The organism is Micromonospora sp. DT4 (genome assembly GCF_049841675.1).
Lineage (GTDB): Bacteria > Actinomycetota > Actinomycetes > Mycobacteriales > Micromonosporaceae > Micromonospora.
On sequence record NZ_JBNCKT010000028.1, the window covers coordinates 1 to 53,568 of the forward strand.

The following is a 53,568-nucleotide window of genomic DNA, read 5'->3' on the forward strand; positions in this document are numbered from 1 at the left end:
GTACGACAGGGGCGGTAAGTCATACCGGGCCGAGCGACCGAGCAGTCCCCGGCTGGGGACGATCAAAAAGGTAACGGGGGGGGGGGCAGCCACTGCCGCGGGTCAGGCCGCCGGCAGATGTTCGGCGCGGGCGAGCACCTGGTCGATGAGGCCGTACTCCCGGGCCTGTTTGGCGGTGAACCAGCGGTCCCGGTCCCAGTCGCGCTGGATCTCGTCGAGCGTCCGTCCACTGTGCTGAGCGATCAGCTCCTGCATGGTGCGCTTGACGTGCAGCATGTTTTCGGCCTGGATGGTGATGGCCGAGGCGGTGCCGCCCATCCCGCCCGACGGCTGGTGCATCATGATCCGGGAGTGCGGCAGCGCGTACCGCTTGCCGGCCGTGCCGGCGCAGAGCAGGAACTGCCCCATCGACCCGGCGAACCCGAGCGCCAGCGTGGCGACGTCGTTGCGCACGTAGCGCATCGTGTCGTAGACCGCCATTCCGGCGCTCACCGAGCCGCCCGGCGAGTTGATGTAGAGGTAGATGTCCCGGTCGGGGTCCTCGGCCGCGAGCAGCAGGATCTGCGCGCAGATCTGGTTGGCCGACTCCTCGGTCACCTCGGTGCCGAGGAAGACGATCCGCTCCCGCAGCAACCGCTCGAACACCTGGTCACCGAAGGTCGGCTGCCCGCCGTCCAGCATCCGCACGCCGTACCCGATCATGTGTCGCCACCTTCCGCCGTGCCGGCGGGCGGCGGAGGCGCCCGGGGAGCCGGCCCCTCCAGCGTGCGCGCGCCGGCGGTTGCGGCCCAGGGATTCTGCCGGCGGCAGATCCGCCCAGGGCAGAACCCCGGCCGGCCTACACCAGGGTCAGCCGCCGCCGGCCCGTCCGGACCCGGCGGCAGGCCAGCATCTTGGAGGTACGCGGACCGGGGCGCCCGGTCGGCGCGGAGGCGATCAGCCGAATCCGGAGCCCCGCTCCTCCGACGGTCGACCCGACGGGCGAGGCTGGACCGCAGACGTGCAGGACCGGCCCGCCGAGCCGCAGCACCGGCCCGACCGGATGCCGTACGGGGGCCGGGGCGGCGGCCACGGGTGGCGTCACCCCACCGGGCTGAAAACCGATCCGGAACGCGGGGGTGGTCTCGTCGCGTGCCGAGGGCACCCGCTCCAGCCGAGCCAGAGCGGCCCGGGGTGCGGCGGGCAGGCGACGCTCAACCCGACGCAGGTCGTCGCGGGCCGCTTCGAGCAGGTCGGAGAGTTGGATGCCGAGCGCCCGGCAGATCGCCGCGAGCACCTCCGAGGAGGCCTCCTTGCGGCCGCGCTCGACCTCGGACAGGTAGGGCACGGACACCCCGGCGGACGCAGCCACCTCACGCAGTGTGCGGCCCTGGCTCTGGCGCAGCCGGCGCAGCACTCCGCCGATCACTCGTCGCAGCAACGACATGCGGACCTCACTCTCGCGGTCGTCGTCGGGGACATCCCCATCATGCCGGTTGTCGGCCGTCCGGGCCGACCCGTGCGTGCCGAGTCGGCCGTCGTCGTGGCCCGGGCGTGCGGTGTGCGGCGTACCCGCTATGTTGTGGGCGTGCAGGCGACGGCGGCGGAGCAGGTTCGACGGTGATCCATTTTCCCGCGCAGCGCCGGGGCCCACTGAGCGCGCTGAGCCTCCGGCTCGCGGCCGCCCTGGCTCTGGTCTTCGCCGTGGTGGCGGCGGTCTACCTGGACCGGGACGGCTACCGCGACGTCAACGAGGACGGCCTCACCCTGCTCGACTGCTTCTACTATGCGGTCGTCTCGCTCTCCACGACCGGCTACGGGGACATCACCCCGGCCGCGCCGTCGGCCCGGCTGGTCAACGTCCTGTTCGTCACCCCGGCCCGGGTGCTATTCCTGATCATCCTGGTCGGCACCACCCTGGAAGTCCTGACCGAGCAGTACCGGACCGGCCGTCGCCTGTCGCGGTGGAGGAGAGTCGTGAAGGACCACGTCATCATCTGCGGCTACGGCACCAAGGGCCGCAGCGCGGTCAACGCTCTGCTGGAGAACGGCCTGGACCGGTCGCGGATCGTGGTGGTGGAGCGCAGCGGCGTCGCCCTGCGGCAGGCCACGTCGGCCGGGCTGGTGGCGATCGAGGGGTCGGCGACCCGGTCGTCGGTGCTGAACGAGGCGCACGTCAAGAACGCCAAGGCAGTGATCATCGCGACCGACAGCGACGACGCCTCGGTGCTGGTGGCGCTGACCGTCCGGCAGCTCACCGCCGGGCAGGTGCGGATCATCGCGGCAGCGCGGGAGGCGGAGAACGCCCCGCTGCTCAAGCAGAGCGGCGCGCACCATGTGATCGTCTCCTCGGCGACCGCCGGCCGCCTGCTCGGCCTCTCGACCTCGGCACCGCCGCTGATCGACGTGGTGGAGGATCTGCTCACGCCGGGGCAGGGCATGGCGTTGGCGATGCGTTCGGCAGAGCGGGACGAGGTGGGTCGCTCGCCGCGTGAGCTGGAATCACTGGTGATCGCCCTGGTCCGGCGGGGCAAGGTGGTCACCCTGGCCGACAAGGCCGGCGCGGTGATCGAGACCGGCGACATGCTGGTGCACGTCCGCGACGACCGTCCGTCCACGGACACGGTCTGACGTACGCGCGTCAGCAGGCGTCGGGCTCCTGGATGAGCGCTTCGCCGCAGCTGATCGGTGTCGTGGTGGCGGCCCGCCTGAGCAGCTCGTAGAGCGTCTCCCGCTCGGCTGGCTCCAGCCCCCCGACACTTCGCCTCGTCGACGAGGTGAAGCGGGCCGACGTGGTCCTGCTCGGGCTGCCGCTCTACAACTACGGCGCGCCGAGCAGCGTCAAGTCCTGGGTCGACCACCTGATCGTCGCCGGCCTCACCTACGACCCGACGACCCAGGAGGGCCTGCTCAGCGGTCGCGAGTTCGTCGTGGTGGCCACCCGGGGCGGCGGCTACGGCGAGGGCACCCCGCGGCACGGCTGGGACCATGCCGAGCAGTGGCTCCCGCACGGCCTGTCGATGACCGGGCTGGAGCCGCGCTTCATCAGCGCGGAGCTGACCCTGGCACCCACGGTGCCGGCGATGGCCGAGCTGATCCCGCTGCACGAGGCCAGCCTGGCGGCGGCGCAGAAGGAGATCGACAACCTGTGGACGCCGGCCTCGGCCCAGCGCTGAGACGGCACCGGTACGACGAAAGCGGCCGCCCCGGTGGGACGGCCGCTTTCGTTCAGGTCGGACAGGTCAGAGGATCGTCCAGGTGTCGCCGCTGCCCAGCAGGCCGGCGAGCTGCTGCTCGGGGGTCTCGGTGACCTTCGCCTTGGCGGCCGCCAGTTGGCTCTGCACGACGCTGTCGTAGGACGGCCGGTCCACCGAACGGAACACCCCGATCGGGGTGTTGCGCAGGTCCAGGCCGGGCAGCCGGGACAGCGCGAACGCGTACGCCGGGTCGGCCACCGTCGCGTCGTGCACGACGATCTCCTCCGGGCGGACCGAGCTGGTCTCCCGGACCTCCAGACCGAACGCGCCCGGCGGGTGCACCACGCAGAACCGCCCGTCCGCGCCAAAGGTGATGGGCTGGCCGTGCTCCAGGCGGATCAGGTAGTCGTCCCGCGTGGACGGGTCCTTGAGCTGCTCGAACGCCCCATCGTTGAAGATGTTGCAGTTCTGGTAGATCTCCACGAACGCCGAACCCTCGTGCTCGGCGGCGGCCCGCAGCACCGACTGGAGGTGCTTGCGGTCCGAGTCGATGGTCCGGCCGACGAAGCTGGCCTCCGCGCCGAGGGCGAGCGAGAGCGGGTTGAACGGGGCGTCCGCCGAGCCGGCCGGCGTCGACTTGGTGACCTTGCCGACCTCGGAGGTGGGCGAGTACTGCCCCTTGGTCAGACCGTAGATCCGGTTGTTGAACAGCAGGATCTTGAGGTTGACGTTGCGCCGCAGCGCGTGGATCAGGTGGTTGCCACCGATGGAAAGCGCGTCACCGTCGCCGGTGACCACCCAGACCGACAGGTCCGGCCGGGACACCGACAGGCCGGTCGCGATCGCCGGGGCCCGACCGTGGATCGAGTGCATGCCGTACGTGTTCATGTAGTACGGGAAGCGCGACGAGCAGCCGATCCCGGAGACGAACACGGTTCGCTCGCGGGGGATGTTCAGCTCCGGCATGAACTGCTGGATGGCCGCCAGGATGGCGTAGTCACCGCAGCCGGGGCACCAGCGCACCTCCTGGTCGGACTTGAAGTCCTTGGCGGTGAGCTTGAGGGCGACGGGCTCAGACATTCTTCAGGACCTCTTCCAGCGTCGTCTCCAGCTCGGCGGCCGTGAACGGCAGGCCGCGGACCTGGTTGTAGCTGATCGCGTCGACCAAATAGCGGGCCCGGATGACGTGGGCGAGCTGACCCAGGTTCATCTCCGGGATGACCACCTTGTCGTACGAGCGCAGCACCTCACCGAGGTTGGCCGGCATCGGGGCGAGGTGCCGCAGGTGTGCCTGGGCGATGGACAGCCCACGCTGGCGCACCCCGCGGCAGGCCGCGCCGATCGGCCCGTACGTCGAGCCCCAGCCGAGGACCAGCACCCGGGCGTCGCCGTCCGGGTCCTCCACCTCGATGTCCGGCACCGGAATCGTCTCGATCCGGGCCGCCCTGGTCCGCACCATGAAGTCGTGGTTCGCCGGGTCGTACGAGATGTCACCGGTCTTGTCGGCCTTCTCCAGGCCGCCGATCCGGTGCTCCAGCCCGGCGGTGCCGGGGATCGCCCACGGGCGGGCCAGCGTCTCCGGGTCGCGCAGGTAGGGCAGGAAGGTGGTGCCGTCGTCGCCGTTGGGCTTGGTGGCGAACTCGACCCGCAGGTCGGGCAGCGACTCCACGTCGGGCAGCAGCCACGGCTCCGAACCGTTGGCGACGTAGTTGTCCGACAGCAGGATCACCGGCGTGCGGTACGTCAGCGCGATCCGGGCCGCCTCCAGCGCGGCGAAGAAGCAGTCCGACGGTGACCGGGGCGCGATCACCGCGACGGGCGCCTCGCCGTGCCGGCCGTACAGCGCCATGTTCAGGTCGGCCTGCTCAGTCTTGGTCGGCATGCCGGTCGACGGGCCGGCCCGCTGCACGTCCACGATCACCAGTGGCAGCTCCAGCGCCACCGCGAGGGAGATGGTCTCGCTCTTGAGCGCCACACCCGGGCCGCTGGTGGTGGTCACGCCGAGCGACCCGCCGTAGGAGGCGCCCAGCGCCGCGCCGACGGCGGCGATCTCGTCCTCGGCCTGCATGGTCAGCACGCCGAACCGCTTGTGCTTGCTCAGCTCGTGCAGGATGTCCGACGCCGGCGTGATCGGGTACGCGCCGAGGAAGACCGGCAGCCCCGAGCGGACCCCGGCGGCGACCAGCCCCAGCGAGAGCGCCGCGTTGCCGGTGATGTTGCGGTACGTGCCCGGCTGCATCTTCGCCGGCTTGACCTCGTAGCGGACCGCGAAGTCCTCGGTGGTCTCGCCGAAGTTCCAGCCGGCCTTGAAGGCGGCGACGTTCGCGGCGACCAGCTCCGGGCGGGCGGCGAACTTGCGCTCCAGGAAGCGCAGCGTCGAGGAGTAGGGCCGGGAGTACATCCAGGAGAGCAGGCCGAGGGCGAACATGTTCTTGGACCGCTCGGCGTCCTTCTTGGACACCTGGTATTCGGCGAGCGCGCCGACCGTCATCGAGGTCAGCGCCACCGGGTGCACGATGTAGCCGGCCAGCGAGTCGTCGTCGAGCGGGCTGCTCTGGTAGCCGACCTTGGCGAGGTTGCGCTTGGTGAACTCGTCGGTGTTGACGATGATGTCCGCGCCGCGGGGCAGATCGGCCAGGTTGGCCTTGAGGGCCGCCGGGTTCATCGCCACGAGCACGTTGGGCGCGTCGCCCGGGGTGAGGATGTCGTAGTCGGCGAAGTGCACCTGGAAGCTCGACACGCCCGGCAGCGTGCCGGCGGGGGCCCGGATCTCGGCGGGGAAGTTCGGCAGCGTGGAGATGTCGTTGCCGAGCTGCGCCGTCTCCGAGGTGAACCGGTCGCCGGTCAACTGCATGCCGTCGCCGGAGTCGCCGGCGAACCGGATGACCACCCGGTCGAGTTGACGGATCTGCTTGGTCACTGTGCCACCTTCGTTCGCGACTGCGGGCTCCCCAGCGCTGTCGTTCCTCACCGAGAGCCTACGTCGAACGGACCCCCGACCCTCCCCGGAGGTCCGCCGACTGAGACCGGATCAACGCAAGAATTGCGGCGGAATGCGGGGCTTCGTCCCGGCCGCCGTAATTCAGATCACCGTCGGCCGGCCGGCGACGACCCCGGCCGGCAGCGGTCAGGGTCATCGATCGGTCAGTCGGTGGACCGGGTCGTGGGCCCGGGCGTCGACCCGCCGAACCGGCGACGCAGCGAGGTGGTCGCCAGTGTGAGAGCCAGCACCACCAGCAGCGCGGAGACCACGACCAGGATGACCGCGGTGCGCTGGACCGAGGTCATGCCGTCGTCGGTGGTGGCGCCCGCCGGGAGTACGCCCTGGGAGCCGGTCGGCGCGGGCGGCGAGACGACCGGCGTGGCCAGCGCGGCCGCCGCGGTGATCCGGAAACTCATCTGCAACCGCCGCGTCGCGCCGTTGCGCGGTTTTAGTTGACCGACCACCGCCCCGGACAGGGGCGCCTCCCGCTGGGCCTGTGGGGTCGCCTCCACCGGCAGCCGCAGCTCCCGGGTCTCACCCGCCGACAGCGGACCCGTGTCGCACCGGGTGCGGGACGCGTCGAGGGCCACGCAACCCGCCGGAGGGGTCGGCATGCTCACCCCCGCCGGCAGGACCACCTCCACCAGACCGGTGGCGTCCACCGTTCCGGTGTTGCCCAGCCGCACCGCCAGGGCGCTCTGCGCGCCACTGATGTCGAACGCGACCTCGTCGGCGGCCAGCGAGATGCCGGGCACCGGCGGGCCGGGCGGGAACAGCACCGCGAAGCCCTGGTCGTCGGCCAATTCGCCGGGCATCCCCGGCACGTCCGCGACGACCCGCACCGAGCCGCTGAGCGGCATCCGCTTCCAGGCGTCGCCGGCGACGCGGAGCCGGATCAGGCTGCTGAACCGGGTGCCCGCCTCGGTCGTCCAGGCCCCGCAGCCGTACGCGCCGCCGCCCTCCGCGACGCACCCGTTCGTGCCGGCGTCGCTCAGCCCGGCCGGCAGGGTGTACGACAGTCGGACCCGCTGCGCGGAGGTGCCGGTGTTCGCCACGGTGACCCGCAGCGTGGTGGTCGTGCTGGGCGCGTTCCAGTACGCCTCCGAGAGGGTGACGTCCTCGGTGGTCACCTGCACGCCGAGCGGGCTCGGCGGTGGTGCCGGCGCGCCGCGCTGCGCGGGCGGTTGGACCGGTGGCGGTGGTCCGGCCGTCGGCGGCCGGGTGGAGCCGCCCGGGGCGGGCGCGCTGGTGACCGGTGGCGGCGGCGCGGTCGTCGGCGGGGGCGCCGGCGGTGTCGTCTCCGGCGGCGGGGCGGTGGTCGGCGGGGCCGGGTCCGTCGGCGCGGGGTCGCCGCTGGGATCCACGGTCGGGGTGGGCTCCTCCGGTGCGGTGGTCTCCGGGTCCGGATCGGGTTCGGGCGCCGACTCCGTCACGGCGGTGACCGGATGGGTACGCGGTGCCGCCGCGCTGGCGAGCGCCGGCGTGACGGCGAGCGCCGTGAGCAACCCGAGCGCGAGCGACGTCGCCAGCAAATGCGTGGGACGCCACCCCGTGGCCCAGCGATCGGGCGAAACCTTCACGCGGGCCATCTGTCCTCCGGTGACATGGGTAGGTGTCCAATATTGTTAATAGTTGCCCCAGGTGCACTAGTCCCGCCTGGAAACAAATTCGTAACGTGTTGGGGACGGCCCCTTCCGGGCGGGCGGTAGGCTCCGGACGTGACCGGTTACCTGGGCTCGTACGCGACGCTCGGGCTCTTGCTGCTCGTCAGTGTCCTGTTCTTTGTGACGGCGTTCTCGGCCAACCGGGTGTTACGTCCGGCCCGTCCGGCCGACCCGTTCGGGAAGCGGACCAGCTATGAGTGCGGGCTCGATCCAGTCGGCGCGGACTGGGCGCAGATGCAGATCCGCTACTACGTCTACGCCTACCTGTACGTGCTGTTCGCGGTCGAGGCGGTGTTCCTCTTCCCGTGGGCGGTGGTCTTCGACCGGCCGGGCTTCGGCCTGGTCACGGTGGTGGAGATGGCAGTGTTCGTGGCGGTGCTCGCCCTCGGCATCCTCTACGCCTGGCGCAGAAACATCCTCCGCTGGACCTGACCCCCCACCGCCGCTGGACCTGACCCCTCCCACCGCCGCCCGGGCGCCCTCCCGTGGGCGCCCCACCCCCCGATGATCATGAAATTATTGTTCCGACACGCCGCGCGGCAGGGCAATAACCTCATGATCACCGCGCCTGGGGTTGGGTTGGGTTGGGGTTGGGCGGGGGTGGTTAGGCCAGGCCTCGCCTGGTGGCTGTGGGTGGGCGGTCGCCGCGGATCGAGGCCACCATGTCCAGCACCCGACGGGTTGGCCCGACCTGATGGGCCCGGAACACCCGGGCGCCCAGCCAGGCGGAGACCGCCGTCGCGGCGAGCGTGCCCTCCAACCGCTCGGCCACCGGCAGGTCGAGCGTCTCGCCGACGAAGTCCTTGTTGGAGAGCGCCACCAGCACCGGCCAACCGGTCGCGGTCAGCTCGTCCAGCCGACGGGTGATCTCCAACGAGTGCCGGGTGTTCTTGCCGAAGTCGTGCGCCGGGTCGATGAGGATTCCGTCGGGGCGTACCCCTGCCGCCACCGCGCGCTCGGCGAGCCCGGTCACCGTCCCGACCACGTCGTCGACCACGTCGTCGAACGCGGCGCGGTGCGGCCGGGTCCGGGGGGCGAGCCCGCCGGCGTGTGAGCAGACCAGCCCGGCGCCCGTGCTCGCCGCGACCCGGGCGAGCGTCGGGTCGGCACCCGACCAGGTGTCGTTGAGCAGGTCCGCGCCGGCCGCCACGGCCTCCGTCGCCACCTCGGCGCGCCAGGTGTCGATGGAGATCACCACCTCCGGGAAGGCTGCCCGTACGGCGGCGATGGTGTCCACCGTGCGGCGGATCTCCTCGGCCACGCCCACCTCGGTGCCCGGCCCGGCCTTGACCCCGCCGATGTCGATGATCTCGGCGCCCTCGGCGACCGCCCGCTCGACGGCCCGCAGCGCGCTGTCCGCGGCGAAGGTGGCGCCCCGGTCGAAGAACGAGTCCGGTGTGCGGTTGACGATGGCCATCACCACCAGCTCACCCGGCGCGAACGTCCGCGAACCAAGCCGAAGTGCCCCGGCCATGACGCCTCCCGCCTCTTGCGCGCCGTCGCCGCTGCTCCGGCCGCCACCGACGCTAGCCGGTCCGTGGGAGCGCGCGCGGGGCGGGCGTGGGCGTCGATGGGTGATCGGGGCGGTGGGGTCGCTACCGGCGGGCTGTCGTGCCACGATCAGTGCATGGGTCAGCTTCTGCTCCTCCTGGTCGTGGCGTTGACCGTCGCGGCGGTCGTCTTCGGCGTGACGGTGCTGGTCGGCGGCCGCGATACCGGCCTCGCTCCGACGGAACCGGATTCGCAGGCAGTCCCGCTGCCGGGCACCCGGCCGCTGCGGGAATCCGACGTGGGCGCGGTCCGCTTCGACACCGGGTTGCGCGGCTACCGGATGTCCCAGGTCGACCAGGCGATGCGCCGGGCGGCCTACGACATCGGCTACAAGTCCGAACTGATCGGCGTGTTGGAGGCGGAGGTCATCGCGTTGCGCGAGGGCCGGACCGACGACGCCGAGGTGCTGCGCCGTGCGCGCGAACAGTCCGCCGTTCCGACGCCCGACGCCACCGCCACCGCCACCGAGCCGGACGCGGACGCGGACGCGTCGCTCGCCGACGCCGACGACGAGGCGACGCCGGTTGGGGTGAGCGCCTCCCCGGCGGCCACCTCCCCGGCGGCCACCTCCCCGGCGGCCACCTCCCCGGCGGCGGCCACCTCCCCGGCGGTGGACGCCGACGGCGTGGCGCCGGCCGCCGACGACGCGGGCGTCCGCACGCCCGGCGACGACGAGTCGACCGATGCCGCCGAGGCCGAGGTCGAGCCGGCCGGGGGTGCCGGGCCGCACGGCGCGGTGGTCCGGTCGGAGTCGGCGTGACCGGCCCGGAGGGCGCTGATGATCTTCGGGAGGCGGCCCAACCCGGCGCCGGTGAGGTGACCGCCACGGTCATCGTGGACGCCCCGGCGCCCCGTGTCTTCGCCGCGCTGCTCGCCTGGGAACGGCAGTCGGACTGGATCCCGTTCACCCGGGTTCGGGTCGTCGAGGGCGACGGGCGCGAGGGCAGCCGGATCGAGGCGGTGACCGCGCTCGGCGGGGCGACGCTGCGCGACGAGATGCGGGTGGTCCGGGTGGACGAGCCGTACGAGATCGGGGTGGTGCACCACGGCCAGGTGCTGCGCGGCCCGGGCGTCCTGCGCTGCACCGAGCTCGGCCAGTCCCGGACCCAGGTCGTCTGGCACGAGTGGTTCCACCTGCCGGGCGGCCGGGCCGGCCAGCTGGCGTGGCCGGTGCTCTGGCCCGGTTCCAAGCTCGGCCTCACCCAGGCGCTGAAGAGGTTCGCGCGGCTGGTCGAGCAGGGCCGCCTGCCCTGACCGTGCCGCGGCTCGGGTGAGTCCGGCTGTCGGTCCGATGGCCTAGCGTGTGCGACGTGAGTGACCTGGTGATCGGCGCCGACGGGCTGGCCCGCTGCGCCTGGGGGGCGAGCACCCCCGACTACGCCGTCTACCACGACACCGAGTGGGGGCGGCCGCTGCACGGCGACGACGCGCTCTACGAGCGGATGACGCTGGAGGCGTTCCAGTCCGGGCTGTCGTGGCTGACCATCCTGCGCAAGCGGCCGGCGTTCCGGCTGGCCTTCGACGAGTTCCACATTCCCGCCGTGGCCGGCTACGACGACACCGACGTGGCCCGGCTGCTCGCCGACGCCGGCATCGTCCGCAACCGGGCCAAGATCGAGGCGGCGATCGCCAACGCCCGGGCCGCCCAGGACCTGCCCGACGGGCTGTCCGCGCTGCTCTGGTCGTACGCGCCGGAGCGGCGGCCGGCCCGTCCCGCCTCGTTCGCCGAGCTGGCGCCGATCACCGCCGAGTCGACGGCGATGGCCAAGGCGCTCAAGAAACGCGGCTTCCGCTTCGTCGGCCCCACCACGGCGTACGCCCTCATGCAGGCCACCGGGATGGTCGACGATCACATCGTCGGCTGCCACGTCACCCGCTGACTTCCGGCGTGATGGGATGACAGGCATGACGACCGAGACCGCGTACCGGGCCGGTGGGGCCGGCCACGCAGACGGGCCAGGCACCTGGGCGGTGCTGCTGCCCGCCGAGCGTTACGAGGCCGAGCGGCTCGTGCACCACGACTCGCTGAAGCTGACCGGCCTGACCGAGATCGGGCGGCCGGGCCCCGGTGACCGGGTGGCGGTGCTGGCCGACGCGCCGCCGCGCCTGGTGGCCCTCGGCCGGGTCACCGCGCCGACGCAACGGCACCGTGAGGACCCGGACGACCCGCAGTCCCCGGTCGAGCCGGAGACGCTCGTCGTGACGTACACCCGACGGGCCTTCGACGAGCCGGTACCGGCCGACCTGCTGACCCTCGACGGGCCGGTCACCGCCCTGGACCCGGCGGCCTTCCGGGCGCTGGCCGACCAGCTCGGCCCGCCCCCGGCGCGGCGCACCTGGCTGGTCAGCCTGGACCTGCCGATCGAGGCCGGCACGCCGGCCGAGGCGGTACGCCTGTTCTGGTCGTACGTGCAGGAGCTGGGGCCGCGTGAACTGCCCGCCTTCGTCGCACCGTCCGGCGACGAGCTGGCGATGCAGGCGTTCGTGCTCGGCGCGGAGGCCAACCAGGACCCGGAAGAGGGCGACTAGAAGAGTTTGTCCAGGCGTCCCCGCCAGTCGGCGAGCACCGGCCCCGGATCGGCGCCCAACACACGTTCCAGCAGCGTGGCGTAGACGTCCCGGAAGTCGGTCGTGTACTTCAGGTCCCCGTCGTCGAGGTCGGTGAGGCTGGGCGCGTCCCCGTGCCAACCACCGCGCACTCCCGCGCCGAGGAGCAGCATGTCCGAGGCGGTGCCGTGGTCGGTGCCGTCGGAGGCGTTGGCCCGTACCCGGCGGCCGAACTCGGAGTAGACGGCCACCACCACCTTGCGGCCCGCCTCGGTGCGGCTCATCCGGTCGGCGAAACCGGTCAACGCCCGGTCGAGCTGGCCCAGCAGCACGGCCTGCAACTGCTTCTCGTCGGCGTGGGTGTCGAAGCCGCCCAGGGACACCGAGAAGACCCGGGTGGACACCCCGGCCTCCACACACTGCGCGACGAGGTCCAGCTGCGCGTCCAGCGGCGTACGCGCCCCGCCGGTGGCGGTCGCCGGCGCCTGCTCGCCGTCCGGGTCCGCCGCGTCCGGGTCGCCGGAGTCGCGGACCTCGCGGATCATCTGGTCCACCGAGCGCATGTCGCCGAAGCAGGCGGCGGCCCGGGCGCGGGCCGGCGACTCGCCCGCCTCGGCGGCGGAGAACGCCTTCAGCGTCTCCGCCGGCAGTCCCTTAGCGGCCTTGCGGTCGGTCACCGGAACGGCGGCGCCCGCGCTGCGCTCACCGGCCAGCAGCGGCGGCAGCGCCGGCTCGAAGGAGACCGCGAGCCGAGGGTCGCCGCCCGCCCGGTCCAGCCAGCGACCGAGCCAGCCGGTGGTGCCCGGCCGGTCCGGCTGCGCCGTGTGCCAGATGTCCATCGACCGGAAGTGGCTGCGGTCCGGCTTCGGGTAGCCGACCCCGCGCACGATCGCCAGACCGCCGGCGGACCAGCGCTGGTGCAGGCCTTGCAGTGCCGGGTTGAGGGCGAAGTCGTCGTCGAGGCGGCGCACCTCCCCGTCGGGGTACGCCAGCTCGGGGCGGGCCGCCCGGTAGGCCGGATCGTCGTACGGGATGACGGTGTTCAGGCCGTCGTTTCCGCCATAGAGGGTGACCAGCACCAGCGTCTGCGACTGCGGGTCACGGTCTCCGGCGGTGTCCAGCAGGTCCCGCAGGTTGTACGCGCCAGCGCCGGCGGCCAGCGCGCCCGCGCCGACCACCCCGCTGGTGAGCAGGAACTTACGTCGGGTCAGGGTGTCCATCTTCGCGACTCCTCCGCTCAGCTGACGGTGTACTCGGGGCTGACGAGGCCGGCTGCCAGCAGCTTGCGGGGTTCGCCGGCCAGCGGTGTGAGGGCGGCCCGGGTGCGGGTGCCCCAGCCGTCGACGACCAGCAGCCGGGCCAGGGCGTCCGCCCGGCCGGCGGCGGGCGCGGCGGTCAGCCGGTCCAGCACCGCCGGGGTGGCTGCGGTGGCGAGCATCCCGGCCAGCCGGAGTCGAGCCTGTAGCGACGAGGCGGTCAGCCAGGCCGCGCCGGCCGGCCAGCCGCCGACGCTGGGCGGTCGCAGCGGCACCTGGTCCAGCGCGTTCAGGCCGCCCAGCAGTTGCTTGCGCTGCTGCTCGGGCAGCGCCTTGGGGCGGATGCCGAGTTGTCGCAGCGCGCCGACCATCCACTCCACGGGCTGCTTCACCAGAGTGCCGCGGGTCTGGGCGAAGGCCGGCGACGAGAACAGCGTGCGCAGGGTCGCGATGGTGTCCGCTCCCGCCAGGCCGTCCGGCGTCGGGACGTCGGTGCCGGCGTAGCGGAACCAGAGCCGTCGGGCCACGAACGTCGCCGCCGCCGGCTGGGCGGTCAGCAGTCCGGCGTACGCCTCGGCGTCGAAGCGGCCGGTCTGCCCGAGGATCGTCTTCTCAGCGGGGTCGTGTCGTTTGGCCTCGAAGCGGGCCACTCCGGTACGCCGGTCGACCGTCCAGCCGGTCAGCGCCCGCGCTCCGGCCTTCACATCGGCCTCGGTGTAGCCGCCGATGCCGAGGGTGAACAGCTCCATCAGCTCACGCGCCAGGTTCTCGTTCGGTGCCTTACGGGTGTTCTTCTGCCCGTCCAGCCAGATGATCAGTGCCGGATCGCGCACCATCGCGGCGACCAGCGGAGCCGACGGCCCGCGCCCGTGCCGGCGCAGCGTCTCCAACTGGCCCAGCATCATCCGCGCCGACTTGACCTTCTGGGCGCTCGTCGCCCAGTGCCCGTGCCAGAAGAAGAGCAGCTTCTCGGTCAGCCCGTCCTCGGCGGCGACCATCCGGTCCAGCCACCAGAGGGTCACCTGCTGAAGTTGCTCCCGGCGCTGGGCGTTGGCCTTCTGCCGCTGTTCGCGGGTGGACTCCTTGGTCAGCGCGGCGTACGGGTCGGCGGGCAGCGCCGGCAGTGGGGTGGCCGCCGCGCCCCGGTCGGCTCGCCCGGGGGCGAGCAGGTTGTCCAGGGTCGCCGCCGCCCCGGCCCGCTCGGCCGCGTCCACCTCGTCGGCGGTCGGCCCGAAGGTGGCCCGGCGCAGCAGGTGCGCCACCGCTTCACGATCGCTCATGGACGCCGACGCTAGGGGGCCCGCGTACGAGGACGGTAAGGACGCGGTGCGAATCGCGTTCAGTGTCCCTCGAAGACCGGTTTCTGCTTGGCGACGAAGGCGAGGGTGGCCGCCTTGTGGTCGGCGGTGGCGCCGCAGATCGCCTGGGCCTGGGCCTCGGCCGAGAGGGCGTCGGCGAGCGTGCCGGCGTCGGCGATCGAGAGCTGCCGCTTGATCGCCCCGTACGCGACGGTGGGGCCGGCCGCGAGTCGGGCGGCCAGTTCCTGCGCGGCGGGCAGCACCTGCTCGTCGTCGTCCGTCAGACGGGTGAGCAGCCCCAGCCGACAGGCCTCCTCGGCGCGGACCGGTTCGGCCAGCATCAGCAGCTCCACCGCCTTGGCGTGGCCGACGAGCCGGGGCAGGGTCCAGGAGGCGCCGGTGTCGGCGGCCAGACCGACCTTGGCGAAAGCCATCAGGAAGCTGGTGCTCGGGCCGCCGATGCGGATGTCGGCCAGGAAGGCCAGCGACGCGCCCGCCCCGGCGGCCATCCCGCGTACGGCGGCCACCACCGGCTTGGGCAGGTTGGCGAGCCGGGCGGCGATCGGGTTGTAGTGCACCTGGAGGGTGCCCAGCGGATCGGTCGGGCCATTCTCGAGTGTCGACACGTGCTCCCGCAGGTCCTGCCCGGCGCTGAACGATCCGCCCGCCCCGGCCAGCACGACCGCCCGGCAGGACCGGTCGGTCGCCAGCTCCGCCAGGGTGTCCCGCAGCGCCTCCTTCAACGCGACGTCGAGCGCGTTCATCGCCTGCGGCCGGTTCAGCGTGAGGGTGACGACGGCGTCGGTCCGGTCGACGAGCAACGGCTCGGTCACGTGTCTAACGACCCTTCTGTCGAACGATGCGGTTGCCGGCGTCGAGGCACTGCTCGACGTACCTGTCGGCGGCCGGACGCAGGCGGGCCGCGTGCCGGTCGAAGAAGCTGGCCGCGGCGGTGCCGGGCCAGCGCTCGGGCAGCAGCGCCGGGGGAAGCTGCGGGTCCCGGAACAGGAAGGTACGCCACGCGTGCACGAGCCGGAACCGGGCCGCGTACGCCTCCTCGTCGCTGCTGCGCACGGTGACCGCGCTCAGGAGGGGGCGCTGGTCGGCGACGAACCGCTCGTACGCGCGGCCGATCTCGGCCAGGTCCCACGCGCGGCGGACGACGCCCATCGCGCCGGGGGTGCCGGAGAAGTGCGAGGCCGTGAACCGCTCGAATCGGATGCCGGCCTCGGCCAGCAGCAGGTCGACGTCCTCGGCGGGCCGGGTCGCCACCCACGTCTGCTCGTCGAGGGTGCCGTAGCCGAGGAAGCTGAGGGTGGCGGCGAGTCGCTGCCGGTCCCGCCGGGAGCCCGGTGCGTCGAGGACGAGCAGATCGAACCGGCCGTCCCAGGTGACCCGGCCGGTCCGGTAGATCCGGGCCGACGCCTCGTCGAGTCGTCGAGCGGCTTTTGGTGTGATCGAATATCCCGGTCCGGAGGCCAGCCGGAGCGGGTGGAGCCAGCCTTGACGCACCATCCGGGACACGGCGGTGCGAACGGCGGGCGGCGCGATTCCCAACGGCGCCAGTAGCTTGACCAGGGCGGCGACCGGTGCGCGGCCACCCCTCGGTCGGAGGTGGTCGCCGTACAGGTCGAAGAGTGCCGACCGTGCCTGCATGACCGCACATTGTGACAGGCCTTCTCAAGATAAGCTAGATGCTGTTACATCAATGCTGCTCCGGTTTGGGTCCGGCGGTGTTCATCAGGGAAAATCGTCTGTCGACACCCCCGCGAACGTTGCGGGTGGTCGTGACGAAGTGGCTGTGGGGCAACCCACCGACCCTGGTGTAGGTCTGAGGGGAGACAACATGGCGGCGATGAAGCCGCGGACGGGCGACGGTCCGCTGGAAGTCACCAAGGAGGGTCGGGGCATCGTCATGCGGGTCCCGCTGGAGGGCGGTGGCCGGCTCGTCGTCGAGATGACTCCCGACGAGGCCAACGCGCTCGGTGACGCGTTGAAGGCAGCCGCCGGCTGAGTGAGGGACGACCTGGACGGCGTACGCCGATCGGGGCGTTTCTTGGACCCTGAGCCACCGGGATCGCCGGTGGCTCAGGGTCTTCATCGCTGTGGGCGGGCAGCGGCCCGACCCGCTTTGTGAAACTTCCTGGAGGTGCGGTTCCGCGTGCTCGCCATCCGTCCGCTCGCCCAGCCCGAACGGCTCGACGTCCTCGTCCTGCCCGTGCGCCCCGTCGATCCGGCGGCGGGAGGTGACGCCTCGGCGGAGCTGGCGCCTACCGCCGTGACGCCGCCGGACGGCACCACCGAAGAGGCTGCCGCGCTGGTGCCGGCCGCCCGACTGAGCGGACGGGCCGGCGAGATCAGCACCCAGCTACGTCCCGATCGCAGGCCCGGTCGGCTGGTGCTGCTCGGTATCGGCGACGGCGGGGAGTCTGCCTGGCGCGCGGCCGGCGCGGCCCTGGCCCGCTCGGCGGCAGATGAGACGCACATCACTATCGTGCTGCCGACCGAGGTGACCTCGTCCGCGATTCGCGGGCTGACCGAGGGGTTGTTGCTCGCCTCGTACCGGTTCCGCCTGACCGACGCCGACGAGCCGCCCGCGCTCGGCAGCGTCGATCTGCTGGTCGCCGACCCGACGGCCCACGAGGACACCGTCGCCACCGCGCGGACCACCGCGGCGATGACCCGCCTCGCGCGCGACCTGACCAACACTCCCTCCTCGGTGAAGACCCCGCAGTGGTTCGCCGACCAGGTGGCCTCGGCCGCCGCCGACCTGCCGCACCTGCGCCTGAAGGTGCGTGGCCCGGCCGAGCTGGCCGCCGAGGGCTTCGGCGGGATCCTCGCCGTGGGCGGTGGCTCGGCCAGCGGCCCGCGTCTGCTCGAGATGGACTGGCATCCCGCGGACGCGCGTACCCACGTGGTGCTGATCGGCAAGGGCATCACCTTCGACACCGGCGGCATCTCGATCAAGCCGGTGCCCGCGATGAAGCTGATGCGCAAGGACATGGCCGGCGCCGCGGCGGTAGTCGCCGCCACCCTCGGCGCGGCGGCGCTGCGCCTGCCGGTCCGCGTCACCACCCTGGCCCCGCTCGCCGAGAACATGGTCAGCGGCTCGGCGTTCCGTCCGGGCGACGTCATCCGGCACTACGGCGGGACGACAAGCGAGACGACCAACTCCGACGCCGAGGGCCGCCTCGTCCTCGCCGACGCGCTGGCCTACGCGGTACGGCAGCTCAAGCCCGACCTGCTCGTCGACCTCGCCACCCTCACCGGCGCCAACGCCGTTGCGCTGGGCAAGCGGACCGCCGCCCTCTACAGCGAGAACGACGACCTGGCCGCCGATGTGCTGGCGGCGGTCGAGGCGGCCGGCGAGGCGGCCTGGCGGATGCCGTTGTACAGCGACTACGTCGAGTACCTGGGCAGCGAGATCGCCGACCTCTACAGCGCGCCGGCCCAGGGTGCCGGCTCGGTGACGGCCGCGCTCTACCTGCGGGAGTTCACCGGCGACCTCCGGGACCGTTGGCTGCACCTGGACATGTCCGCCCCGTCCTGGGCGGACGGCGACCAGGCGGAGCTGAGCCGTGGTGCGACGGGTTGGGGTGTCCGCTCGCTGCTGCGCTGGTTGGCCGCCGTCGACTGACCGTCAGCACTTCACGGCGGCGAGCACCCCGTGCCCGACCGGGAGCAGCGCTGGAATCCAGTGCTCCGACTCCCGCAGTGCCTTGATCGTTTCGCGGACCGTCACCGTCTCCGCGTCCCGGGCGGCCGGGTCGGCGATCCGGCCGCCGGCCAGCATGCCGTTGAGCGCGAGCACGCCACCCGGGCGCAGCAACCGCAGCGCCGCTTCCACGAAGGCGTGGAACCCGGTCACCTCGGCATCGACGAAGACGAGGTCGTACGCCCCGTCGGCGAGCCGGGGCAGCACGTCCAGCGCTCGGCCGGTGATGATGCGGGTACGGCCGGCGGGGAAGCCCGCCTCGGTGAAGATCCGCCGGGCGATCCGCTGGTGCTCCACCTCCAAGTCGATGGTGGTGAGCACGCCGTCGACACGCATGCCACGCAGCAGCCAGACACCGCTCACGCCAGTGCCGGTGCCGATCTCCACGACCGCGCGGGCGTTGCCGGCCGCGGCCAGCAGCCGCAGCGCCGCCCCCGCTCCGGGGGTGACCGCGTCGAGGCCCACCTCGTGGGCCAGGCTGCGGGCGGTGCGTAACACGAGATCCTCGGTCACGTACGACTCGGCGAACTGCTGAGCCTGGCTCGTCGAACTGCCGGAACCGGCGGCCGTGGCGATGGGGCACCTCCGGGCGGCGCGTGGTGCGGGGGCGGGTTGGCACTGTGAGCGTAGAGGCGACCGGCGCGAGGCGCAGCCGGGCCTCCGTCCCTCCACGATCACCGGAGGCAACCGCTGACTCCACCGCGCGCATCCGTGCGATCCTGGAAGCGGTATTCCGTCAGCCTCGACCGCGCCGAACCGTGGCTGGGTGACGCCGTACGGAATCCGGGGGACGGACTGGGAGGCACCGACGTGACCGACGGCTGGGAATGGCGCCGGGACGGTGAGACTCCGGCTCCGGCGCACCCGCCCGGGGTCGGAGTCCCGTCGGCGGGTCCGTCGGCCGCGCCGGGAAGCGGCACCGCGCCGGCGTCCCCGGCGGGCGACACCGCAGCCGTGGCCGGGCTGTCGCACGCGCCCACCGTGCCGCAGGCGGGCCCGCCCTCTTCGACCGCGAGTGGGTTCGCCGCAGCCGGCGCGTCGCCGTGGTGGTCCGACGCGCTCGGCGATCCGTGGCGTGACCCGGCGGCCCCTGCCGCGGTGGTGGTGCCTCAAGTGGTGGCCGCCGGCACCGAGCCCGAGCCGGTAACCGACCCGGACGCGCCGGGCCGACCCACGTTGCGGCACCTCCTGCTCGTTCCGGTGATCACGGCTCTGCTGGCGGGCACCCTCGGCGGCGCGCTGGGCTACGCGTTCGCGGTGCGTGGCGGCGCGGCCGGGACGGTGCTCGGGGCGGAGGCCGCGGAGCCACCGGCGCTGGCCCAGCGCAAGCCGGAGTCGCTGGCCGGGGTCGCCGAACGCGTCCTGCCCAGCGTGGTCACCATCCGCGTCAGCAGCCTCGGCGGGACCAGCGAGGGCTCGGGGTTCATCGCCAGCGCCGACGGGCACGTCATCACCAACGACCACGTGGTGGCCAACAGCAGCGGCAAGGCCTCGGTGGTCTTCAACGACGGCAGCTCCGCTCCGGCGACCGTCGTCGGTCAGGACCCGGAGTCCGACATCGCGGTGATCAAGGTGAACCGGACGGGGCTGCGGCCGGTGGAGTTCGGCGACTCCGACGCGCTGGCCGTCGGTGACCCGGTCCTCGCGATGGGCTCACCCCTGTCGCTGGCCAACACGGTCACCGCCGGCATCGTGAGCGCGCTGGACCGGACGATGCAGGCTGGTGAGCCGGGCGGTCCGGTGCGCTACTACGCGGCGATCCAGACCGACGCCGCGGTCAACCACGGCAACTCGGGCGGCCCGCTCGTCGACGGCGCCGGGCGGGTGGTCGGCGTCAACTCCACCATCAAGTCGCTGGTGGCCGATGGGCAGGAGGCCGGCAACATCGGGCTCGCCTTCGCCATCCCGATCAACCAGGCCAAGCGGGTCACCCAGGAGATCATCGGTACCGGCAAGGCCCGGCGTACGGTCATCGGCGCCCAGGTCGGCGGCTCCGGCGCGGGTGCCGGCGGCGGCGTACGACTGGCTGCCGTGGAGCCCTCCGGCCCGGCGGCCGGGGCCGGGCTCAAGGTCGGTGACGTGATCCTGAAGCTCAACGGCCGACCGATGACCGAACCGACCGACCTGATCGCACTGGTCCGCAAGTTCGCCCCGGGGTCGGTGGTGACCGTCGAGTTCCGTCGGGGTAGCGCGCGGCGGAACACGTCGGTGACTCTCGCGGCGGATGCGAAGTGAACAGCGGGTCACCCCCTGCCGGAAAGCCGCCCGACGTGCGTAGTCTTGCTGCTGACGCCGAGAGGAGGCCCGCGGGATGCTCGACAACCTGAACTGGTGGGAGATCGGTGCGCTGCTGCTCCTGGCGCTGTTGATCTTCGGCGACCGGCTGCCTGCCGTGATCAACGACGGCCTGCGGTTGGTGCGCAATCTGCGCAACATGGCCCACAACGCCACCGGTGACCTCAGTCGCGAGCTGGGCACCGACATCCAGCTCGAAGACCTGCACCCGAAGGCCTTCATCCGCAAGCACCTCCTCAGCGAGGAGGACGAGGCGGCGATCCGCAAGCCGTTGCAGGGCGTCTACGACAACCTGCGCGCGGACGTCAACGGCGTGCACAACGACCTGAAGGACGTGGCCAACGCCGCGGACCTGCGGTCGAACGGGACGCGACCCACCACCGCCACCGGCACGCCCTCGACGCCGGCGCCCCGGGTCAGCTACGACGACGCCACCTGATCCGGCACCCGAACGAGAACGCCCCGCAGGCCCGAATGGCCGGCGGGGCGTTGTCGATCCGGGCGCTCAACGCCCGGCGGGCTTGAGGCCGAGCGGCTTGCCGAGCAGCGACTCGCGTCGCAGCGCGAGCCGGTCGGCGACGGTACCCAGCGCCTGCGCGGCCGGGGACTCCGGCTCGGCCAGCACGATCGGGTTGCCGGCGTCGCCGGCCTCCCGGAGCCGGGTGTCCAGCGGGATCTGTCCCAGCAGCGGCACCTGTGCGCCGATCGTCCGGCTCAACGACTCGGCGACCGCCGCGCCACCGCCGGTGCCGAAGATCTCCATCCGGGAACCGTCCGGCAGCTCCAGCCAGGACATGTTCTCGATGACGCCGACCACCCGCTGGTGGGTCTGCAGGGCGATCGCACCCGCTCGTTCGGCCACCTCGGCGGCGGCGGTCTGCGGGGTGGTCACGATCAGGATCTCCGAGTTGGGCAGCAACTGGGCCAGCGAGATGGCCACGTCGCCGGTGCCCGGGGGCAGGTCGAGCAGGAGCACGTCCAGGTCGCCCCAGTAGACGTCGGCGAGGAACTGCTGCAACGCCCGGTGCAGCATCGGGCCGCGCCACACCACGGCCGCGTTGCCCGAGGTGAACATGCCGATCGAGATGACCTTCACGCCGTGCGACTGCGGCGGCATGATCATGTCTTCGACGCGGGTCGGCCGGCCGTCCGCGCCGAGCATCCGGGGCACCGAGTGACCGTAGATGTCGGCGTCGACCACGCCCACGGAGAGCCCACGGGCGGCGAGCGCCGCCGCCAGGTTGACAGTCACGCTGGACTTGCCGACACCACCCTTGCCGCTGGCCACCGCGTACACCCGGGTGCGTGAGCCGGGCTGGGCGAACGGGATGACCGGCTCCTCGCTCGCCCCGCCGCCGCGCAGCTGGGCCTGGAGCGACTGCCGCTGCTCGGGGCTCATCACACCGAAGTCGATCTGCACGCCGGTCACACCCGGCACCGCCGCGACGGCAGCGGTGATGTCCGTACGCAGCTTGTCCTTGAGCGGGCAGCCGGCGACGGTGAGCAGCAGCTCGACCCGGACGACACCGTCCGCGCCGACCGTGGCGGAGCGGACCATGCCCAGCTCGGTGATGGGCCGGCGGATCTCCGGGTCGTTGACGGTGGCCAGGGCGGCCTGGATCGCGTCCTCGACGGTGCTCACGGGTGCTGACATGCCCGCAATGCTACGTCGCGGGGCATCCGGGCCGACCGCTGGCCGAGGGTGGTGTGAGCCAAACGATGAGCCGTCGTCAGCGCTCGGGCCGGGCGTCGCGGGCGTAGTCGCCGTCCAGCTCGTCGCGCGGCTCGTCCAGCCCGGGGCCGTCGGTCGACCGCTGGCTCTCCTTCTCCTGCTGCCGGCGCTCCAGGCGTTGCCGGCGCTGCCCCGCCTCGTCCAGCTCCTCGGCCAGCCGGGTCAGCTCGGAACGGAGGAAGTCACGCGTGGCCACCTCGCCGAGCGCGATCCGCAGGGCGGCGATCTCCCGTGCCAGGTACTCGGTGTCCGCCTTCTGGGCGGTGGCCCGCCGCCGGTCCTCCTCCAACGCCAACCGGTCCCGGTCGGCCTGCCGGTTCTGGGCCAGCAGGATCAGCGGCGCGGCGTAGCTGGCCTGCAACGACAGCACCAGCGTGAGGAACGTGAAGGTGTACGGGTCGAAGCGCAGGTCGGCCGGGGCGAGGGTGTTCCAGCCGAACCAGATCGCGATCACCACGGTCATGACGACGATGAAGTTCGCGGTGCCCATGCCCCGGGCGATGCCCTCCGACCAGCGGCCGAACGCCTCCGCGTCGAACCGGGGGAGTGTGATGCCCCGGGGCTCGCGGGGCTGGTCTAGCCGCTCTGTCCGCCGCTGCTCAGCCACCGTCGCCGTCCATCACCGCGTCGGAGGTGCCCGGGGCGCCCACGGCGTCCCGGTCGCGCCAGTCCCGGGGCAGCGAGTGGTCCAGGACGTCGTCGACAGTAACGGCGCCGACCAGCCGGCTGTTGCGGTCGATCACCGGCATGGCGACCAGGTCGTAGGTGGCCATGCGGCGGGTGATCTCCGGCAGTGGTGTGGTGGGACGCAGCGGGTCGATGTCGTTGACCACCACCTTGCCGAGCAGGTCGGCCGGTGGTTCGCGCAGCAACGCCTGGAAGTGCACCATGCCCAGGTAGCGGCCGGTCGGGGTGTTCTGTGGCGCCCGGGTCACGAAGACCTGCGCGGCGACGGCGGGAGAGAGCTGCGGCTCCCGGATGCGCGCCAGCGCCTCGGCGACGGTGGCGTCCGGCGGCAGGATGACCGGCTCCGAGGTCATCACGCTGCCCGCCGTCCCCGGGGTGTACTTGAGCAGCTGCCGTACCGGGTCCGCCTCGTCCGGCTCCATCAGGTCCAGCAGGACGTCCTGTTCCGGTGGGGGTAGTTCGTTGAGCAGGTCCGCCGCGTCGTCCGGGTCCATCTCCTCCAGCACGTCGGCAGCCCGTTCGCGGTCCAGCGCGGCGAGGATCTCCACCTGGTCGTGCTCCGGCAGCTCGCTGAGCACGTCGGCCAGCCGCTCGTCGTTCAACGCCGCCGCGACCTCGTTGCGCCGCGCGTCGGGCAGGTCCTGTAGCGCGTTGGCCAGGTCGGCGGGGCGCATGTCCTCCAGGACGGCGAGCAGGTTCGCCGTACCCCGGTTGTCGGCGATGCCGCTGAGCCCGCGCACCCGGTCCCACTCGACCTGGTGGAGGTGGCCCCGCCGGCTGAGCCGGCCGGTCTGCTCGCGGACCGCGACTCGGCTCAGCGACCACTCGCCGCCGCGGGCGCACTCCATGGCGACGTCCACCACCGCGCCGGGCTGGCCGCCCGGGTCGAGCTGTACGCGCCGGTCCAGCAGTTCCTGAAGCACCAAAAGCTCGTTCGGGCGCTTCTCGAAGCGCCGCAGGTTGAGCGTGCCGGAGCCGAGCACCACCGCGTCCGCGTCGATCGACGTGATGCGGTTGATGGACAGGAAGATCCGCCGACGCATCGGCATCTCGGCGACCAGACCCACCACCTCGGGCGGACGTGAGGTCGCCCGCAGCCGTGCCACGGCGTCACGGACCCGTCCCACCTGGTCACCGTTCGGATCGAAGACGGCGACTCCGGCGAGGCGGGCGATGTAGACCCGGGTCGGCGTACTCACGGGCACCAGCCTAAGCGCCTAGTGTTCATCAACATGTCGACCTTGGCCTACGAGATCGTGGACGTCTTCACCGACCGCCCGTTCGCCGGCAACCCGCTGGCCGTGGTGTTCGGCGCGGAGGCGCTGGCCACCGAGCAGATGCAGGCGCTCGCGCGGGAGTTCAACCTCTCCGAGACGGTGTTCGTGCTGCCACCGACGCAGGTGGGCGCCACCTACCGGGCCCGCATCTTCACGCCGGTCGAGGAGTTGCCGTTCGCCGGACATCCGAGCGTCGGCGCGGCGGTCACCGCGAGCCGGCGGGGCATGTTCGCCGTGGGGCAGGTCACCCAGGAGTGCGGGGCCGGCGTACTGCCGGTCGAGGTGACGGCGTCCGGGGCGACGCTCACCGGGGGCGGTCCGACCCTCGGCCCTGAGCTGGACCCGGAGCCGCTGTTGGAGATCGCCGGGCTGGTCGCGGACGACCACGACCGTGACGGGCCCGCTCCCCGGGTGGCCGGCTGTGGGCTGGAGTTCCCCTACCTGCCGGTCCACCCGGATGCGGTGGGCCGGGCACGGGTGAACCCGGCGGCAGCGGAACGGTACGGGGTGGCGCACGTCAGCGTCTTCTCCTGGGACGCCACCACGCAAACCGCGCACGCTCGGGTCTTCGTGCCGGGGCTCGGTGTCCCGGAGGACCCGGCGACCGGTTCGGCGGCGCTCGGGCTGGGCGTCTGGCTGGTGGCCAGCGGCCTGCTGCCCGCGGAGGGGCTGTCGCGCTACGCGGTGCGCCAGGGCGTGGAGATGGGCCGTCCGTCCGCGCTGGCCTGCACGGTGACCGCGGCGAACGGCGTGGCGGTCGGCGCTACCGTCGCCGGCCAGGTGATGCCGGTGGCCCGGGGTGAGATCGTCGTGCCGCCGTTCGTGGGCTGAACGACGCCGTCGATGCGGGAGGATGTGGGTGTGACGGACGAGGATGCCGCCGGTGGCACGCCGCTGGTCGACGAGGCGATGAAGAAGGCCGCCGTGGCCTGGGTCAGCGTGTCCGGTGGGCCGGCGCTCGCGCTCTGGTGCGCGCCGTTGGAGGGGGCGCTCCTCGTGGTGAGCGGGCCGGGTGAGCAGGCGGCGCCGGGCCTCGCCGACGCGACCGAGGCGCAGGTCACTCTGCGCGGCGACCACGGAGGTCGGATCGTCACCTGGCCGGCCCGGGTGACCCGGCTGGTACCGGGCACCGAGGCCTGGGACACCGCGGCGCCGCTGGTGGCGGGCAAGCGCCTGAACGCGCCCGGCCCGACCGCCGACCTGGTGGCCCGCTGGGCCGCCGAGGGTTGCGCCCTGAACCGCCTCGCCCCGGCCGGTGAGCCCCTGGCCGGGGCCGACCTGCCGTCCGACGCGCAGGCCGAGCAGCCGCGGGAGACTCCGGCGGTGCGCGCCACCCGTAAGCCGTTCCGCCTGCACCGGGTCCGCCGCCGCTGATCGGCGCGTCACCCCGCCCGGCCACCGACCCCCACCACCTCGGTGTCGACGAGGGTAAGCACCTCACGCAGTGTGCCGAGCGTCGGGCCGCGCCACAGCCGGTCGGCGTTGAAGACCATGTGCTCGGCCAGGTCGGGCGCGGCCAGCCGGACCGCGGTCATGCCGGCCTCTTCGGCGCCGGTCAACTCCTGGCTGCCGCCGTCACCGACGTACAGGCAGGCGTCGGGCGCGAGCCCGAGCCGATGGCACGCGGTCAGGTAGAGCGCCGCATCCGGCTTGCAGCGCCCGACCTGCACGGAGAAGACCCGCACGTCGAGCAGGGGCGCGATGGGGAGCTGCGGCAGGAAGGCCGGCAGTTCGTGCGTACAGTCGCTGATCACGCCGGTGCGGACGCCGCGCTTGCGCAGCGCCGCGAGCACGGGCACCGCGTCGGTGCGCAACCGGGTGTCCGCGCGGATCGCGCGGTGCCGGGACATCACCGCCGCTCGCAGGGCACGGTCACTCGGGTGTACGCCCGCCTGCGCGCACACCCACCGCATGGTCGTCTGCGCGTCGCCGAGTCGGCCGGAGGCGCGCTCGTAGTAGGTGCGGTTCAGCACCTCGCTCAGGGTCTCGCTGGGGCAGCCGAGCAGTTCGGCGGTGCCGAGGTGCGCGGCGCCGCGCTGCACCGAACGGGTCAGCGTGCCGAAGAAGTCGAACAGCACCGCCTGGTAGTTGGGCATGGGGGAACGCCTCCGGGCGGTCGTGGTCGCCGGCATGATCGCGTGATGCTAACGGAGCGCTGACCCTCCGTGTTTTTCGTCATGTATGTGAGGATTACTCCTCGTGTCTCCACCTTCCGACCGTCCGCCCCTGGACCCGCTGCTGGATGCCTGACGCCGCGTGCCGTGAAAGCAATCTTGGACAGTTTCCGTTAGCAGCTAACGGAAACTGTCCAAGATCGCGAAAAGCTGGCGTCAGACGTCGTGCGCCTCGATTACCCGGGTGGTCGGGGCGGCGTCGCCGAGGTCGGCGCGCAGCGCGGCCCGCTCCGGGTCGACGAGGAACGACTCGTAGCCGGTGCGGGCCGCGAACGTGATCACGTGTACCTCGCTGCGCCCGTCGGTGCCGCGCAGCCGCCGTTCCAGCCGGCCGCCGTGCCGGTCGAGCAGGGCCAGCACGGTGTCCTCGTAGCGTTGTCCGGCGGCCTCGGCCCGGGCGGCGTACTCGACGATCGCGACGAGCGTCAGCATGGCGGCCACGCTACCCATCGATGCCGACGGCCGTGGCGCTGGCTTCCCAGAGCCGGGCCGCGAGCCGGGGGTCCGCCGCCTTGCGGTACGGCCGACGCGGCCGGCGGTTGTAGTAGTAGCCACCGTCGATGAGCCGGGCCGGGTCCCGGTTCGCCAGCCAGACGAGCGTCTCGGCGCCCTTCTCGGGGCTGCGGAACGGCATGAACCGCATGCCGAAGGCGACCAGTCGACTGTCGTTGGCGAACCGGGTCCGCACCATGCCGGGGTGGAAGCTGTACGCCCGGACGCCCGGCCAGCGCCGGGTCGCCTCGGCGGTGAACAGGATGTTGGCCTGCTTGCTGGTGCCGTACGCGCCCATCGGACGGTAGGCGCGCAGCGGCTTGTTGAGGTCGTCCGGATCGAGCGCGCCGAAGCGGTGCGCTCCCGAGGCGGTCACCACCATCCGGCCCACCCGGTCGGCCAGCAGGTTGGTGAGCAGGAACGGGGCCAGGTGGTTGGCCTGGATCGACAACTCGAAGCCGTCGACGGTGGTCAGCGGTTGGAGCGCGATGGCGCCCGCGTTGTTGGCCAGCACGTCGATCCGGTCGTACGCGGCGCGCAGCCGCTCGGCCAGTCCGCGTACGTCGTCGAGCACCGCGAAGTCGGCCCGGAACAGCTCCGGGCGTTCGCCTGAGGCCTCCCGTACGCGGTCCGCTGCGGCCTGCAACCGGGCCGGGTCCCGCCCGACGAGCACCACCTCGTCGCCACGACAGGCGAAGGTCACCGCAGCGGCCAACCCGATGCCGGAGCTGCCACCCGTCACCACCACCAGCCGACGCCCAGTGAGATCTTCCACAGGTCCATTCACCGCGGTCATGGCGCGAGGTTACCGTGACGTCACCACGCCCTTTGAGATTGTTAAGTTTTCTCGGAGTCAGGTGGCATCGGCGTGCCCGCCGGTCGCTGGAAGGAGCGCATCCATGGCCGCAGTCGGTCGTCCCCGCCGATCGTGCCTGGCCGTGCCGGGTTCCAGTGTCAAGATGCTCGGCAAGGCGCAGGGGCTCCCCGCCGACCAGGTCTTCCTCGACCTGGAGGACGCCGTCGCGCCGCTGGCCAAGCCGGCCGCGCGCAAGAACATCGTGGCCGCCCTGAACGACGGTGACTGGGCCGGCAAGACCCGGGTCGTACGCGTCAACGACCTGACCACCCCGTGGACGTACCGGGACGTCATCGAGGTGGTCGAGGGCGCCGGCGCGAACCTGGACTGCATCATGCTGCCGAAGGTGCAGACCGCCGCCCAGGTGCAGTGGCTGGACCTGACGCTCACCCAGATCGAGAAGACGATCGGCCTCGAGGTCGGCCGGATCGGCATCGAGGCGCAGATCGAGAACGCGGCCGGTCTGGTCGACGTGGACGCCATCGCGGCTGCCTCGCCCCGCGTCGAGACCATCATCTTCGGTCCGGCCGACTTCATGGCGTCGATCAACATGAGGTCGCTGGTGGTGGGCGGGCTGATTGCGGACTATCCCGGCGACCCGTACCACTACATTCTCATGCGGATCCTGATGGCCGCCCGCATGCACGACAAGCAGGCCATCGACGGCCCGTTCCTACAGATCCGCGACGTCGACGCGTTCCGCGAGGTGGCGAAGCGTTCGGCGGCGCTGGGCTTCGACGGCAAGTGGGTGCTGCACCCGGGCCAGATCGACGCCGCCAACGAGGTCTACCAGCCGGCGCAGGCCGACTACGACCACGCCGAGCTGATCATCGACGCGTACGAGCACTACACTTCGGAGGCCGGCGGCAAGCTGGGTGCGGTGATGCTCGGCGACGAGATGATCGACGAGGCGTCCCGCAAGATGGCGTTGGTGATCGCCGCCAAGGGCCGCGCCGCCGGCATGAGCCGTACCTCGTCGTTCACCCCGCCGGCCGAGTGAGTGGCCGGCCCGGGTCGACCGCCGCCGGCCGTCGACTCGGTCCAGCATTCGGCGGTACGCCCACCAGCACGCCCGCCTCAGTAGCCGCTGTCGCTGCTCGCGCCGGTCGTGACCGCGAAGATGATCACGGCGACGTAGGCGGCGATCCCCAGCACCATCAGGGCGGTGACGATCCAGCCGACGATGATGCCGGCCTTCGCCAACCCCTCGCCGTCCTCGCCGTTGGTCCGGATCTGCTTCTGCGCGACGTGGCCGAGGATCGCCCCGATCGGCGCGGTGATGCCGCAGGACGCGAGACCGACCAGAGCCAGCACCAGCGACGCGATGGCCAGCCCGTTGGTCTTCGCCGCCGGCGGGTAGCCGTAACCGGGGTACTGCGGCGGGTAACCCGGCGGCGGGTAACCCGGCGGCGCGTAACCGGGCGCGGGGTAACCGGGCGGCGGGTAACCGGGCACCGGCGCACCGGGTGGCGGCTGAGCGCCCGCGTACGGGTCGACCGGCGCGTACGGGTCCACGGGACCGGGCTGGGCGGGTACCGGCTGACCGGCCACCAGGGTCGGGTCCGGCGGTGTGCTCGACGGCTGAGCCGACCAGGTGGGGTCGGTCCAGTCGCCGGGAGGCGGGGGATTGGTCATGCGTGATCTCCGTCGGCTCGGGTGCGCCGTCAGAGTAGCCAGGAGTGACCAAACCCGACGCCCCCACTCCCGGGTGCCGCGTTGCCCGGGCCGGTCGTAACGGGCAGGATCGCTGGCATGGCAACTGACGCGCGTGCCGGGGACCGTTCCGGCAGCCGACCGCGACGGGACGTGAGCCGTCCGGGTGTGGCCCGACGCGGTCGGGTGGCCCCGTCGGCCGGCGCGACCGGTACCGACGAGCCGGTCGCGCTTGCGGACCCGGTGACCATGCGGCTCGACGGTCGGGTCGCCCTGGTGACGGGGGCGGGCAGCGCGGACGGCATCGGGTACGCGACCGCCCGCCGCCTCGCCGACCTGGGCGCGCGGGTGGCCATCGTGTCGACTACCCGGCGCATCCACGAGCGGGCCGGTGAGCTGGGCGTGACCGGGTTCGTCGCGGACCTGACGGACGAGTCCGAGGTGGGCGCGCTGGCCGACGCGGTGGCCGAGCAGTTGGGCGACGTCGAGGTGTTGGTCAACAACGCCGGTCTGGCGAGTCGGGCCAGTCAGGGGGTACTGCGTCCGGTCGCGCAGTTGACCTACGACGAGTGGCGCGGCGAGATCGACCGCAACCTGTCTACCGCGTTCCTGTGCAGCCGTGCGTTCATCGGCGGGATGGCCGAGCGGGGCTGGGGGCGGATCGTCAACCTGGCGGCCACCGCCGGGCCGGTCAACGCCCTGCCCACCGAGGCCGCGTACGCCGCGGCGAAGGCCGGTGTCGTCGGGCTGACCCGCGCGCTGGCCATGGAGATGATCGCCGACGGGGTGACCGTGAACGCGGTCGCGCCGGGCACCATCTACACGGCGGCATCCACGATGGCCGAGATCAAGCAGGGTCTGGGCACCCCGGTCGGGCGACCGGGCACCCCTGACGAGGTCGCCGCCGCCATCAGCTTCCTCTGCTCGCCGGCCGCGTCGTACATCACCGGCCAGATGCTCGTGGTGGACGGCGGGAACAGCGTCCGCGAGGCCCGGTTCCGCTGATCAGTAGCCGCGGCTGTCGCCGTTGTTCCCGAGGATGACGAGCGCCAGCCAGCCGCAGCAAGCCAGCAGGGTCAGGGCGGTGAACACGTAGCCGAGGATCAGGCCCCACGTGGCGAGCTGGTCACCCTCCTCGCCGCTGGTGCGGATCTGCCGCTTGGCCAGGTGGCCGAGGACGGCGCCGGCCGGGGGAAACACGAAGGCGAACACCAGCGAGAGGATCGCCAGGATGTTGGTGGGCCGGCCGGGCCCGGACGGCGGCGGGCCGTACTGGCCGTAGGGGCCCTGCGGAGGGTACGGCGGCTGCTGGCTCCAGTGCGCCGGTTGGTGCGGCCCCTGCTGCTCGTAGGGCGACGGGTCGTCGGCGGGTGGCCCGTACGGCGAGCGTTCCGGCGGTCCGAAGGACGACTGGTCCGGCGGCGGCGCGTACGGCGGCTGGCCGGCCGGCGGCGGCGCATACGGTGACTGGTCCCGGGGTGGCTCGTACGGCGACGGTGGCGGCTCGTCTCCCGGCGGGCCCGACGGCGGCGGGTAGCTCACGGCTGTCCTCCTCCTGTCGGTGCCGGAAAAGTCCTCCTTGCCGGACGGTACCCGTAGCGGTGAGCCTTTTCACAAGGGTTGTGTGGACTGGTCACCTTGGCCTGGTCGGCCGTGGGGCCGATACTGACCGAGCGTTTAGTTACCCACGAGTAGTGCGCTGATCCCCGGAGGCTGAGATGGCCCGACTCGCCCAGACGCCCGGCCTCACTGATGTGCAGCGGTCGATCCTGGAGACCGTCCGGGAGTTCGCCGACAAGGAGATCATCCCGCACGCCCAGCGGCTCGAGCACGCCGACGAGTACCCCACCGACATCCTCGACGGGATGCGCGAGATGGGGCTGTTCGGCCTCACCATCGACGAGGAGTACGGCGGCCTCGGCGAGTCGCTGCTCACGTACGCCCTCGTGGTGGAGCAGTTGTCCCGAGGCTGGATGTCGATCTCCGGCATCGTCAACACCCACTTCATCGTGGCTTACCTGATCTCCCAGCACGGCTCTGCCGAACAGAAGGCCCGCCTGCTGCCGAAGATGGCGACGGGCGAGATGCGCGGCGCGTTCTCGATGTCCGAGCCGGAGACCGGCTCCGACGTCTCGGCGATCAAGTCCAGGGCGGTCCGCGACGGCGACACCTATGTCCTCAACGGGCAGAAGATGTGGCTGACCAACGGGGCGTACTCCTCGGTGGTCGCCACTCTGGTCAAGACCGACACCGGCGCCGAGTCGGTCTACGGCAACATGAGCACGTTCCTGCTCGAGAAGGAGCCGGGCTTCGGCGAGACCGCCCCGGGCCTCACCATCCCCGGCCGGATCGAGAAGATGGGCTACAAGGGCGTCGAGACCACCGAGATGGTGCTCGACGGCGTGACCGTGCCCGACAGCGCGATCCTCGGCGGCGCCGACCAGGTCGGCCGCGGCTTCTACCAGATGATGGACGGCATCGAGGTCGGCCGGGTCAACGTGGCCGCCCGCGCCTGCGGCATCTCCCTGCGCGCCTTCGAGTTGGCGGTCAGCTACGCCCAGCAGCGCAAGACCTTCGGGCAGCCACTCGCCCGGCACCAGGCGATCGCCTTCAAGCTCGCCGAGATGGGCACGAAGATCGAGGCGGCGCACGCCCTCATGGTCAACGCCGCCCGTCTCAAGGACGCCGGGCAGCGCAACGACGTCGAGGCCGGGATGGCGAAGCTGCTCGCCTCCGAGTACTGCACCGAGGTCGTCCAGGAGGCGTTCCGCATCCACGGCGGCTACGGCTACTCCAAGGAGTACGAGATCGAGCGGCTGATGCGAGAGGCCCCGTTCCTGCTGATCGGCGAGGGCACCTCGGAGATCCAGAAGACCATCATCAGCCGAGGACTGCTCAAGGAGTACAAGCTCTGACCTTCCGAGATCGCGGGGTGGGGATCAGCGGAGCCGGGTCAGGTCTCCGGCGGCGCGTTCGATGATCAGGCAGCGGTCCTCGACGTACTCCATCCCGGCCTCCTCGGCGATCCGCCGCGCCTCGGCCGAGACGATGCCCAGTTGCAGCCAGACCGCCGGCGCGCCGATCGCCGCCGCGTCCCGGGCCACCTGCACGGCGTCCGCGGCCGGCCGGAACACGTCCACCAGGTCGACCGGGTGCGGGATGTCCGCCAGCGTCGCGTACGCCCGCTCGCCGAAGAGTTCGTCGACGGTCGGGTTGACCGGGATGATGCGCCAGCCGTACCGCTGCATCTGCAACGGCACGCGGTGTGCGGCCTTCAACGGGTCGCGGGACGCGCCAACGACGGCGATCACGGCGGAGTCGGCGAGGATCTGCTGAGCGGTACGCACCCGCCGACTGTAGCGCCGCCAGCCCGCAGCCCCGGTCGCGGTTCGCGGTTCGCGAAGCGCGCGGGATACGGCGTGGATCGCCGGCCCCGGAACCCGAGGCCGGCAATCCACTGCTGTCAGTCAGTCGTCGAGCCGGAAGGCTGCTCGGGGCCAGCGGGGAGGATGGACTTGGCCTGCACCTCGTGGAACGTCATCCCGGCGAACTCGGGGGTGTCGAAGGTGCGGAGGATGGCGCCGGGCAGCGCCAGCGGCAGGGGTGGCGTCGCTGGCGCTGCCCGCTCGGGGTCTCCCTCAACCGGGGGAGCGGTGAGGTTGTCCCAGCGCATGGCCACTATTCGAACACGTGTACGAGGTCCGCGCAAGTGACCCGCCGTACACCGGTGGCCGTTCCGGTGCTGCTGCGGGGGAGGATGGAGCCATGGAGACGTCGACCTTCGTCTACGACGGGGACTGCGCGTTCTGCACGCAGTGCGCTGATTTCATCGCCCGCCGAATCCCCACCGGCGCGCGGGTGGTGCCCTGGCAGTTCACCGACCTGGACGCGCTCGGCCTCACCGTGACCGAGTGCGAGGAGGCCGTGCAGTGGGTGGGGGCGGACGGCGTACGCGCCGCCGGCCCGGACGCCATCGCGACGCTGCTCGCCGGCAGTGGGCCGGTGTGGCGGGTGGCCGGCGCGGGCCTGCGGTTCCCGCCGGTACGCGTCGTGGCCTGGCCGGTGTACCGCTGGGTGGCCCGTAACCGGCACCGCCTGCCGGGCGGTACGGCGGCCTGTTCACTCCCCCAGGAGGCGCGGGAACGGCTCTACGGCCCGGCTGGGCGCCCGACCACCGGGGCCTGATCGCCGGGGCTGGACTGGGCAGGTGGCGCGGACGCCGTGTCGACGTCCACCGGGTCGCGGCCGGCGAGCCGGCGTGCCCACCCCAGCGGGCGTACCCGTTCCAGGGGCAGGAAGCTGGTCATCGCGGCCAGGTGTGGTGCGAACGAGATCGTGATGGTCGCGATGGTCACCACGTGGAACGAGTAGAAGAAGCCGACCATGGCCAGTCGCCAGCGGGCCGGCAGCAGGAACACCACGGGGCTGAGCAGTTCGAAGGCCACGATGCCGAACTGGGCGACGATCAGCAGGTACGGCACCTGCGCGACGAGGTCGGCCAGGTCGGTGCCGCGTCGGATGATGGCCCGGGCCAGCACCGAGCCGGTCAGCCAGTCCAGGCCGCCGAAGCGCAGCTTGGCGAAGGCGGCCAGGAAGTACGTGCAGATCACCGCGATCTGGGTGACGCGCAGGGCCCAGCCGCCGGCCTCCGTGCGGGTGGTGTCGCCGTGGCGGGCCCGGCCGGCGGTGGGCAGCACGGCCAGCGCGACGAGCAGGCCGAACCGGTCGTGGTCGACCTTTCCGTAGCTCATCGCGATGATCATCCACTCGAGGTACAGGGCGCAGACCGTCCAGCCGAGCAGCCGGGGCGCCCGGCCGGACGCGGCGAGCACTGCGGCGAGCAGGAGCACCCAGAAGATCACCGCCACCACTGTCGGCGTCGGCGTCGGTAGCGGGAGCAGCCGGCCGACCAGCAGTGGCTGGTACAGCTCGCCGGGCACGCTGGCTCTGGTGCGTACCCACGGGGTGAAGACCACCAGGTCGGCGGCGACGAAGAGGTAGATCACGGTCCGGAACGCGGCGATCCGGCCGCGTGGCACCGCCTCGGTCAGCCAGCGGGTCATCGGGAGACCTGCCAGCGGACCACGGTCTCGTCGGTGTGCTGCCCGGTGGGCCGGCCCGCGCGGATGCCGTGCCAGCGGATGACGATGCGTACCTCGACCAGCGCGGCGGCGTCCGGATGGCGTTCGGCGTACGCGTCGGCGACCTCGGCGAGCAGCGTCGGGTCGGCGGCGTACCGGTCCTGCTGGCCCTCGATCTCGGCGCGGCGGATGCCGGTCGCGTCCTGGTCGAGGTCGACCACGGCTCCGGTGCTGCTCACCCCCTCCACCCGGGTGTCCGGGGCGGGGGCGTTCGGCGGGTTCGAGGTGGCGTACATCCGGAACGGGCCGAACGGGAAGTCGTCGTCGCTGCCCCAGAAGGTGCCGAGCAGCAGCAGGGCGAGAACGAGGGCGGTCGCGCCCAGCCGGCTCACGCGCCCGCGGGTGGTCAGGGTCTCCATCGGGTCGTGACGATACGGGGTCTACCGGCCGTCTCGGGTCCCTCCGACGGTCAGTTCCGCCTGGCCAGGTCGGTGATCATGGACAAATGCCGAGGTACGACGAAAGGCCGGACCCGCACCGGGTCCGGCCTTCGCGTGCCGTCGCGCGGACGGCTCAGTGGTTGTGCTCGGCCAGCTGCTTGCGGACGTCGTCCATGTCCAGCGCCTCGACCTGCTCGATCAGGTTCTCCAGGGCGGACTCGGGAAGGGCGCCCGGCTGGGCGAAGACGATGACGCCGTCGCGGATCGCCATGATCGTCGGGATCGACCGGATGTCGAACTTCGCGCCCAGCTCCTGCTGGGCCTCGGTGTCGACCTTGCCGAAGACGATGTTCTGGTGCTTCTCCGAGGAGCGCTCGTAGACCGGGGCGAACCGCTTGCACGGACCACACCAGTCGGCCCAGAAGTCGACCAGGACAATGCCGTCGCTGCCGGTCACCTCGTCGAAGTTCGCCGAGGTCAGCTCAACGGTTGCCATTGCAATCTCCGATCACCGCGGGTTGTCTGCGTCCCGTAGAACCAGGGCTGACCGGATCGAATTCCCGGGTCGTCGTGCACGAAACGTGCGCGGTGCTGCCGGGGCTGCGGCGACCATCGAGCCGCATCAGTTCATCTCGTCGTGCGGAACGCAAGTGCACGACGCACTTGCGTGACCTGCGGTAATGGGAGCGTTTCCAGGGAGATCCACCCGATCGAGCGCTACGAATCGGTAACTTGAGCCCTGACAAGGGGGTATCCGGCCTGCGGAGATCGCTGATCAACCTCGCCATCATCACGGAGGGTAGTGTTACAAAAAGGTAAACGTGACCGCGGTCTCTGTCGAAGTTACGGCACCGTAGGGCAGAATTCCTCACATCAGAGCGTGGGCGGCGGGTGCCGGGGAGGGCCCCGCCGCTCATTGCGTCTGCCCCCTGGTGAGTGACCGGTGTGACTTTTCCGCCGAGGTCCCGCCCCGACCGTCGCCTTAACCACCGGTAAGGCATGCTGTGCCGAACTCCATCGCCGCCCGTCGAAGGGGACCAGCATGCAGTTTGGCCGCTACTACGAGGAGTTCGAGGTCGGAGCGGTCTACCGGCACTGGCCGGGCAAGACCGTCACCGAGTACGACGACCACCTCTTCTGCCTGCTCACCATGAACCACCACCCGCTGCACATGGACGCGCACTACGCCGCGACGTCCAGCCAGTTCAAGCGCAATGTCGTGGTCGGCAACTACATCTACTCCCTGCTGCTCGGCATGTCGGTGCCCGATGTCAGCGGCAAGGCCATCGCCAACCTGGAGGTCGAGTCGCTGCGGCACGTGGCGCCCACCTTCCACGGCGACACCATCTACGGCGAGACGACGGTGCTGGACAAGCGGGAGTCCGGCTCCAAGCCCGACCGGGGCGTGGTCTCGGTCCAGACCCGGGGCTACAACCAGGACGGGACCATGGTCTGCGTCTTCCGCCGCCGGGTCATGGTCCCCAAGAAGGAGTACGCGGCCAGCGCCGCGCCGGACGGGGTGGACCCGGAGCGGCCCAGCTTCCCCACGCCGCGCTGAACGCGCCCGGCGGGCCGGACGCCGCCGGAACAGGGCACCATCGGGCAGCAGGTTCTGCCGGTGGCGGCCCTGTTCCCGTTTCGGGGCTTATGCTGACGCCGGAGGTTCCGATGAGCCACTCCGTCGCCGGAGAGCCGCCCTCTGCCGGCCGCCGCGCCGCACCCTTGACCACCGCCGTCTACTCCACCGCCGAGTGGGATCTGCTCATCAGTCTGCCCGCTCGGGTGCTCGTGGCCGCCGCCGCGCCCGGCGCCGGCCGCCCCGAGCGCGGGGTGATGGCCGGCCTGGCCGGCCTGGACGCGGTGGCCGCCGGCCGTGGGTTCGACAGTGATCTGGTCCGTGCCGTGGTCGCCGCGATCTACGCCCGCCACGACGGCGCGCCCGCTCCCGCCGCGCGGCTCACCGATCTGGTGGACCTGCTGGCCGCCTGTCGGGCGGCGGCCCGGGTGCTGCGTCGGCGCGCCGATCCGGCCGATTCGGCGGCGTACCGCCAGTGGGTGCAGTCGGTCGCGGCGCGCGTCTGCCGGGCGGTGCCCGGCCCCGACGGACGTCCGGCCAGCCCTGCGGACCGGCGCTTCCTGGACCGGCTCGGTGACGCGCTCGGCCTGGGCTGAGATCGCGGGGGCGCCGGGGTGGCCGTACTCTCTGATGACCGTGACCGACGACCAGCTTGAGGTGGGTGTGGGCCCCTGGCCGGGGGACCTGCCCGAGGACCCGCGCTACGACCCGCAGTTGCTGGCCGAGGGCGACCGGCGCAACGTCGTCGACCGCTACCGTTACTGGCGACACGAGGCGATCGTCGCCGACCTGGACCGCCGTCGGCACGGCTTCCACGTCGCCATCGAGAACTGGCAGCACGACTTCAACATCGGCACGGTGGTCCGCAACGCCAACGCGTTCAACGCCGCCGAGGTACACATCGTCGGTCGGCGGCGGTGGAACCGACGCGGCGCGATGGTGACCGACCGCTACCAGCACGTCCGGCACCACGAGACGATCGAGGAGTTCGTCGACTGGGCGGCCGGGCGGCGGCTGCCCGTGCTCGGCATCGACAACCTGCCGGGCTCCCGGCCGATCGAGACCGCCGTCCTGCCGCGCGAGTGCGTGCTGCTGTTCGGTCAGGAGGGGCCGGGCCTGTCCGCGCCCGCGCGTGCCGCCTGCACCCGCCTCCACTCCATCGCCCAGTACGGCTCCACCAGGTCCATCAACGCCGGCGTGGCCAGCGGCATCGCCATGCACGCGTGGATTCGTACGCACGCCGGTCCGCCCCCGGACTGACCATCGCCCACCGACGCGATCGGCGTTCCGGCTTGACGTGCCGGCGATGCGGGGTGACGGTGGGGATGTGAGTGTCGCGGTGAGTTGTCCGAGATGCGGGGGCCCGGTACGGGCGCCGGATCTGATGCACACCGAGTCGAGGTGCCTGCGCTGCGGACCAGTGCCGCCGCTGCACGTGCCCGAACACATCGGCGCGGAGATCGTCGCGAGCGTGGTGGAGCGGATCGCCGCGGCTCCCGGTCCACCGGGGACGCCACTGTGGTGCCCGTGGCCGCTGCCGCCGGGCTGGACCCTCACCGGCGTGGCGTACGCCGGGGACGATCGCACCGGAGTGCGGGCGACGGCGGTGGCCTGCGCGGGGCCGGCGCCGCTGGACGACGGTCCGGCGGACCTGATCTTCGTCGCCGAGGAGCCGGGCGTCGGCCTGGGCACGCGACTCGCCGGCCTGGCCGGCCCCGACCCCGGGCCGGAACTCGTCGACGCGCTGACCGACCCCGGCCCCGGGCATCCCGAGCACGTGGGGCAGGCCAGGATCAAGGTCGGCGGGCATCCGACTCCACTGTGGTTGGTGAATTCTCCGACGGATCGAAGCGCGTACGCCGGCGAGGCTCGGGGAATGTGGCTACATGCGATAGCCTGGCCGGCGAGTGCGGGTCACCTGCTCGCGGAAGACGTCGTGTTGCACGACCTGACCGAGTGGACTCCGCCCGAACTCGTGTACGGCGCACCGTCTCCGTACCTGTCCGGGAGAGCTTGACAACTCTTCCGGGTTGACGGAGAACGGACGCAGATATTCACTGTACGACATCACACTGATACTCTGGGTGCCGCTGCGGTAATGGGACCCGGCGCCGCGCGAGAGGATGGCCCGCCATGGTCAAGAAGGTCCTCACCTGGGCCGGAATCGCATTCTTGATCTTCTTCGTCGCCTATCGGCCGAACTCTGCGGCTGATGTGTTCAAGTCGCTGGGCGGAGGGATCATGGACATTGCCCAGGGATTCGGCGACTTCTTCACCAGCCTCGTCGCCTAGCCGTCGATGGGCAGCCCCTCCGGTCCACCCTTCGACCCGGACGACCCCGACCGGGAACGTCGCGAGCGCGACACCGAGCCGATCCCGCGGATCGGGCCCGATGACGGCCCGGGCTACGGTGCCGGCCCCGGCCTGTCCGACGGGCCATCCCTGTCGGACGACGTCGGCTACGGCGACGGGCCCGGCTATGCCGGCGAAGGGCGGTCCGGCCGGGCCTGGCTCCGTGATCCCGACGCCGCCAACCAGCCACCCCAGATCTCCGAGGACGAGCTGGCGGGGCTGCGCGCCGACGCCATGGGGTCGACACCTCGACGGGTTCTTCCGTTGGAGGACGAGCCCAGCTCGCTGGTCGCCCGCTACCTCTTCCCCACCGAGCGCTACCGGGGCGAGTGGAAGCGGCACTGGATCCACCTCACCAACCCGCTCCTGATCGGCATCGCGGCGACCTTCGTGCTCGGCTACCTGTCGGGCTTCCTCGCCGGCAACAACGTCGGCGCGCTGACGACCATCGCGGTGCTGCTCTGGTTCGCCGTCATGGGCTGGGTGGCGTGGAAGGTCGCGGACTGGTGGTATGACCGGTTCATCCTGACCAACAAGCGGGTCATGGTGGTCAACGGCATCGTCACCCGCAAGGTCGCCATGATGCCGCTGGTCCGGGTCACCGACATGAAGTACGAGCAGACGCCGACGGGTCGGGCGCTCAACTACGGCACCTTCGTGCTGGAGTCCGCCGGCCAGGAGCAGGCACTGCGGGAGATCAAGAACCTGCCGAACCCCAACGAGCTCTACCTACGCGTCGTCGAAGAGATGTACGAGCCGCAGGCCGTCGAGGCGCGGTTGGGCAAGGAGGCCGACGAGGCCAAGGCCGACGACGGGGCGTGAACGTTTTCGTCCGAACATCGGAGCAAGTGCGCACCTTCCGTCAGGGACCGGAACGCCTCTGACGTGGCACTCTGCCAGGACGGTTTTGGTGCGGAGGTGTGTGGTGGCGAGCAGGGACCCGTTGGAGGAGGAGTTTCGCGAGTTCGTCGCGGCTCGCTCCGCCGCCCTGCTCCGCACCGCCTATCTGCTCGCCGGCGACTGGGCGACAGCTGAGGACCTGCTCCAGACAGCGCTGACGAACACCTACCTCGCCTGGAAGCGGCTCGGCGGGATCGAGGCGGTCGAGCCGTACGCCCGGCGTGTAATGGTCAACACCTCGACGAGTTGGTGGCGGCGGCGCTGGCACGGTGAGCGCCCCACCGAGGTGCTGCCCGAACGCCCCGGCGTCGACGAGATCGAGCGGCAGCTCGACCGGGACGTGCTCTGGCGGCACCTCAAGGAGCTGCCCAGCCGGCAGCGGGCGGTGCTCGTCCTGCGCTACTACGAGGATATGTCGGAAGCACAGACGGCCGCATTGCTCGACATTTCGCCCGGGACGGTGAAGAGCCAGGCATCCCGGGCGCTGGCCACCCTGCGTCGGCGTATGGGCACCGACACCCCGGATCTCACCGCTGCGCCCCGATCCGCCGAGAAGGCCGCTAACCCCCGGCCCGGCCGGGGCGCGGCTGCTGTCCGGCCCCGCCCCGGTGTCGGGGCTGCCCAATCCGGCCCGGGTGTCGGGGCTGCCCGGTCCGGCTCGGTCGGAGGGATTTCGGGGATTTCGGGGTCCCTCTCCGCGGCGACGCCGCGTCCCAGCACCGCTCGGGCCGAGCCCAGGCCGGTTGCGCCCCGCCCGCCCGCGCCCCATCCGATCGCCCCGGCGGTCGAACTGCCCACCGCTTCGGCGGCCGTGCCTGTCGGCACCGGCCCCGGAGATCAGCAGTGAGCGCATTTCCACAGCGACCCGACAACCTGACGGGCGGTCCGCAGCGTCCTAACCAGGTGCGACGTGACCAGCTCGAAGGTGCGGTGCGGGAGACCCTCTCGCACCAGGTCGCCGTCACCCGTCCACTGACCGCCGACCTGGCCGGTCAGGCCATCCGTCGTGCCAACCGGATCCGGCGGCGGCGTGCCGGAGCGGGCGTCGCGCTCGGGGTGGCCACCGCCGTGCTGATCGGCGCCGGCATGACACAGCTCGCCGACGGCTCCGGCCGACAGGGGCCGCCCATCGTCGTGATCGGCGACCCGGATCTGTCGGCTCGGCCGCTCGCCTCGGTCAGCATCGCCCCGCCCCCGCCCCCGCCGGGAGCGCCCGCCGGCCTGATCCTCGCCGGCACCCTGATCGACGCCGACGGCAAGCGGCTGCCGCTTCCCGGCATCGGCTCTGCCGAACGCGCCCACCGGCTGCCCGATGGCGGAGGTCTCCTGGTGGTCGGTGCGCCCACCGCGGCCGGACGCGCCCTCTGGGTCGCCCAGGACGACGGCCTGGTGCAGGTCCTGCTGGCCGGCGCGGGCCAGATCGTCCTCGCGCCCGACGCCACCCAGGTCGCCTGGCGGGACGGCGGGGACCTGTTCGTGGCGGGAGTCGTCGGCACCCAGCTCATCGGCACGGTGCGCATCCCGGTCCCGGACGGGGCGCAGCCCGTCCGGTTCGTCGGCAACAGCGTGCTGGTCCGGCTCGACCCGGACCGACCGGGCCACGCCCTGTGGCGGCCCGGCGCGGAGAAGCTGACGGCGGTGCCCGAGCAGGACACCCTGAACGTCTATGGCGCGCTGCCCGACGGGCGGCTGGTCGGTCAGGTGGCCGGGAATTCCTCGGACGGAACCTGCCTGGCGTTGCTCGATCCGAAGCGGGCTCTGAAAGCGGTACGCACCTGCGGCACGCAGTTGAGCTCGGACGGCGCCGGCGGGATGTCCCACGACGCACGGTGGCTGCTGGTCAACGGAAAGGTCGGCGTGACCGACCGGTCCCTCCTGGTCGACCTGCAGCAGCTCGGGACGACGCTGAACGCCGTACCGGCCGGCCCGGCGGTGAGCGGCGCGATCGCCTGGACGGGCGAGTCGGACGTCTCCTACCTCGACAGCTCCGGTCGGCTGGTCCGGGTCGACGTCAAGCGGGTACGTGCCGGCGAACAGGCCGAGCCGGTGCCCGTGGCCGGCCTCCAGCCCGATGACCGTCCGGTTCTCGTCAACGGCACCTGATCCGTCGCTGGCCCGCTTCCCCCGGCTGGCCGATTTGCCGGCGGCGGTACGGGACCTCTTCGACCTACGCGAGTCCGCTTCGGGTCCGCTCGGTAGCGTCGGGAGGTGACCTCGCGTACCGGCTCCGCGCCCCGGATCGACCTGCACACCCACTCGACCGCCAGCGATGGCACGCTGACCCCGGCCGAACTGGTCCGTGCCGGCGCCGAGGCGGGCCTGGACGTGCTGGCCATCACCGACCACGACACCACCGCGGGCTGGGCGCCGGCAGTCCGGGCGCTGCCGCCCGGACTGCTCCTGATCCGGGGCGCCGAACTGTCCTGCCGTTGGGAGGGCACGCAGCCGGCGACGCCACTGCACCTGCTGGCCTACCTGTTCGACCCGGAACACCCGGAGCTGGTAGCCGAGCTGGCCCGGGTGCGGGCCGCCCGCGAGGAGCGCGGCGAGCGCATCGTGGCGCTGCTGCGCGCCGACGGCATCGACGTGAGCTGGCCGGACATCCTCGCCGGCGCGGCCGGCGGGACGGTGGGTCGCCCACACATCGCGCAGGCGCTGATCCGCGCCGGCCTGGTCGCCGACACCCGTGCGGCGTTCGGCCCGGACTGGCTCGGCGAGCGGTACCGGCTGCCGAAGGAGGACATCGACGTCTTCCGCGCGGTCCGGCTGGTCCGGGCCGCCGGGGGCGTACCGGTCTTCGCCCATCCCCGTGCCACCCGACGCGGCCGGGTCGTACCCGACGAGTTGATCGCCGAGCTGGCCGCCGCCGGGCTGGTCGGGCTGGAAGCCGACCACGAGGACCACAGCCCCGCCGAGCGGGCGCACGTACGCTCGCTCGCTGCCGAGCTGGACCTGCTGGTCACCGGCTCCTCCGACTTCCACGGCACCCACAAGACCGTCCAGCTCGGCGCGTTCACCACCGGCGTCGAGGCGTACGAGCGGATCGTCGCCGCCGGGGTGACCGAGGTCGCTTCGGGCTGATCCGCGTATTTCGCCCACCACGGCGCGGCTAGGTTGATCACGTGGATCTGAAGCTGTTCGGCGAAGTTTTCGTGACCCTGCTGGTGATCACCGACCCGCCGGGCATGATGCCGATCTTCCTGGCACTGACCGGGCCGCTGACCGCGCGGGACCGCAACCGGGCAGCCTGGCAGGCCGTCGCACTGGCTCTCGGCGTCATCGTGATCTTCGCGGTGGCCGGGCAGACACTGCTCGACTACCTGCACGTCGACCTGCCCGCGTTGCAGGCCGCCGGTGGGTTGCTGCTCGTACTCGTCGCCCTGGAACTGCTGACCGGCAAGGCCGACGACCCCAGCCAGCAGGTCACCTCGAACATCGCGTTGGTGCCGCTGGGCACCCCGTTGCTGGCCGGACCGGGTGCCATCGTGGCGACGATGCTCTTCGTCCAGCAGGCCGACGGGTTCGGCGACTTCACCGCCATCGCCGCGGCGATCCTCGCCGTCATGGTCGCAGTGTGGATCGTGCTGCGCTTCTCCGGCGGCATCGTCAGGATCCTGCGTCCCGGTGGCATCGAGGTGCTGACCCGGATCGCCGGCCTGCTCCTGGCCGCGATCGCCGTCCAGCTCATCGCCGACGCGGTGGCCGCCTTCGTCACGCACTACGTGAACATGACCTGACCGGCACAGTCCGGATGTCGGGGGCGGATGGCAGGATCGCAGGCGTGCGACGAGCCTCTTCAGCCGGACGACCCGCCGCGGGCGGTCGGACCCCTCAGCAGCGCTCTGCTGGCGCCGAGCAGCTCGGCTTCGAGGGGATGCCCGAACGACTGTTCGTCTGCACCCCGAGCAAGCTCGGCGCGTACGCGGACTGCCCCCGCCGCTACCGCTACTCCTACGTCGACCGGCCCGCGCCGCCGAAGGGCCCGCCCTGGGCGCACAACTCGCTCGGCGCCAGCGTGCACACCGCCCTGAAGAACTGGTACGCGTTGCCCGCCGACCGACGCCGCCCCGAGGCGCTGGCCACCCTGCTCAAGGGCACCTGGGTCCGTGAGGGCTACCGCGACGACGAGCAGGAGCGTGCCGCCTACCGGCGGGCGCTGAGCTGGCTCGAGGCGTACGTCGAGACGTTGGAACCGGAGGCCGACCCACTCGGTGTCGAGCGGGTGGTGGCGGTCAAGACCGCCGTACTGGCCTTCAACGGCCGCACCGACCGCATCGACTCCCGCTCCGGGCCGGAGGGTCCCGAGCTGGTCATCGTCGACTACAAGACGGGCCGCACCGTGCTGGACGCCGACGACGCCCGCGGCTCGCAGGCGCTGGCCCTCTACGCGTACGCGGCCGAGCGGGTGTTCCGCCGGCCGTGTCGTCGGGTCGAGTTGCACCACTTGCCGACCGGTACGGTCGCCGGTCACGACCACACCGTCGAGTCGCTGGCCCGCCAGTTGACCCGCGCGGAGGACACGGCTCGCGACATCATGGCCGCCGAGCGGGTCGTCGCCGACGGCGGTGACCCCGACGAGGCGTTCCCCGTGGCGCCCGGGCCGCGCTGCGGCTGGTGCGACTACCGGCGGCACTGCCCCACCGGGGCGCAGACGCCGGGCAAGGAGCCGTGGGCTGCCGTGGAGAGGTCCGCCGAGGGCTGACCCGTACCGCCCGGCCGGTGTCCGAAACGGGCCGCCGCCGGTTGGTCAGCCGGCCAGTGCGGTCGCGGCGCGGCGCGCGGCCCGTTCCTTGGCAGCCTGCACGAGCGGCCCCTCCCGGTAGCGGCGCGGCACCGCGCCGAGTGCCAGGCGCAGCGCGCGTACGGTGAGGTCGGCCGACAATTCGGTGGTGGGCAGCCCCAACCCGCCGTACATCCGCCGGGCCCACGGGGGCAGCAGCGCGAACGCGGTGCCGGCGATTCCGAGGTACGCCCAGCGCGGCGGGCCCAGGCTGAGGCCCAGCCGGGCCGGCAGGCCGAGCTTCCACGGCAGCGGTGGGGCGGTGAGGAAGAGCGCCGTCTCGGCGGCTTCGCGCGTCATCCGCAGCTCGGGCCGGACGGCACGGTAGTACTCCCGGACCTCGGCGGCGGTGCCCGGCACCGTGGCCGGGTCCAGCCCGACGAGTGCGGCCGACCGACGCTGCTCGGTGTAGTAGCCGTCGACCTCGTCATCGGTGAGCGGCAGACCCGCCCGACGGGCGGTGCTGAGGAACGATTCGACCTCGGTGACGTGCACCCAGCGCAGCAGGGCCGGGTCGTCGATCCGGAATTCCTCGCCGGTGGCCTGGTCGGTGGCCCGCAACCGGGCGTGCAGCCGACGCAGCCGCGCTCCGGCCTGCTCCGCCTCGGCCGTGGTGCCGTAGACGGTGGTCGCCACGTAGGTGGCGGTGCGGACCAGTCGTCCCCACGCGTCGGTGCGGTAGTTGCTGTTCTGCACGACGCCGGCCATGGCGCGGGGGTGCAACGCCTGGAGGTAGAGCGAGCGCAGGCCGGCGACGATCAGGATCGGCTCCTCGTGCACCTTCCACGTGACCGAACCCGGACCGAAGAGGCCTAGGTCATCGGAGTCCACCGACCAAGCGTGCCACGGCCACCGTGCTGGTGCCGGCCGGCGCGGACGGACGACCGCGCCGTCGATGTCGGCGATCTCGCCGCAGCGGCGCTGAACCTGATCACCGCCGTCCGCGTGTCTTTAGGGCGAGACCCCGGGGACGACCGGTTGTCCGTACGTACGCTGTCGATCCCGTGACCGTGATCCGCCTGGAGGGTGTCGATGTTCGAGGAGATCCTGGGTCTACCGGTACACGTCTTCGTCGTGCACGCGGTGGTCGTCTTCGTCCCACTGCTGGCGGTGCTGGCCATCGCGTACGTGGGGCTGCCACGCTGGCGGCACCGACTGGACTGGGCGCTGGGGATCCTCGCCGTGGTGACGCCGGTGACCGCGTTCGTGGCTGTCGAGTCCGGTGAGGCGTTCACCGACGCCCTGGTCGCCCGCGGCTACCAGGGCCAGATCCTCGATCAGATCTTCGAGCACTCGCGCTACGGCGACATCCTGTTCCGGATCGTGGTGCCCCTGGGGATCGTGGCCATCGCGCTGCTCGTGGTGACCAGCGGACACCCGCGGGTGCCACGGCTGCCGGCACTGGTGACGCCGGTCCTCGCGGTGGCGCTCGTCGTGCTGTCCGTCGCCGCCCTGGTCTACGTCTACCTGACCGGGCACTCCGGTGCCGAGGCCGTCTGGGGCACCACCCTCTGACCGGAGCGGGATCGACAGCGCGGCTCGCCGGTCAGAAGATGAGCCGCGAGCACAGCAGGCAGACGAGGGCCACCGACACCACGGCGGCGGCTGCCCCGAAGCCGTAGGTGACCCGCTGCGACCGCTGCTCGGCCGCGTTCAGGGCGGCCATGTCCTGAGGTGGCAGCCGTCGCGGCGGCGCCGGCTCCAGGTGTACGGGGGGACGCCAGCCGGCCGGGGGCGGCACGCTCGGGGGTGGCCCCGCGTACCCGCTGGTGGGTGGTGTGACGGGTAGGGGTTGGTCCGCCGTTGGGCCGTCGCCGGTCTCGGGCCGGCGCCAGTGGTCGTCCGGGCTGCTGCCAGCGCTGGGGGTCGTCACGCCGACCGACGCTACCAACGGAGCCGGCGGTCCGGTCGTTTCTGACCGGTGTGCCCAACCGTCGGCGAGCGGCCCGGCGTGTGCGGCCTGCGCTAGTCTTGCCGCTCGTGAGCATCGAGGACCCCGGCGCTGCGGGCGTACGCGGCGATGACGACCGCGCCGTCGACCTGAGCGACGACTTCGTGGTGCTGCCCGAGCAGACCTCGGACGACACGGACTACGGCTGGGGCGAGCGCAGCGGCGGCAACGACGACTGGCTCCTCGCCCAACGCCCCCCGCACTGGGACTGAGCCCGGGCGGGTCCCACCGCATCCCACCGCACGCGACGACGGCGGTGGCGGATCGCCGACACGGCGGCATCCGTCTGAGCGGACGCCGCCACGTCGCCGACCTGGTGTCGATCATGCTGCCCGCCGCTTGGAAGCGGCCCGGCAGCGTCAGGAGGTCGAGCTGGCCGCTGGCGCCTTGCCGCCGCTCGACCCACCGGACGACGACGAGGACGACCCGGACGACGAGGACCCGGACGAGGACGACGACCCCGACGACGAGGACGACGAGCCGGAATCCCCGCCCGAGGACGAGGACGAGTCGGACTTGGCCGGCTTGCTGGCGGTGCCGCCGGCCGACGTCTCCGAGCCGGACGCGCGGGAGTCGGTGCGGTAGAAGCCCGAGCCCTTGAAGACGATGCCGACGGAGTTGAAGACCTTGCGCAGCCGCCCCTGACACGCCGGGCACTCGGTCAGCGGCTCGTCAGAGAAGGACTGCACCGCCTCGAGCTGGTGACCGCACGCGGTGCAGGCGTACTGGTACGTAGGCACGTTCTCCTCCGGTGTCTGGGCTCGGCCAGTTGGCACTCGACGTATTCGAGTGCCAATGGTGCGTCATTCGGACCGGGTTCGTCCAGCGGACGTGTGGGGCGCGACACTCTGCGCGGTACCCAGGCCGTCGTCAAGCGTACGCATCCCGCCGGAGGGGGTGACGGCCGCGCGGACCGGACGGTCGTGCGGCTCCACGGGCAGCGCCTCGACCAGCTCGCCGTCGTGCAGGGGCACCACGGTCAGGCTCGCCGCTGGTACCCGCGCCAGCGCCCGGTCGTACGAGCCGCCGCCACGGCCCAGCCGCCGGCCGCGGTGATCGACGGCCAGTGCCGGTACGACCACCAGCTCCGCGCCGGAGACCGCGTGCACACCGAGGCGGGGGCCGATCGGCTCCCGGATGCCCCGGCCGGCCACGGCCAGAGCGTGCGGACCGGCGTACACCGCCCAGTCCAGGTCGAGATCCGCGCGGAGCACCGGAAGGAGCAACTCCGCGCCAGCCGGTAACGCCCTCCGCAACACCTCGGCGAGGTCGGCGCCGCCCGGCTCGGAGCCGACCGGCACGTACGCCGTCATCCGGCGCGGGCGCAGCCGGCGGACCAGAGCGACCAGCTCGGCCTGGACGCGTACGGCCGCTTCGGCCCGCGTCGCGCCGTCCATGGCCCGACGGTCGGCGAGCAGCCGCACGCGGGCGTCCCGCTTGGTCACGCGGGTCACTTCCGCTTCATCAGAAAAATCTGGCACGCAACACTCCTGACGCAACGCCACTCCCACGGTTGCTCTGTGTCAGCATCGCAAGCAACGGAGGCGGAACTTCCGGGGGGACCGAGTGACGCTACGCGGGCGGTTGACGGCAGCCTTCCTCGTGGTGGTGCTCGGCCCGGTCCTGCTCGGGGCGTTCTTCGTCGCCTCCACCGTCACCGCTGTCGACCGCACCCGGTCCACCGAACGGCTCGCCGTTGCCGCGTCCACGGTGCGTACCTCGGTCGACGCGCTCTGCCAGCAGCTGCGCGCCGCCGCCGACGCGGTCGCCCTCACCGGTGATCCGGCCGTCGTCGCCGGCCAGCTCGTCGGCCGCGGGTTGGCCGCGGCCGTGCTGGTCAGCGACGTCAGCGGGCGGGTCACGTACGCCTCGCCGGGCGCGCCCACGACACCCTGGCGGGACTGCTCAGAGTCGGCCGCCGCGACGTCCGGCCCGGTCCGCGCATTGTCGGCCCGGGTGGACCGCCGGGACCCGGCCGGCACCCTGCTGGGCAGCGTGGCCGCCGCGCAACTGGTCGACCCGGCCTTCGTCGCCCGGCTGGCGGCGGTGAGCGGAGTCGCGGTCACGCTGCTCGACGGCGGCGCGAGCGCCGCCCGGTTCACCCACACCACCGAGTCCCGCGAGGTACGCGACGCGGTGCTGGCCGCCGCCGGCCACACCACCGGGGAGCAGGTCACCGAGACCACCAAGGGTCGGTACGTGCGGCGGATCGGGCCGTCTGCGGGTCAGCCGCTGCCGCTGGTGCTGTCGGTGCCGAGCGGGCGGCCCCCGGGGCTGCACGTCACCCTGGCCGGCGTGGTCCTGCTCGCCGGGCTGCTCGCCGTGTTGACGGCGTGGCGTCTCGCCCGGGTGACCACCCGACCCCTGGTGGAGCTGGCCGGTGCGGTCGATCGGGTGGCGCACGGCGACCTGACCGCCCGGGTGCCGGTGCGCAGCCGCGACGAGTTGGGCCGGCTCGCGGCGGCGTTCAACCGGATGACCCGCGAGACCGGGTCGTACGTCGCGGCGCTGACCAGCAGCCGTGACCAGCTACGCGGGCACCTCGCGGTGCTCGGCGACACCCTGGCCAGCACCCACGACCTGCAACGCATCCTGCGGGTGATCCTGCACAGCGCCATCGCGGCCACCGGCGCACGGGCCGGCGCGGTGCTGCTGGTGGAGACCGGTGGGGTGCTCGTCGCGCAGTGCAGCGAGGGTCTGGACGGGCGCTGGCCGGCACCGGACCCGGACGGTCCGCCGACCCTGCGGGTGCCGGTCGGCGTCGGCGTGGTCGGCGCGGTGGCCGCGACCGGCGAGCCGCAGCGGGGGCGGGTGGAACCGACCGAGGCCCCGACCGGCGAGCCGCGCTGTCGCACCTATGTGGCGGTCCCCTTCGCCGCCCCGGGTGGCACGACGACGCCCGGCGGCGGCACGACGACGCCCGGAGGCGCGACGACGCCCGGCGGCGCGACGACGCCCGGAGGCGCGACGACGCCCGGAGGCGCGACGACGCCCGGAGGCGCGACGACGCCCGGCGGCGCGACGACGCCCGGAGGCGCGACGACGCCCGGCGGCGCGACGACGCCCGGAGGCACGACCGCGCCCGGCGGCGGCACGACGACCGTGCCGGGCGGCGGGCCCACCAGCTCGGGCGAGGAGAGGAACGTCGACGAGGCCGGTGCTCCGGCGGCGGCGCTCGGGGTGCTGGCGCTCTACGACCGGGTGGGCGCGGACGAGTTCGACGACGACGACCTGGTCACCCTGCGGACCTTCGCCGGGCACGCGGCCGTCGCGGTGGAGAACGTGCGGGTGCACGAGGAGGCCCAGCGGCTCTCCCTGACCGACCCGCTCACCGGCCTGTGGAACTACCGCTACCTGCGCGAGTCGATCCGGCGGGAGGTCGAGCGGGCCAGCCGCTTCGGCCGGATGCTCAGCGTCCTCGCCCTCGACCTGGACCGCTTCAAGGACGTCAACGACACGTATGGGCACGCGGCGGGGGACACCGTGCTGGCGGAGTTCGCCCGGCGGGTACGCGGAGAGATCCGGGAGGTGGACCTGGCGTTCCGGCAGGGCGGTGAGGAGTTCGTGCTGCTGCTACCGGAGACCGACGCCCGGGGCGCGGCGATCGTCGCGGAGCGGCTGGGAGCGGCGGTACGCGAGACACCGATCGCCGTCGAGGCGTACGCGGGGCCGATCGTGGTCACCGTGTCGGTGGGCATCGCCGTCTATCCCGACCACGGCAGCACGGGGCGGGAGGTGCTGGAGGCCGCCGACGACGCCCTCTACGTGGCCAAGGCCGCCGGGCGGGACACCTACCGGGTCGCCGAGGCCCGCCCCGACGTGCCGACGCGGGAGATAGCGGTGCCGGCCGGCGCGGTCAGCCCACCCGACGGGCTGCCGAGGGCCGGTCGGCCCGTGCAGGTCCCGCGGGAGCCGGGCGGCCACGCCCGGTCGGAGTCGGCTGTGGGCGTACCGGATTCGAACCGGTCGGGGCCCGCGCACGCCCGGCCGGATCCGGCCGACGGCCCGGCGGACGCGGCGCGGGCCGGCCCGGACGCGGCCCGACCGGGGCCGGGTGGCGGCGCGTCTTCTGGGCCACACCCGCCGCGGCAGAGCCGTGGCCGATAGTCTCGCGGCATGTCGGAGCACTCAGCGAACCTCTCAGCGACGGTCGCCGCAACCGGCCGTCCCCTGGCGGTCAAGGCCGTCATCCCGGCCGCCGGACTGGCCACCCGCTTCCTGCCGGCCACCAAGGCGGTTCCCAAGGAGCTGCTGCCGGTCGTCGACCGGCCGGTGCTGCAGTACATCGTCGAGGAGGCCACCCAGGCCGGCATCGGCGACGTGTTGCTGATTACCGGTCGGGGTAAGACATCGATGGTGGACCACTTCGACCGTCGCCCCGACCTGGAGACCAGGCTGGAGGAGAAGGGCGACGCCGAGCGGCTGGCAGCCGTGCGCCGGCCCACTGAGCTGGCCGAGATCTACACCGTTCGGCAGCCGGAGCAGCTCGGACTGGGCCACGCCGTCGGGTACGCCGAGTCGCACGTCGGCGACCAGCCCTTCGCGGTGCTGCTCGGCGACGAGTTCGTGAAGCCGTCCGAGCCGCTGCTGCCGGCCATGCTGGAGTTGCAGGCCCGCACCGGCGGCGTGGTGCTCGCGTTCTTCGAGGTCGACCCGGCCGACACCAAGCGGTACGGCATCGCCTCGGTCGAGCCGGCCGAGGCCGACCTGACCGACATCGGCGAGGTCGTCAAGGTGACCGGCATGGTGGAGAAGCCGCAGCCGGAGGACGCGCCGAGCAACCTCGCCGTGCTGGGTCGGTACGTGCTGCCGGGCACGATCTTCGACGCGATCCGGCGGACCAAGCCGGGCAGTGGTGGCGAGATCCAGCTGACCGACGCCATGGAGTTGCTGCGCACCGAGGGCACCTCGGTGCACGCGATCGTCTACCGGGGTACCCGCTACGACACCGGTATGCCGCTGGGCTACCTCCAGACGGTCGTGCAGATCGCCGCCGAGCGCGAGGACCTCGGCAGCGAGTTCCGCTCCTGGCTGGCCGAGTTCGTCAAGGCCGACGCGGCAGGCGGATCTGGTACATGACAGCGACGGCCGACGCCGAGGCGGCCGCGAACGAGTTGACGCCGCTCGCCGACTACCTGGGCAGCGTGCTGCGCAGGTTACGAGCGCTGCCGCCACTCGACCTCGACCTCACCCAGGCGCACGGCAATGTCCTCGCCGAGGACGTCGTCGCGCCGCACGCCTTCCCGGCCTTCGACCAGGCGGCCGTGGACGGGTACGCGGCCCGCTGGGAGGACATTTCCGGAGGGGGTCGGGGCCCGAGCTACGTCCCAGCCCCCTCCGGCACGCCCGGCGGCCGGACCATCCGGCTCAACGTGGTCGGGGACCTCGGCGCGGCGAGCTGGCGGCCGGTACGGCTCACCCCGGGCTCGTGCTTCTCGGTGGCCGCCGGGGCGCCGCTGCCGGTCGCCGCAGACGTCGTGGTCCCGGTGGAGTGGACCGACCAGGGCATGGCCGCCGTCGAGATCTTCCGCACCCCCAAACGGGGGTACGGGGTCCGCCGCGCCGGTGAGGAACTGCCCGCCGGCACCCTGCTCGCCCGTGCCGGCACGTACGTCTCCCCGGCCCTCGTCGCGGTGTTCGCCGCCACCGGCATCGGGCACGTCGTGGTCCGGCCGAGTCCCCGGGTGGTCATCGTGGCCACCGGAGACGAACTGGTCGACGTGGGCCGGGGCAGCCAGCCCGGTCAGGTGGTGGACGCGAACTCGCACGCGCTGACCGCCGCCGCGGCCGAGGTGGGTGCGCTCGCGTACCGGGTGGGCATCTGCGACGACGACCCGGAGGGGCTGCGCGGGCTGCTGGAGGACCAGACCCTTCGCGCCGACCTGATCATCACCACCGGTGGCACCGGCACCGGCCCCGGCGACATGGTCCGGCGGATCCTGTCCCGCCGTGAGGGTGGCCGGGCCGGACCGGTGACCTTCACCGATGTGGCGCTCTATCCCGGCACCGCCCTGGGGTTCGGCACCGTCGGCGCCGAGGAGGTGCCGGTGGTCTGCCTGCCCGGCGACCCGGGCGCGGCGCTGATCGGTTTCGAGGTGCTGGCCCGCCCCGCCATCCAACTGCTCGCCGGCGCCGAGCCGGTGTTCCGTCCCAGCGTTCGGGCGCACCTGCTGGAGACCGTGTCGTCCCCCGGCGGGCTGCGCGAGTTCCGGCCCGCGCACGTCGCCGAGCGACGCGGCGGCGGTTACACCGTGCAGCCGCTGCGCGGGGGTCCCTTCACCCTCTCCGGCCTCGCCGAGGCGAACGGGCTCCTGGTGCTCGGCGAGCGGGTCACCACCGCCGCCGCCGGTTCCACCGTGGACGTGCTGCTGCTGGACCGCCGCCGGTGAGCTCCGTTGGCCGGCGGGATGTCGTGGGTCCTCTTGCGCGCGAACCGGTCCCGCGCGGGAGACTGTGCGGGTGAGTCTCTTCGGACCAGTCCGGGCGCCCGGATGGCCGGCGGTGCTTGTCGACGGCCCGGTGCTGTTGCGCCCCTACCGGCGCTCCGACGCGGCGGCGTGGTCGGAGGTGCGTCGGGCCAACCGGGCCTGGCTGGCTCCCTGGGAGTCGTCGCTGCCGGACGGCTGGGACGAGCTGAACTCGCCGGCCGTGTTCCGGTGGGTGCACCGTGACCAGCGGCGCTCGGCACGCGAGGGTGAGGGGATGCCGTTCGCGGTCTGCCTGCGGGAGGCTGACCGCGACCGTCTGGTCGGGCACCTCAACGTCGGTAGCATCGTGCGCCGCGCGTTCTGCTCCGGTTATGTCGGCTACTGGGTCGACGCCCGGGTCGCCGGCCAGGGTGTCATCCCGACGGCGCTCGCGCTCGCGGTCGACCACGCGTTCGGCCCGGGCGGGCTGCACCGCGTCGAGGTCAACATCCGGCCGGAGAACCGCCCGTCGCGGCGGGTGGTGGAGAAGCTGGGCTTCCGCGAGGAGTCGTACCACGTGCGCTACATGCACATCGACGGTGCCTGGCGGGACCACATCGGATACGCGATGACGAGCGAGGAGGTCGCCGCCGAGGGCGGTCTGCTGGCCCGCTGGCACCGGGTACGCGCCGCCGCGCGGTGAGCCGTCCCACGGACGGGATCGG

The 53,568-nt window shown here is 72.4% G+C and carries 62 protein-coding genes and 1 pseudogene; 35 read left to right on the plus strand and 28 right to left on the minus strand.

What is annotated here, in order from left to right; translation table 11 throughout:
- Positions 1-102 precede the first annotated feature (102 nt).
- Together ACLQ24_RS11140 and ACLQ24_RS11145 are read right to left on the minus strand one after the other, a co-directional pair.
- Positions 103-702, minus strand: coding sequence for a ClpP family protease (locus ACLQ24_RS11140; protein WP_425890957.1), 600 nt, complete (start codon positions 700-702; stop codon positions 103-105).
- Between the two features lie 136 nt (positions 703-838).
- Positions 839-1,426, minus strand: a complete 588-nt coding sequence (locus ACLQ24_RS11145) for a helix-turn-helix domain-containing protein (RefSeq protein WP_425890959.1) — start codon at positions 1,424-1,426, stop codon at positions 839-841.
- Positions 1,427-1,599: 173 nt separating this feature from the next.
- On the opposite strand from ACLQ24_RS11145, the gene ACLQ24_RS11150 reads away from it, so the two are divergent.
- Entirely contained in the window at positions 1,600-2,610 is a 1,011-nt protein-coding gene (locus ACLQ24_RS11150) for a potassium channel family protein (RefSeq protein ID WP_425890961.1), read from the plus strand.
- A 146-nt stretch (positions 2,611-2,756) separates the two neighbouring features.
- Entirely contained in the window at positions 2,757-3,155 is a 399-nt protein-coding gene (locus ACLQ24_RS11155) for an NAD(P)H-dependent oxidoreductase (protein WP_425890963.1), read from the plus strand.
- Between the two features lie 66 nt (positions 3,156-3,221).
- Here ACLQ24_RS11155 and ACLQ24_RS11160 read toward each other — a convergent pair whose 3' ends face one another.
- The 3 genes from ACLQ24_RS11160 to ACLQ24_RS11170 form a co-directional block, all read right to left on the minus strand.
- Entirely contained in the window at positions 3,222-4,256 is a 1,035-nt protein-coding gene (locus ACLQ24_RS11160; protein WP_425890964.1) for a 2-oxoacid:ferredoxin oxidoreductase subunit beta, read from the minus strand.
- Positions 4,249-6,096, minus strand: coding sequence for a 2-oxoacid:acceptor oxidoreductase subunit alpha (locus ACLQ24_RS11165; protein WP_425890965.1), 1,848 nt, complete (start codon positions 6,094-6,096; stop codon positions 4,249-4,251). The genes ACLQ24_RS11160 and ACLQ24_RS11165 overlap by 8 nt, the downstream gene beginning before the upstream one ends.
- Positions 6,097-6,320: 224 nt before the next feature.
- Complete coding sequence (locus tag ACLQ24_RS11170) at positions 6,321-7,748, minus strand: hypothetical protein (protein ID WP_425890967.1); 1,428 nt, start codon at positions 7,746-7,748, stop codon at positions 6,321-6,323.
- A gap of 129 nt (positions 7,749-7,877) precedes the next feature.
- Here ACLQ24_RS11170 and ndhC point away from each other — a divergent pair, with 129 nt between their 5' ends.
- The gene (gene ndhC, locus ACLQ24_RS11175) at positions 7,878-8,255 is read left to right on the plus strand and encodes an NADH-quinone oxidoreductase subunit A (protein ID WP_007455225.1); all 378 of its coding nucleotides are present in this window, start codon (positions 7,878-7,880) and stop codon (positions 8,253-8,255) included.
- A gap of 172 nt (positions 8,256-8,427) precedes the next feature.
- Here the strand turns inward: ndhC and folP are convergent, their stop codons facing one another.
- The gene (folP, locus tag ACLQ24_RS11180; protein WP_425890968.1) at positions 8,428-9,297 is read right to left on the minus strand and encodes a dihydropteroate synthase; all 870 of its coding nucleotides are present in this window, start codon (positions 9,295-9,297) and stop codon (positions 8,428-8,430) included.
- Between the two features lie 153 nt (positions 9,298-9,450).
- Between folP and ACLQ24_RS11185 the strand changes: the two genes are divergently transcribed.
- Genes ACLQ24_RS11185 through ACLQ24_RS11200 form a run of 4 tightly spaced genes read left to right on the plus strand, consistent with a single transcriptional unit; the run spans position 9,451 to position 11,903 of the window.
- Positions 9,451-10,134 carry a DivIVA domain-containing protein gene (locus ACLQ24_RS11185; protein ID WP_425890970.1) on the plus strand — a complete coding sequence of 228 codons (684 nt, stop codon included), beginning with the start codon at positions 9,451-9,453 and terminating at the stop codon, positions 10,132-10,134.
- The gene (locus ACLQ24_RS11190; RefSeq protein WP_425890972.1) at positions 10,131-10,628 is read left to right on the plus strand and encodes an SRPBCC family protein; all 498 of its coding nucleotides are present in this window, start codon (positions 10,131-10,133) and stop codon (positions 10,626-10,628) included. Before ACLQ24_RS11185 ends, ACLQ24_RS11190 begins: the two co-directional genes overlap by 4 nt.
- A 56-nt stretch (positions 10,629-10,684) precedes the next feature.
- On the plus strand, positions 10,685-11,254 hold the full coding sequence (locus ACLQ24_RS11195; RefSeq protein WP_425890973.1) for a DNA-3-methyladenine glycosylase I: 570 nt from the start codon (positions 10,685-10,687) through the stop codon (positions 11,252-11,254).
- Between the two features lie 25 nt (positions 11,255-11,279).
- The gene (locus ACLQ24_RS11200; protein WP_425890975.1) at positions 11,280-11,903 is read left to right on the plus strand and encodes a hypothetical protein; all 624 of its coding nucleotides are present in this window, start codon (positions 11,280-11,282) and stop codon (positions 11,901-11,903) included.
- Here ACLQ24_RS11200 and ACLQ24_RS11205 read toward each other — a convergent pair.
- From ACLQ24_RS11205 to ACLQ24_RS11220, 4 genes are read right to left on the minus strand one after another with little or no spacing between them, the layout of a single operon-like run.
- Positions 11,900-13,141 carry a DUF1501 domain-containing protein gene (locus ACLQ24_RS11205; RefSeq protein ID WP_425890976.1) on the minus strand — a complete coding sequence of 414 codons (1,242 nt, stop codon included), beginning with the start codon at positions 13,139-13,141 and terminating at the stop codon, positions 11,900-11,902. The two genes, ACLQ24_RS11200 and ACLQ24_RS11205, sit on opposite strands and share 4 nt — an antisense overlap.
- A 17-nt stretch (positions 13,142-13,158) precedes the next feature.
- Positions 13,159-14,457 carry a DUF1800 domain-containing protein gene (locus tag ACLQ24_RS11210; protein ID WP_425890978.1) on the minus strand — a complete coding sequence of 433 codons (1,299 nt, stop codon included), beginning with the start codon at positions 14,455-14,457 and terminating at the stop codon, positions 13,159-13,161.
- Positions 14,458-14,516: 59 nt separating this feature from the next.
- On the minus strand, positions 14,517-15,308 hold the full coding sequence (locus ACLQ24_RS11215; RefSeq protein ID WP_425890980.1) for an enoyl-CoA hydratase-related protein: 792 nt from the start codon (positions 15,306-15,308) through the stop codon (positions 14,517-14,519).
- 4 nt (positions 15,309-15,312) lie between these two features.
- The gene (locus tag ACLQ24_RS11220; protein WP_425890981.1) at positions 15,313-16,131 is read right to left on the minus strand and encodes a PaaX family transcriptional regulator C-terminal domain-containing protein; all 819 of its coding nucleotides are present in this window, start codon (positions 16,129-16,131) and stop codon (positions 15,313-15,315) included.
- Positions 16,132-16,321: 190 nt separating this feature from the next.
- On the opposite strand from ACLQ24_RS11220, the gene ACLQ24_RS11225 reads away from it, so the two are divergent.
- Both ACLQ24_RS11225 and ACLQ24_RS11230 read left to right on the plus strand, forming a co-directional pair.
- The gene (locus tag ACLQ24_RS11225; RefSeq protein ID WP_007455245.1) at positions 16,322-16,489 is read left to right on the plus strand and encodes a DUF3117 domain-containing protein; all 168 of its coding nucleotides are present in this window, start codon (positions 16,322-16,324) and stop codon (positions 16,487-16,489) included.
- Between the two features lie 147 nt (positions 16,490-16,636).
- Entirely contained in the window at positions 16,637-18,112 is a 1,476-nt protein-coding gene (locus ACLQ24_RS11230) for a leucyl aminopeptidase family protein (protein WP_425890983.1), read from the plus strand.
- 3 nt (positions 18,113-18,115) lie between these two features.
- On the opposite strand, the gene ACLQ24_RS11235 is transcribed toward ACLQ24_RS11230, so the two are convergent.
- Positions 18,116-18,703: an O-methyltransferase gene (locus tag ACLQ24_RS11235; protein ID WP_425890984.1), complete on the minus strand. Its 588-nt coding sequence runs from the start codon at positions 18,701-18,703 to the stop codon at positions 18,116-18,118.
- A gap of 282 nt (positions 18,704-18,985) precedes the next feature.
- Between ACLQ24_RS11235 and ACLQ24_RS11240 the strand changes: the two genes are divergently transcribed.
- Entirely contained in the window at positions 18,986-20,425 is a 1,440-nt protein-coding gene (locus ACLQ24_RS11240; protein WP_425891038.1) for a trypsin-like peptidase domain-containing protein, read from the plus strand.
- Between the two features lie 76 nt (positions 20,426-20,501).
- Positions 20,502-20,924, plus strand: coding sequence for a preprotein translocase subunit TatB (locus tag ACLQ24_RS11245; protein ID WP_425890986.1), 423 nt, complete (start codon positions 20,502-20,504; stop codon positions 20,922-20,924).
- A gap of 66 nt (positions 20,925-20,990) precedes the next feature.
- On the opposite strand, the gene ACLQ24_RS11250 is transcribed toward ACLQ24_RS11245, so the two are convergent.
- The 3 genes from ACLQ24_RS11250 to ACLQ24_RS11260 all read right to left on the minus strand — a co-directional run bounded on the left by ACLQ24_RS11250 (position 20,991) and on the right by ACLQ24_RS11260 (position 24,103).
- Positions 20,991-22,139 (minus strand): Mrp/NBP35 family ATP-binding protein, encoded by a 1,149-nt coding sequence (locus ACLQ24_RS11250; protein ID WP_425890987.1) that lies wholly within the window; start codon positions 22,137-22,139, stop codon positions 20,991-20,993.
- A gap of 76 nt (positions 22,140-22,215) precedes the next feature.
- Positions 22,216-22,824: a DUF1003 domain-containing protein gene (locus ACLQ24_RS11255; protein ID WP_425890988.1), complete on the minus strand. Its 609-nt coding sequence runs from the start codon at positions 22,822-22,824 to the stop codon at positions 22,216-22,218.
- Positions 22,817-24,103, minus strand: coding sequence for a magnesium transporter MgtE N-terminal domain-containing protein (locus ACLQ24_RS11260; RefSeq protein ID WP_425890989.1), 1,287 nt, complete (start codon positions 24,101-24,103; stop codon positions 22,817-22,819). The genes ACLQ24_RS11255 and ACLQ24_RS11260 overlap by 8 nt, the downstream gene beginning before the upstream one ends.
- A gap of 33 nt (positions 24,104-24,136) precedes the next feature.
- Here ACLQ24_RS11260 and ACLQ24_RS11265 point away from each other — a divergent pair, with 33 nt between their 5' ends.
- Together ACLQ24_RS11265 and ACLQ24_RS11270 are read left to right on the plus strand one after the other, a co-directional pair.
- Positions 24,137-25,012, plus strand: a complete 876-nt coding sequence (locus ACLQ24_RS11265; RefSeq protein WP_425890990.1) for a PhzF family phenazine biosynthesis protein — start codon at positions 24,137-24,139, stop codon at positions 25,010-25,012.
- 12 nt (positions 25,013-25,024) lie between these two features.
- Positions 25,025-25,555 (plus strand): hypothetical protein, encoded by a 531-nt coding sequence (locus ACLQ24_RS11270; protein ID WP_425890992.1) that lies wholly within the window; start codon positions 25,025-25,027, stop codon positions 25,553-25,555.
- A gap of 8 nt (positions 25,556-25,563) precedes the next feature.
- Here the strand turns inward: ACLQ24_RS11270 and ACLQ24_RS11275 are convergent, their stop codons facing one another.
- The 3 genes from ACLQ24_RS11275 to ACLQ24_RS11285 form a co-directional block, all read right to left on the minus strand.
- Positions 25,564-26,277 (minus strand): HAD family hydrolase, encoded by a 714-nt coding sequence (locus ACLQ24_RS11275; RefSeq protein ID WP_425891039.1) that lies wholly within the window; start codon positions 26,275-26,277, stop codon positions 25,564-25,566.
- Positions 26,278-26,511: 234 nt separating this feature from the next.
- On the minus strand, positions 26,512-26,787 hold the full coding sequence (locus tag ACLQ24_RS11280; RefSeq protein ID WP_425890994.1) for a hypothetical protein: 276 nt from the start codon (positions 26,785-26,787) through the stop codon (positions 26,512-26,514).
- 10 nt (positions 26,788-26,797) lie between these two features.
- Positions 26,798-27,622, minus strand: a complete 825-nt coding sequence (locus tag ACLQ24_RS11285) for an SDR family NAD(P)-dependent oxidoreductase (protein WP_425891041.1) — start codon at positions 27,620-27,622, stop codon at positions 26,798-26,800.
- A 124-nt stretch (positions 27,623-27,746) separates the two neighbouring features.
- Between ACLQ24_RS11285 and ACLQ24_RS11290 the strand changes: the two genes are divergently transcribed.
- Complete coding sequence (locus tag ACLQ24_RS11290; protein WP_425890996.1) at positions 27,747-28,703, plus strand: HpcH/HpaI aldolase/citrate lyase family protein; 957 nt, start codon at positions 27,747-27,749, stop codon at positions 28,701-28,703.
- 77 nt (positions 28,704-28,780) lie between these two features.
- Here ACLQ24_RS11290 and ACLQ24_RS11295 read toward each other — a convergent pair whose 3' ends face one another.
- Positions 28,781-29,338 (minus strand): DUF4190 domain-containing protein, encoded by a 558-nt coding sequence (locus ACLQ24_RS11295; protein WP_425890998.1) that lies wholly within the window; start codon positions 29,336-29,338, stop codon positions 28,781-28,783.
- 117 nt (positions 29,339-29,455) lie between these two features.
- On the opposite strand from ACLQ24_RS11295, the gene ACLQ24_RS11300 reads away from it, so the two are divergent.
- On the plus strand, positions 29,456-30,361 hold the full coding sequence (locus ACLQ24_RS11300; RefSeq protein WP_425891000.1) for an SDR family NAD(P)-dependent oxidoreductase: 906 nt from the start codon (positions 29,456-29,458) through the stop codon (positions 30,359-30,361).
- On the opposite strand, the gene ACLQ24_RS11305 is transcribed toward ACLQ24_RS11300, so the two are convergent.
- Complete coding sequence (locus ACLQ24_RS11305) at positions 30,362-30,898, minus strand: DUF4190 domain-containing protein (RefSeq protein WP_425891001.1); 537 nt, start codon at positions 30,896-30,898, stop codon at positions 30,362-30,364.
- Positions 30,899-31,074: 176 nt separating this feature from the next.
- Here ACLQ24_RS11305 and ACLQ24_RS11310 point away from each other — a divergent pair, with 176 nt between their 5' ends.
- Positions 31,075-32,271 (plus strand): acyl-CoA dehydrogenase family protein, encoded by a 1,197-nt coding sequence (locus tag ACLQ24_RS11310; protein ID WP_425891002.1) that lies wholly within the window; start codon positions 31,075-31,077, stop codon positions 32,269-32,271.
- A gap of 24 nt (positions 32,272-32,295) precedes the next feature.
- On the opposite strand, the gene ACLQ24_RS11315 is transcribed toward ACLQ24_RS11310, so the two are convergent.
- Positions 32,296-32,703 (minus strand): CoA-binding protein, encoded by a 408-nt coding sequence (locus ACLQ24_RS11315; RefSeq protein ID WP_425891004.1) that lies wholly within the window; start codon positions 32,701-32,703, stop codon positions 32,296-32,298.
- A gap of 116 nt (positions 32,704-32,819) precedes the next feature.
- Positions 32,820-33,029: a hypothetical protein gene (locus tag ACLQ24_RS11320; protein ID WP_425891006.1), complete on the minus strand. Its 210-nt coding sequence runs from the start codon at positions 33,027-33,029 to the stop codon at positions 32,820-32,822.
- A 92-nt stretch (positions 33,030-33,121) separates the two neighbouring features.
- On the opposite strand from ACLQ24_RS11320, the gene ACLQ24_RS11325 reads away from it, so the two are divergent.
- Positions 33,122-33,541 (plus strand): thiol-disulfide oxidoreductase DCC family protein, encoded by a 420-nt coding sequence (locus tag ACLQ24_RS11325; protein ID WP_425891007.1) that lies wholly within the window; start codon positions 33,122-33,124, stop codon positions 33,539-33,541.
- Here the strand turns inward: ACLQ24_RS11325 and ACLQ24_RS11330 are convergent.
- From ACLQ24_RS11330 to trxA, 3 genes are all read right to left on the minus strand, one after another.
- Positions 33,505-34,419, minus strand: coding sequence for an MFS transporter permease (locus ACLQ24_RS11330; RefSeq protein ID WP_425891009.1), 915 nt, complete (start codon positions 34,417-34,419; stop codon positions 33,505-33,507). The genes ACLQ24_RS11325 and ACLQ24_RS11330 overlap by 37 nt on opposite strands.
- Complete coding sequence (locus tag ACLQ24_RS11335) at positions 34,416-34,856, minus strand: hypothetical protein (protein ID WP_425891010.1); 441 nt, start codon at positions 34,854-34,856, stop codon at positions 34,416-34,418. The genes ACLQ24_RS11330 and ACLQ24_RS11335 overlap by 4 nt, the downstream gene beginning before the upstream one ends.
- A 154-nt stretch (positions 34,857-35,010) precedes the next feature.
- Positions 35,011-35,373, minus strand: coding sequence for a thioredoxin (trxA, locus tag ACLQ24_RS11340; protein WP_387127714.1), 363 nt, complete (start codon positions 35,371-35,373; stop codon positions 35,011-35,013).
- 546 nt (positions 35,374-35,919) lie between these two features.
- On the opposite strand from trxA, the gene ACLQ24_RS11345 reads away from it, so the two are divergent.
- The 11 genes from ACLQ24_RS11345 (at position 35,920) to ACLQ24_RS11395 (ending at position 44,407) form a co-directional block, all read left to right on the plus strand.
- Positions 35,920-36,435: a MaoC family dehydratase gene (locus ACLQ24_RS11345; RefSeq protein ID WP_425891011.1), complete on the plus strand. Its 516-nt coding sequence runs from the start codon at positions 35,920-35,922 to the stop codon at positions 36,433-36,435.
- A gap of 89 nt (positions 36,436-36,524) precedes the next feature.
- Positions 36,525-37,049, plus strand: a complete 525-nt coding sequence (locus ACLQ24_RS11350; protein ID WP_425891012.1) for a hypothetical protein — start codon at positions 36,525-36,527, stop codon at positions 37,047-37,049.
- A gap of 40 nt (positions 37,050-37,089) precedes the next feature.
- Positions 37,090-37,713 carry a TrmH family RNA methyltransferase gene (locus ACLQ24_RS11355; RefSeq protein WP_425891043.1) on the plus strand — a complete coding sequence of 208 codons (624 nt, stop codon included), beginning with the start codon at positions 37,090-37,092 and terminating at the stop codon, positions 37,711-37,713.
- Positions 37,714-37,759: 46 nt separating this feature from the next.
- Positions 37,760-38,470, plus strand: a complete 711-nt coding sequence (locus ACLQ24_RS11360; RefSeq protein ID WP_425891014.1) for a DUF6758 family protein — start codon at positions 37,760-37,762, stop codon at positions 38,468-38,470.
- 116 nt (positions 38,471-38,586) lie between these two features.
- Complete coding sequence (locus ACLQ24_RS11365; RefSeq protein WP_007455302.1) at positions 38,587-38,745, plus strand: hypothetical protein; 159 nt, start codon at positions 38,587-38,589, stop codon at positions 38,743-38,745.
- Between the two features lie 6 nt (positions 38,746-38,751).
- On the plus strand, positions 38,752-39,627 hold the full coding sequence (locus ACLQ24_RS11370) for a PH domain-containing protein (protein WP_425891016.1): 876 nt from the start codon (positions 38,752-38,754) through the stop codon (positions 39,625-39,627).
- A 103-nt stretch (positions 39,628-39,730) separates the two neighbouring features.
- Positions 39,731-40,552, plus strand: a complete 822-nt coding sequence (locus ACLQ24_RS11375) for a SigE family RNA polymerase sigma factor (protein WP_425891017.1) — start codon at positions 39,731-39,733, stop codon at positions 40,550-40,552.
- A 56-nt stretch (positions 40,553-40,608) separates the two neighbouring features.
- Entirely contained in the window at positions 40,609-41,808 is a 1,200-nt protein-coding gene (locus ACLQ24_RS11380) for a hypothetical protein (protein ID WP_425891019.1), read from the plus strand.
- Between the two features lie 105 nt (positions 41,809-41,913).
- A complete protein-coding gene (locus tag ACLQ24_RS11385) occupies positions 41,914-42,786 on the plus strand; it encodes a PHP domain-containing protein (protein ID WP_425891021.1) in 873 nt (290 codons plus the stop codon).
- 41 nt (positions 42,787-42,827) lie between these two features.
- Positions 42,828-43,442: a MarC family protein gene (locus tag ACLQ24_RS11390; protein ID WP_425891023.1), complete on the plus strand. Its 615-nt coding sequence runs from the start codon at positions 42,828-42,830 to the stop codon at positions 43,440-43,442.
- Between the two features lie 14 nt (positions 43,443-43,456).
- A complete protein-coding gene (locus tag ACLQ24_RS11395) occupies positions 43,457-44,407 on the plus strand; it encodes a RecB family exonuclease (protein WP_425891025.1) in 951 nt (316 codons plus the stop codon).
- 45 nt (positions 44,408-44,452) lie between these two features.
- On the opposite strand, the gene ACLQ24_RS11400 is transcribed toward ACLQ24_RS11395, so the two are convergent.
- Positions 44,453-45,316 carry an oxygenase MpaB family protein gene (locus tag ACLQ24_RS11400; RefSeq protein WP_425891026.1) on the minus strand — a complete coding sequence of 288 codons (864 nt, stop codon included), beginning with the start codon at positions 45,314-45,316 and terminating at the stop codon, positions 44,453-44,455.
- A 201-nt stretch (positions 45,317-45,517) separates the two neighbouring features.
- Here ACLQ24_RS11400 and ACLQ24_RS11405 point away from each other — a divergent pair, with 201 nt between their 5' ends.
- Positions 45,518-46,000, plus strand: coding sequence for a DUF2231 domain-containing protein (locus ACLQ24_RS11405; protein WP_425891027.1), 483 nt, complete (start codon positions 45,518-45,520; stop codon positions 45,998-46,000).
- A gap of 31 nt (positions 46,001-46,031) precedes the next feature.
- On the opposite strand, the gene ACLQ24_RS11410 is transcribed toward ACLQ24_RS11405, so the two are convergent.
- Entirely contained in the window at positions 46,032-46,358 is a 327-nt protein-coding gene (locus tag ACLQ24_RS11410; RefSeq protein WP_425891028.1) for a hypothetical protein, read from the minus strand.
- A 107-nt stretch (positions 46,359-46,465) separates the two neighbouring features.
- On the opposite strand from ACLQ24_RS11410, the gene ACLQ24_RS11415 reads away from it, so the two are divergent.
- Both ACLQ24_RS11415 and ACLQ24_RS11420 read left to right on the plus strand, forming a co-directional pair.
- Entirely contained in the window at positions 46,466-46,648 is a 183-nt protein-coding gene (locus ACLQ24_RS11415) for a hypothetical protein (RefSeq protein ID WP_425891030.1), read from the plus strand.
- A gap of 127 nt (positions 46,649-46,775) precedes the next feature.
- Complete coding sequence (locus tag ACLQ24_RS11420; RefSeq protein WP_425891045.1) at positions 46,776-47,021, plus strand: hypothetical protein; 246 nt, start codon at positions 46,776-46,778, stop codon at positions 47,019-47,021.
- Between the two features lie 14 nt (positions 47,022-47,035).
- On the opposite strand, the pseudogene ACLQ24_RS11425 reads toward ACLQ24_RS11420, so the two are convergent.
- Positions 47,036-47,212, minus strand: a pseudogene (locus ACLQ24_RS11425) (FmdB family zinc ribbon protein); the annotation flags it as partial.
- Positions 47,213-47,239: 27 nt separating this feature from the next.
- Positions 47,240-47,917, minus strand: coding sequence for a 5-formyltetrahydrofolate cyclo-ligase (locus ACLQ24_RS11430; protein ID WP_425891031.1), 678 nt, complete (start codon positions 47,915-47,917; stop codon positions 47,240-47,242).
- An 85-nt stretch (positions 47,918-48,002) separates the two neighbouring features.
- On the opposite strand from ACLQ24_RS11430, the gene ACLQ24_RS11435 reads away from it, so the two are divergent.
- The 4 genes from ACLQ24_RS11435 to ACLQ24_RS11450 all read left to right on the plus strand — a co-directional run bounded on the left by ACLQ24_RS11435 (position 48,003) and on the right by ACLQ24_RS11450 (position 53,546).
- Positions 48,003-50,543: a diguanylate cyclase gene (locus ACLQ24_RS11435; RefSeq protein WP_425891032.1), complete on the plus strand. Its 2,541-nt coding sequence runs from the start codon at positions 48,003-48,005 to the stop codon at positions 50,541-50,543.
- A gap of 9 nt (positions 50,544-50,552) precedes the next feature.
- Positions 50,553-51,515: a UTP--glucose-1-phosphate uridylyltransferase gene (locus ACLQ24_RS11440; RefSeq protein ID WP_425891034.1), complete on the plus strand. Its 963-nt coding sequence runs from the start codon at positions 50,553-50,555 to the stop codon at positions 51,513-51,515.
- Positions 51,512-52,825 (plus strand): molybdopterin molybdotransferase MoeA, encoded by a 1,314-nt coding sequence (gene glp, locus ACLQ24_RS11445; RefSeq protein ID WP_139582488.1) that lies wholly within the window; start codon positions 51,512-51,514, stop codon positions 52,823-52,825. Before ACLQ24_RS11440 ends, glp begins: the two co-directional genes overlap by 4 nt.
- A gap of 70 nt (positions 52,826-52,895) precedes the next feature.
- Positions 52,896-53,546 carry a GNAT family N-acetyltransferase gene (locus tag ACLQ24_RS11450; RefSeq protein WP_425891035.1) on the plus strand — a complete coding sequence of 217 codons (651 nt, stop codon included), beginning with the start codon at positions 52,896-52,898 and terminating at the stop codon, positions 53,544-53,546.
- The last annotated feature ends 22 nt before the right edge of the window (positions 53,547-53,568 follow it).

What these genes read in the sequence shown, in the direction of transcription:
- ACLQ24_RS11140 (WP_425890957.1), bottom strand. Translation starts at nt 702, where the DNA reads ATGATCGGGTACGGCGTGCGGATGCTGGACGGCGGGCAGCCGACCTTC.
- ACLQ24_RS11145 (WP_425890959.1), bottom strand. Translation starts at nt 1,426, where the DNA reads ATGTCGTTGCTGCGACGAGTGATCGGCGGAGTGCTGCGCCGGCTGCGC.
- ACLQ24_RS11160 (WP_425890964.1), bottom strand. Translation starts at nt 4,256, where the DNA reads ATGTCTGAGCCCGTCGCCCTCAAGCTCACCGCCAAGGACTTCAAGTCC.
- ACLQ24_RS11170 (WP_425890967.1), bottom strand. Translation starts at nt 7,748, where the DNA reads ATGGCCCGCGTGAAGGTTTCGCCCGATCGCTGGGCCACGGGGTGGCGT.
- folP (WP_425890968.1), bottom strand. Translation starts at nt 9,297, where the DNA reads ATGGCCGGGGCACTTCGGCTTGGTTCGCGGACGTTCGCGCCGGGTGAG.
- ACLQ24_RS11185 (WP_425890970.1), top strand. Translation starts at nt 9,451, where the DNA reads ATGGGTCAGCTTCTGCTCCTCCTGGTCGTGGCGTTGACCGTCGCGGCG.
- ACLQ24_RS11200 (WP_425890975.1), top strand. Translation starts at nt 11,280, where the DNA reads ATGACGACCGAGACCGCGTACCGGGCCGGTGGGGCCGGCCACGCAGAC.
- ACLQ24_RS11205 (WP_425890976.1), bottom strand. Translation starts at nt 13,141, where the DNA reads ATGGACACCCTGACCCGACGTAAGTTCCTGCTCACCAGCGGGGTGGTC.
- ACLQ24_RS11210 (WP_425890978.1), bottom strand. Translation starts at nt 14,457, where the DNA reads ATGAGCGATCGTGAAGCGGTGGCGCACCTGCTGCGCCGGGCCACCTTC.
- ACLQ24_RS11220 (WP_425890981.1), bottom strand. Translation starts at nt 16,131, where the DNA reads ATGCAGGCACGGTCGGCACTCTTCGACCTGTACGGCGACCACCTCCGA.
- ACLQ24_RS11225 (WP_007455245.1), top strand. Translation starts at nt 16,322, where the DNA reads ATGGCGGCGATGAAGCCGCGGACGGGCGACGGTCCGCTGGAAGTCACC.
- ACLQ24_RS11245 (WP_425890986.1), top strand. Translation starts at nt 20,502, where the DNA reads ATGCTCGACAACCTGAACTGGTGGGAGATCGGTGCGCTGCTGCTCCTG.
- ACLQ24_RS11250 (WP_425890987.1), bottom strand. Translation starts at nt 22,139, where the DNA reads ATGTCAGCACCCGTGAGCACCGTCGAGGACGCGATCCAGGCCGCCCTG.
- ACLQ24_RS11265 (WP_425890990.1), top strand. Translation starts at nt 24,137, where the DNA reads ATGTCGACCTTGGCCTACGAGATCGTGGACGTCTTCACCGACCGCCCG.
- ACLQ24_RS11270 (WP_425890992.1), top strand. Translation starts at nt 25,025, where the DNA reads ATGCGGGAGGATGTGGGTGTGACGGACGAGGATGCCGCCGGTGGCACG.
- ACLQ24_RS11275 (WP_425891039.1), bottom strand. Translation starts at nt 26,277, where the DNA reads ATGCCCAACTACCAGGCGGTGCTGTTCGACTTCTTCGGCACGCTGACC.
- ACLQ24_RS11280 (WP_425890994.1), bottom strand. Translation starts at nt 26,787, where the DNA reads ATGCTGACGCTCGTCGCGATCGTCGAGTACGCCGCCCGGGCCGAGGCC.
- ACLQ24_RS11290 (WP_425890996.1), top strand. Translation starts at nt 27,747, where the DNA reads ATGGCCGCAGTCGGTCGTCCCCGCCGATCGTGCCTGGCCGTGCCGGGT.
- ACLQ24_RS11295 (WP_425890998.1), bottom strand. Translation starts at nt 29,338, where the DNA reads ATGACCAATCCCCCGCCTCCCGGCGACTGGACCGACCCCACCTGGTCG.
- ACLQ24_RS11300 (WP_425891000.1), top strand. Translation starts at nt 29,456, where the DNA reads ATGGCAACTGACGCGCGTGCCGGGGACCGTTCCGGCAGCCGACCGCGA.
- ACLQ24_RS11310 (WP_425891002.1), top strand. Translation starts at nt 31,075, where the DNA reads ATGGCCCGACTCGCCCAGACGCCCGGCCTCACTGATGTGCAGCGGTCG.
- ACLQ24_RS11320 (WP_425891006.1), bottom strand. Translation starts at nt 33,029, where the DNA reads ATGCGCTGGGACAACCTCACCGCTCCCCCGGTTGAGGGAGACCCCGAG.
- ACLQ24_RS11325 (WP_425891007.1), top strand. Translation starts at nt 33,122, where the DNA reads ATGGAGACGTCGACCTTCGTCTACGACGGGGACTGCGCGTTCTGCACG.
- ACLQ24_RS11330 (WP_425891009.1), bottom strand. Translation starts at nt 34,419, where the DNA reads ATGACCCGCTGGCTGACCGAGGCGGTGCCACGCGGCCGGATCGCCGCG.
- ACLQ24_RS11335 (WP_425891010.1), bottom strand. Translation starts at nt 34,856, where the DNA reads ATGGAGACCCTGACCACCCGCGGGCGCGTGAGCCGGCTGGGCGCGACC.
- trxA (WP_387127714.1), bottom strand. Translation starts at nt 35,373, where the DNA reads ATGGCAACCGTTGAGCTGACCTCGGCGAACTTCGACGAGGTGACCGGC.
- ACLQ24_RS11345 (WP_425891011.1), top strand. Translation starts at nt 35,920, where the DNA reads ATGCAGTTTGGCCGCTACTACGAGGAGTTCGAGGTCGGAGCGGTCTAC.
- ACLQ24_RS11350 (WP_425891012.1), top strand. Translation starts at nt 36,525, where the DNA reads ATGCTGACGCCGGAGGTTCCGATGAGCCACTCCGTCGCCGGAGAGCCG.
- ACLQ24_RS11360 (WP_425891014.1), top strand. Translation starts at nt 37,760, where the DNA reads ATGCGGGGTGACGGTGGGGATGTGAGTGTCGCGGTGAGTTGTCCGAGA.
- ACLQ24_RS11365 (WP_007455302.1), top strand. Translation starts at nt 38,587, where the DNA reads ATGGTCAAGAAGGTCCTCACCTGGGCCGGAATCGCATTCTTGATCTTC.
- ACLQ24_RS11370 (WP_425891016.1), top strand. Translation starts at nt 38,752, where the DNA reads ATGGGCAGCCCCTCCGGTCCACCCTTCGACCCGGACGACCCCGACCGG.
- ACLQ24_RS11395 (WP_425891025.1), top strand. Translation starts at nt 43,457, where the DNA reads ATGTCGGGGGCGGATGGCAGGATCGCAGGCGTGCGACGAGCCTCTTCA.
- ACLQ24_RS11405 (WP_425891027.1), top strand. Translation starts at nt 45,518, where the DNA reads ATGTTCGAGGAGATCCTGGGTCTACCGGTACACGTCTTCGTCGTGCAC.
- ACLQ24_RS11440 (WP_425891034.1), top strand. Translation starts at nt 50,553, where the DNA reads ATGTCGGAGCACTCAGCGAACCTCTCAGCGACGGTCGCCGCAACCGGC.
- glp (WP_139582488.1), top strand. Translation starts at nt 51,512, where the DNA reads ATGACAGCGACGGCCGACGCCGAGGCGGCCGCGAACGAGTTGACGCCG.